This window comes from Marinobacter sp. tcs-11 (assembly GCF_002049515.1).
Classification (GTDB): Bacteria; Pseudomonadota; Gammaproteobacteria; order Pseudomonadales; family Oleiphilaceae; genus Marinobacter; species Marinobacter nauticus.
Genome location: NZ_LLYU01000027.1, coordinates 1 through 49082, shown reverse-complemented (window position 1 = coordinate 49082; position 49082 = coordinate 1). Strand labels below are relative to the sequence as shown.

At 58.2% G+C, this 49082-nt stretch carries 42 protein-coding genes and 1 pseudogene; 33 read left to right on the top strand and 10 right to left on the bottom strand.

The annotated features are described in order from the left end of the window. The first annotated feature begins 155 nt into the window (after positions 1 to 155). From ARC85_RS18280 to ARC85_RS19685, 8 genes and pseudogenes are all read left to right on the top strand, one after another. Positions 156 to 1937 (top strand): copper resistance system multicopper oxidase, encoded by a 1782-nt coding sequence (locus ARC85_RS18280; RefSeq protein ID WP_199456078.1) that lies wholly within the window; start codon positions 156 to 158, stop codon positions 1935 to 1937. Further along, complete coding sequence (locus tag ARC85_RS18275; RefSeq protein WP_092031102.1) at positions 1934 to 2683, top strand: copper resistance protein B; 750 nt, start codon at positions 1934 to 1936, stop codon at positions 2681 to 2683. Before ARC85_RS18280 ends, ARC85_RS18275 begins: the two co-directional genes overlap by 4 nt. A 146-nt stretch (positions 2684 to 2829) precedes the next feature. Continuing rightward, entirely contained in the window at positions 2830 to 3186 is a 357-nt protein-coding gene (locus tag ARC85_RS18270) for a hypothetical protein (RefSeq protein ID WP_199456073.1), read from the top strand. A gap of 11 nt (positions 3187 to 3197) precedes the next feature. Then, complete coding sequence (locus ARC85_RS18265) at positions 3198 to 4553, top strand: APC family permease (protein WP_199456072.1); 1356 nt, start codon at positions 3198 to 3200, stop codon at positions 4551 to 4553. Between the two features lie 12 nt (positions 4554 to 4565). Further along, the gene (locus ARC85_RS18260) at positions 4566 to 4799 is read left to right on the top strand and encodes a hypothetical protein (protein WP_008169431.1); all 234 of its coding nucleotides are present in this window, start codon (positions 4566 to 4568) and stop codon (positions 4797 to 4799) included. A gap of 113 nt (positions 4800 to 4912) precedes the next feature. After that, complete coding sequence (locus ARC85_RS18255) at positions 4913 to 5329, top strand: hypothetical protein (protein WP_153741171.1); 417 nt, start codon at positions 4913 to 4915, stop codon at positions 5327 to 5329. A 151-nt stretch (positions 5330 to 5480) separates the two neighbouring features. Then, entirely contained in the window at positions 5481 to 5843 is a 363-nt protein-coding gene (locus ARC85_RS18250; protein ID WP_008169436.1) for an NADH-quinone oxidoreductase subunit A, read from the top strand. Next, a pseudogene (locus ARC85_RS19685) lies at positions 5840 to 6343 on the top strand (hypothetical protein); the annotation flags it as partial. The gene ARC85_RS18250 and the pseudogene ARC85_RS19685, both read left to right, overlap by 4 nt. Here the strand turns inward: ARC85_RS19685 and ARC85_RS18245 are convergent. After that, positions 6251 to 6793 carry a hypothetical protein gene (locus tag ARC85_RS18245; RefSeq protein WP_053113955.1) on the bottom strand — a complete coding sequence of 181 codons (543 nt, stop codon included), beginning with the start codon at positions 6791 to 6793 and terminating at the stop codon, positions 6251 to 6253. The pseudogene ARC85_RS19685 and the gene ARC85_RS18245 overlap by 93 nt on opposite strands. A gap of 27 nt (positions 6794 to 6820) precedes the next feature. On the opposite strand from ARC85_RS18245, the gene ARC85_RS18240 reads away from it, so the two are divergent. From ARC85_RS18240 to ARC85_RS18135, 22 genes are all read left to right on the top strand, one after another. Beyond that, positions 6821 to 7765 (top strand): Ni Fe-hydrogenase III large subunit, encoded by a 945-nt coding sequence (locus tag ARC85_RS18240; RefSeq protein ID WP_053115522.1) that lies wholly within the window; start codon positions 6821 to 6823, stop codon positions 7763 to 7765. Beyond that, complete coding sequence (locus tag ARC85_RS18235) at positions 7762 to 8658, top strand: complex I subunit 1/NuoH family protein (RefSeq protein ID WP_008169443.1); 897 nt, start codon at positions 7762 to 7764, stop codon at positions 8656 to 8658. The genes ARC85_RS18240 and ARC85_RS18235 overlap by 4 nt, the downstream gene beginning before the upstream one ends. After that, positions 8658 to 9194 carry an NADH-quinone oxidoreductase subunit J family protein gene (locus ARC85_RS18230; RefSeq protein WP_199452670.1) on the top strand — a complete coding sequence of 179 codons (537 nt, stop codon included), beginning with the start codon at positions 8658 to 8660 and terminating at the stop codon, positions 9192 to 9194. Before ARC85_RS18235 ends, ARC85_RS18230 begins: the two co-directional genes overlap by 1 nt. Continuing rightward, positions 9191 to 9502, top strand: a complete 312-nt coding sequence (gene nuoK, locus ARC85_RS18225) for an NADH-quinone oxidoreductase subunit NuoK (protein WP_053113951.1) — start codon at positions 9191 to 9193, stop codon at positions 9500 to 9502. The genes ARC85_RS18230 and nuoK (ARC85_RS18225) overlap by 4 nt, the downstream gene beginning before the upstream one ends. Continuing rightward, positions 9499 to 11397: an NADH-quinone oxidoreductase subunit 5 family protein gene (locus tag ARC85_RS18220; protein ID WP_199456071.1), complete on the top strand. Its 1899-nt coding sequence runs from the start codon at positions 9499 to 9501 to the stop codon at positions 11395 to 11397. The genes nuoK (ARC85_RS18225) and ARC85_RS18220 overlap by 4 nt, the downstream gene beginning before the upstream one ends. 15 nt (positions 11398 to 11412) lie before the next feature. Beyond that, positions 11413 to 12882, top strand: a complete 1470-nt coding sequence (locus ARC85_RS18215) for a complex I subunit 4 family protein (protein ID WP_248185538.1) — start codon at positions 11413 to 11415, stop codon at positions 12880 to 12882. Next, positions 12882 to 14258 (top strand): NADH-quinone oxidoreductase subunit N, encoded by a 1377-nt coding sequence (locus tag ARC85_RS18210; protein WP_153741177.1) that lies wholly within the window; start codon positions 12882 to 12884, stop codon positions 14256 to 14258. Before ARC85_RS18215 ends, ARC85_RS18210 begins: the two co-directional genes overlap by 1 nt. A 350-nt stretch (positions 14259 to 14608) precedes the next feature. Then, positions 14609 to 15016, top strand: a complete 408-nt coding sequence (gene ndhC / locus ARC85_RS18205) for an NADH-quinone oxidoreductase subunit A (protein ID WP_153741178.1) — start codon at positions 14609 to 14611, stop codon at positions 15014 to 15016. A gap of 71 nt (positions 15017 to 15087) precedes the next feature. Next, positions 15088 to 15765: a NuoB/complex I 20 kDa subunit family protein gene (locus ARC85_RS18200; protein ID WP_153741179.1), complete on the top strand. Its 678-nt coding sequence runs from the start codon at positions 15088 to 15090 to the stop codon at positions 15763 to 15765. Between the two features lie 48 nt (positions 15766 to 15813). Further along, the gene (nuoC, locus tag ARC85_RS18195; RefSeq protein WP_008169457.1) at positions 15814 to 17592 is read left to right on the top strand and encodes an NADH-quinone oxidoreductase subunit C/D; all 1779 of its coding nucleotides are present in this window, start codon (positions 15814 to 15816) and stop codon (positions 17590 to 17592) included. Beyond that, positions 17592 to 18107 carry an NADH-quinone oxidoreductase subunit NuoE gene (nuoE, locus tag ARC85_RS18190; protein WP_286715730.1) on the top strand — a complete coding sequence of 172 codons (516 nt, stop codon included), beginning with the start codon at positions 17592 to 17594 and terminating at the stop codon, positions 18105 to 18107. The genes nuoC and nuoE overlap by 1 nt, the downstream gene beginning before the upstream one ends. Next, complete coding sequence (gene nuoF, locus ARC85_RS18185; RefSeq protein ID WP_008169462.1) at positions 18104 to 19504, top strand: NADH-quinone oxidoreductase subunit NuoF; 1401 nt, start codon at positions 18104 to 18106, stop codon at positions 19502 to 19504. Before nuoE ends, nuoF begins: the two co-directional genes overlap by 4 nt. Positions 19505 to 19564: 60 nt before the next feature. Next, complete coding sequence (nuoG, locus tag ARC85_RS18180; RefSeq protein WP_286715728.1) at positions 19565 to 22321, top strand: NADH-quinone oxidoreductase subunit NuoG; 2757 nt, start codon at positions 19565 to 19567, stop codon at positions 22319 to 22321. Beyond that, a complete protein-coding gene (gene nuoH / locus ARC85_RS18175) occupies positions 22318 to 23295 on the top strand; it encodes an NADH-quinone oxidoreductase subunit NuoH (RefSeq protein ID WP_008169464.1) in 978 nt (325 codons plus the stop codon). The genes nuoG and nuoH overlap by 4 nt, the downstream gene beginning before the upstream one ends. A 9-nt stretch (positions 23296 to 23304) precedes the next feature. Beyond that, a complete protein-coding gene (gene nuoI / locus ARC85_RS18170; RefSeq protein ID WP_039881756.1) occupies positions 23305 to 23865 on the top strand; it encodes an NADH-quinone oxidoreductase subunit NuoI in 561 nt (186 codons plus the stop codon). 18 nt (positions 23866 to 23883) lie between these two features. Then, on the top strand, positions 23884 to 24408 hold the full coding sequence (gene nuoJ / locus ARC85_RS18165; protein WP_008169466.1) for an NADH-quinone oxidoreductase subunit J: 525 nt from the start codon (positions 23884 to 23886) through the stop codon (positions 24406 to 24408). Continuing rightward, positions 24405 to 24713 carry an NADH-quinone oxidoreductase subunit NuoK gene (gene nuoK, locus ARC85_RS18160; protein ID WP_008169467.1) on the top strand — a complete coding sequence of 103 codons (309 nt, stop codon included), beginning with the start codon at positions 24405 to 24407 and terminating at the stop codon, positions 24711 to 24713. The genes nuoJ and nuoK (ARC85_RS18160) overlap by 4 nt, the downstream gene beginning before the upstream one ends. Further along, positions 24710 to 26578, top strand: a complete 1869-nt coding sequence (nuoL, locus tag ARC85_RS18155; protein ID WP_008169468.1) for an NADH-quinone oxidoreductase subunit L — start codon at positions 24710 to 24712, stop codon at positions 26576 to 26578. Before nuoK (ARC85_RS18160) ends, nuoL begins: the two co-directional genes overlap by 4 nt. After that, positions 26575 to 28098, top strand: a complete 1524-nt coding sequence (nuoM, locus tag ARC85_RS18150) for an NADH-quinone oxidoreductase subunit M (protein ID WP_092031080.1) — start codon at positions 26575 to 26577, stop codon at positions 28096 to 28098. Before nuoL ends, nuoM begins: the two co-directional genes overlap by 4 nt. Then, complete coding sequence (gene nuoN / locus ARC85_RS18145) at positions 28095 to 29531, top strand: NADH-quinone oxidoreductase subunit NuoN (RefSeq protein WP_456490162.1); 1437 nt, start codon at positions 28095 to 28097, stop codon at positions 29529 to 29531. The genes nuoM and nuoN overlap by 4 nt, the downstream gene beginning before the upstream one ends. 210 nt (positions 29532 to 29741) lie before the next feature. Next, entirely contained in the window at positions 29742 to 30062 is a 321-nt protein-coding gene (locus ARC85_RS18140; protein WP_092031077.1) for a P-II family nitrogen regulator, read from the top strand. 58 nt (positions 30063 to 30120) lie between these two features. Continuing rightward, a complete protein-coding gene (locus tag ARC85_RS18135) occupies positions 30121 to 31299 on the top strand; it encodes an NAD(P)/FAD-dependent oxidoreductase (RefSeq protein ID WP_286715725.1) in 1179 nt (392 codons plus the stop codon). 208 nt (positions 31300 to 31507) lie between these two features. Here ARC85_RS18135 and ARC85_RS18130 read toward each other — a convergent pair whose 3' ends face one another. Then, a complete protein-coding gene (locus tag ARC85_RS18130) occupies positions 31508 to 32011 on the bottom strand; it encodes a hypothetical protein (RefSeq protein WP_286715723.1) in 504 nt (167 codons plus the stop codon). 481 nt (positions 32012 to 32492) lie between these two features. Here ARC85_RS18130 and ARC85_RS18125 point away from each other — a divergent pair, with 481 nt between their 5' ends. Beyond that, positions 32493 to 33902 carry a hypothetical protein gene (locus ARC85_RS18125; RefSeq protein ID WP_286715721.1) on the top strand — a complete coding sequence of 470 codons (1410 nt, stop codon included), beginning with the start codon at positions 32493 to 32495 and terminating at the stop codon, positions 33900 to 33902. Positions 33903 to 34069: 167 nt separating this feature from the next. On the opposite strand, the gene ARC85_RS18120 is transcribed toward ARC85_RS18125, so the two are convergent. Further along, the gene (locus tag ARC85_RS18120; protein ID WP_199451743.1) at positions 34070 to 34834 is read right to left on the bottom strand and encodes a copper resistance protein B; all 765 of its coding nucleotides are present in this window, start codon (positions 34832 to 34834) and stop codon (positions 34070 to 34072) included. Positions 34835 to 34854: 20 nt separating this feature from the next. Continuing rightward, complete coding sequence (locus ARC85_RS18115) at positions 34855 to 36693, bottom strand: copper resistance system multicopper oxidase (protein WP_227548939.1); 1839 nt, start codon at positions 36691 to 36693, stop codon at positions 34855 to 34857. A gap of 234 nt (positions 36694 to 36927) precedes the next feature. Between ARC85_RS18115 and ARC85_RS18110 the strand changes: the two genes are divergently transcribed. Then, positions 36928 to 37599, top strand: a complete 672-nt coding sequence (locus ARC85_RS18110; RefSeq protein WP_008174546.1) for a response regulator transcription factor — start codon at positions 36928 to 36930, stop codon at positions 37597 to 37599. 25 nt (positions 37600 to 37624) lie between these two features. Beyond that, positions 37625 to 38947, top strand: coding sequence for an ATP-binding protein (locus ARC85_RS18105; protein WP_008174544.1), 1323 nt, complete (start codon positions 37625 to 37627; stop codon positions 38945 to 38947). 52 nt (positions 38948 to 38999) lie between these two features. Here ARC85_RS18105 and ARC85_RS18100 read toward each other — a convergent pair whose 3' ends face one another. The 6 genes from ARC85_RS18100 to ARC85_RS18075 all read right to left on the bottom strand — a co-directional run bounded on the left by ARC85_RS18100 (position 39000) and on the right by ARC85_RS18075 (position 48932). Beyond that, positions 39000 to 42197, bottom strand: coding sequence for an efflux RND transporter permease subunit (locus ARC85_RS18100; protein WP_286715719.1), 3198 nt, complete (start codon positions 42195 to 42197; stop codon positions 39000 to 39002). 14 nt (positions 42198 to 42211) lie between these two features. Then, complete coding sequence (locus tag ARC85_RS18095; RefSeq protein ID WP_104270573.1) at positions 42212 to 43495, bottom strand: efflux RND transporter periplasmic adaptor subunit; 1284 nt, start codon at positions 43493 to 43495, stop codon at positions 42212 to 42214. A gap of 21 nt (positions 43496 to 43516) precedes the next feature. After that, complete coding sequence (locus ARC85_RS18090) at positions 43517 to 44656, bottom strand: TolC family protein (protein ID WP_286715717.1); 1140 nt, start codon at positions 44654 to 44656, stop codon at positions 43517 to 43519. Between the two features lie 279 nt (positions 44657 to 44935). Then, positions 44936 to 45292, bottom strand: coding sequence for a P-II family nitrogen regulator (locus ARC85_RS18085; protein WP_035561679.1), 357 nt, complete (start codon positions 45290 to 45292; stop codon positions 44936 to 44938). A 17-nt stretch (positions 45293 to 45309) separates the two neighbouring features. Further along, positions 45310 to 48417, bottom strand: coding sequence for an efflux RND transporter permease subunit (locus ARC85_RS18080; RefSeq protein WP_153741189.1), 3108 nt, complete (start codon positions 48415 to 48417; stop codon positions 45310 to 45312). A 14-nt stretch (positions 48418 to 48431) separates the two neighbouring features. After that, the gene (locus tag ARC85_RS18075) at positions 48432 to 48932 is read right to left on the bottom strand and encodes an efflux RND transporter periplasmic adaptor subunit (RefSeq protein WP_502688021.1); all 501 of its coding nucleotides are present in this window, start codon (positions 48930 to 48932) and stop codon (positions 48432 to 48434) included. Positions 48933 to 49082: the final 150 nt, after the last annotated feature.

Sequence of the window (49082 nt, the reverse complement as noted above, 5' to 3'; positions counted from 1 at the left end):
CTGACTGAATAGAGAGAATCGAGACTCTATTCGGCTGGATATTGTGGATACGTTCTCGGGCCGAACTGTGATTCGACGCGGCGGGGTCACTTGCTCAAAATACTTCTGCCGCGCAGACTCCTAGCTCCAATGAAGTGCAGTTGGGAATAAAACAGATGAAGATACGCCTTTTGACAGGGCTTTTGACCCTGCTGATGCCGGCCATGGTCATGGCCGGTGAATACGGCCTGACGGTTGACCGGGTTAAAATTGATACCGGCGATTTCGTGAAAGAAGGTATCGGCTACAATGGTGCATCTCCGGGACCGGTGATGCGCTTCAAGGAAGGTGAAAACGTCAAAATCAACGTGACCAACAACCTGGACGAGATGACCTCGATCCACTGGCACGGACTGATCCTTCCCTTCGACCAGGATGGTGTGCCAGGTATCAGTTTTCCAGGTATCAAGCCGGGTGAAACATTCACCTATGAATTTCCTATCCAGCAAGCAGGCACCTATTGGTTCCACAGCCACTCTGGTTTTCAGGAGCCAGACGGAGCCTATGGCGCCATTGTCATTGAGCCCGAGGGCCGTGAACCGTTCCGCTACGATCGTGAATACGTGGTGCAGCTGACCGATAAACACCCCCATTCCGGTGACCGCATCATGCGCAACCTGAAAATGATGCCGGATTATTACAACCGTGAGCAGCAAACTGTTGGCGAGTTTTTCTCGGACGTGTCAAAAAATGGCCTGATGAACACCGTCAGTGACCGTATGGCCTGGGGTGGCATGCGGATGATGAAAGCGGACGTTGAGGATATCCATGGCTTTACGGGCTTGATCAACGGCAAAGGACCAAGCCAAAACTGGACAGGGATCTTCGAGCCGGGCGAACGCATTCGGCTGCGTTTTATCAACTCTTCGGCGATGACTTACTTTGATATCCGGATCCCCGGTCTGGACATGACGGTTGTGCAGGCAGATGGCAACAACGTTCAGCCGGTTAGTGTGGACGAGTTCCGGATCGGTGTGGCGGAAACCTACGATGTGATCGTCCGTCCGAAAGATGAGCAGGCCTACACCATTTTTGCTGAATCCATGGGGCGTTCGGGCTATGCCAGGGCAACATTGGCCCCTGAAGAGGGTATGGAAGCGGCCGTGCCGCAACTGCGTGAAGCTGCCCGACTGACCATGGCGGATATGGGCGGTATGCCCGGTATGGACCATGGCAGCATGGCAGGCATGGATCATGGAAACATGGATATGGGCAGCTCAGAAGGTGTGTCCGGAATGGACCACTCAAACATGGGCAGCATGGACCATTCGAATATGAAAGGAATGGATCACTCCAACATGAAAGGAATGGATCACTCTGACATGTCCGGCATGGACCATGGTTCCATGGCGATGGGAAAAGGCGGTCCCAGCGATCCCTTCTATGCCAAGGGCAGTGGCCTTGTGCCGACGGCGGCCAATGGTGGCAAGTTCCTGTCCTATGCTGATCTGAAGGCTCAGGACCCGTTGTACGAAGACCGCGAACCGACTCGGGAGATCGAGCTTCGTTTGACCGGCAATATGGAACGCTACACGTGGAGTATCAACGGTGTTAAATACGAAGACGCGGATCCCATTCGTCTCAAATATGGTGAACGGGTCCGTTTCAAGTTTGTGAACGAAACCATGATGACTCATCCCATGCACCTGCACGGTATGTGGTCCATCCTTGATGTTGGCGCAGGTCAGTGGAACCCGATCAAACACACCGTTAGCGTGAACCCGGGCACTACGGTGTACATGGAAACCGAGGTTGACGAGCCAGGCCAATGGGCGTTCCATTGCCATCTTTCTTACCATGCGGCTGCCGGGATGTTCCGCAAGGTGATTGTTGAGGGTGGCCCTGAGTCCACGCAGGCCAAGACAGGCGTTGTTGCTGAAGATGGAGGTGAGGCATGAGCTGTATTCGATCACTTGCCGCAGTCAGTTTCCTTGCCTCTATTGGTTTCTCAACGACGGTGATAGCTCAGGAAATGATTTCCGATACCACCGCTCGTAAACAACCGCTCACAGCCTGGGGTGTTCAATTTGAGGAGTTTGAGTACCGATACAGCGATGATGATGAGGAACTGGGCGTCTGGAATGCGGATGCCTTCTATGGCACCGACGAGTTCAAAGTCCGGCTGCTCACAACCGGGGAATACGAGATAGAGGAACAGGCCTACGAAACACTGGAAAACCAGTTGGTCGGCCAGATCCCCATCTCCAAGTTCTTCGACGCCAAAGCGGGTGTTCGCTTCGACACCCCTGAAGGGCCGGATCGCACTTATGCCGTGCTGGGTGTCGCTGGGCTTGCCCCACAATGGTTTGAAGTCGATGCCAACCTGTATGCCAGCAAGGATGGTGATACGTCTGCCGAAATCGACGCGGAATACGAGCTGCTTTTCACCAATTACTGGATCCTGTCTGCAACCCTGGATGCGACGGTAGCATTCAGCGAGGATGAGGAAATTGGCGTGGGCAAAGGCTTGGTTTCCACCGAAACTGGGCTCCGGTTACGCTATGACCTGATCGATCGCGCATTCTCGCCTTACGTGGGCGTGGTGCATGAGCGCAAGTACGGTGATACCGCAGATCTCGCTAAAGCCGAAGGCGGTGGCACAGAAGACTGGTTCGCAGTCGTCGGTGCCCGCATCTCGTTCTGATCGGAATGAATAAGGAGCCAGGGGTTGCCCTGGCTCTATTTTATGATGTACGTCAATTTCATCGAAAACCTTCACTGATTTTCAGTCGCAGTTCAGGTCCGCATGTTGTCATTGAGGGGAAATGATAAGGCGAAGAGGGGCCCGCCATGACTAAAGCACATAAAGCATCGAACCAGGAACAGTTCCTGCTGCGACGGAAACTTGTCGTGGAAGGTTTTGAAGAGAGTGAATGGTCTGACTTTATTCACGAACTCAATCATCACCCCTGTGTTGATTTTGCCGAACGCAAGCCAAATAATCTGTTAGACGTTACCTTCGATGGGACTCATTGGTCTACCGACGAGTTATTGGAGGTGATTGGAGCACATGGTGGCCGGTTGAAGGCGGGGTGGTGGGCTCAAAGGAAGCTGGCGTGGTATCGATTTACAGATGACAACGTTCGTGCCAATGCCAAGCATGATCCGTTTTGCTGTTCAAAGATCCCGCCCATGAAACGAAAATAACCGGAGGTTAAATGAGCAGGGAACAAGATAGAACTACTCGCTACAAGGAAGGCAGTCTCACCCTCACGGGAACCGTTATGCTGGGTACCGGCGTCATGATCGGCGCCGGTATCTTTGCCCTTACCGGGCAAATGGCGCAGATGACGGGGGTTCTTTTCCCGTTGGCGTTTCTGGCGGCCGCGGTGATCGTCAGCTTCAGTTCTTATTCCTACGTCAAGATTTCCAATGCCTGGCCGTCAGCCGGGGGCATTGGCATGTACCTTTACAAAGCCTATGGCAATCGGCTGCCGACCGCGTTCAACGCCTTGCTGATGTATTTCTCGATGGTGATCGCCCAGAGCTTCCTCGCGCGTACTTTCGGTTCCTACACCATGCAACTGTTCGGTGGTGATGAAAGTGGTCGCATGGTGTCCATTCTGGGTGTGTCGCTGATCCTGGCGGCGTTTCTGACCAATCTGCTCGGTAACCGGATGATTCAGGGCGTGGCTTCCTTTATCGGGTTTCTGAAAATCGGCGGTATACTGGTTTTCGGGCTGGTGGGCGTCTGGATTGCCGACAGCCTGGCGGTGGATTTCTCAAGCCCGGGCGAGGCCGGAACCGCAGGCAATTTCCTGGGTGCGACGGCACTTGGAATACTTGCCTTCAAAGGCTTCACCACTATCACTAACAGTGGTTCCGAAGTCATAGATCCTAAGCGGAATGTGGGGCGAGCAATCATTATTTCCATCGCGGCCTGCGTGGTGATCTACACCCTGGTCGGTTTTGCCGTGGCCAGCAACCTGTCCCTGGCGGAAATCATCAAGACCCAGGATTACTCCCTTGCGGCTGCCGCGCGTCCGGCGCTGGGGGATTATGGCCTCTGGTTCACGGTCGCCATTGCCATGACGGCCACCGCGGGTGGCATTCTGGCCAGCATTTTTGCTGTCTCGCGCATGCTTGCCATGCTGACTGAAATGAAACTGGTCCCTCACCGTCATTTTGGTATGCCGGGCAGCATCCAGAAGCACACGCTGGTCTACACTGTGGTCCTGGGGCTGGCTCTGACAGCCTTCTTTGACCTCTCCCGGATTGCCGCCCTGGGTATCGTGTTCTACCTGGTTATGGACATTGCCATCCATTGGGGCGTGCTTCGCTACCTGCGCGACGATGTGAAGGCCAGGGCGTGGGTGCCGGCAACGGCCATCGGTCTGGATTTGCTCGTGCTTGGCGGCTTTGTCTGGGTCAAACTGAATACCGACCCGTTTGTCATTGGCGTGGCGGTTGTCACGATGATCGTGATCGCGGTATCCGGGCAGCTTTTCCTGAAAAGGGCTGCAGCAGCCGAAAAAAACGGCCACGAGGAATCCCATGCTCACGGTCACCAGTAATCGGAATTCAACATGGAGGGCAGTATCACGATGGGGGAAAACATGTTTGGCAACACCATGTGGGCCGGGCACTGGCTGTGGATGCTGGTGATTGCCATCGTAGTCGTCATCCCGGCCTGGCGTATTTGCCAGCGCACGGGCTATCCGGGTTGGATGGGGGTCTTGATACTTATCCCCATCGTCAATCTGGTTTTGCTCTACTTCATCGCTTTTAGTGACTGGCCAGTTGAGCGGAGTGGAAAATAAGTGGACTGTTGTAATGCAATTGATACATTGAGCTTTCTTCACAATCCTACGATACGACTTAAGGCTGTTGTTCGTGTGATCACAATAATTGAAAGAAACTGGGAGATAACCAGATGAAAGCAATAAATTTTAAACTGTTCGTATTTTTGACTTTTTTGCAAGCGCCATTTTTGCACGCTGAAGAAGTTCTTTCTGGCGAAGGTGTCGCAGATGTTGTCGTCGGAAACACGGTGCAAATGGAATTCCGAGATGCTCAGGACAATTTTCGCACTCGAACTTTTCATGAGTACTATGATCCTGATGGTTCGATCTATGGAATGACCAAATATCGCGAACAGCAGGGAAACCTTACCCACTATATCGGAAGATGGGAGGTCAAAGACGGTAAATTTTGCACATCTGTCTATGGTCGCGACTATTCCTGTAACAAGATAAAGCCTTTGTCTGGAAATGATTTCGAATTGCTCAATGAGGGAGGCAAGATAAGGAACGTCAAGGTATATGAAGGGAAGCATCATGGACTGGAGTAAGGATATCTGCGGGTGAGTTTTTAGCCTCTGTTTGCTCGGGAAGTACGGTTCGCCCATGCGGAACCAAGAAGCGAGTTAAGGGCATATTGATCTTGTCTCTGGAGAACGCTATCGGAGTGCAGACTCCGTTGCGCGACTTGAGGATTGGATGATGAGTATTTTGGAGCAGTACGGTCTGCTGCTTGCCTTGGTGCTTGGCATCGCAGCTACGGTTTTGGCCCTGTTTGGGATTGCCCGTGCCATGGGCCCGACGCGTCGGGAGCCGGGCAAGGACGTGCCAGCGAGTTCCGGAGTGTTGTCACGGGACCCGGTCTGGGGCCGCTATCACGCACGGTACTACGGCTACGCGCTGCTCTTTCTGGCCTTCGACATGGAAATGGCATTTATGTACCCCTGGGCAGTTGTATACAGGGAAGTAGGGCTGGTTGCTTTGTATGACATGGGGGTGTTCCTTGCCATTCTCTTTCTTGGTTTGCTCTACGGCTGGAGTCAGGGGGCATTGAGGCGGCAATGACTTCTGACCCGACAATGAGCATTACGGGCGCGCGCCAGCGGCAGGAGCGGTTCACGGTACTTCAGAAGTGGGTTTCCCGGGCCCTCGCGGGCAACCTGAGCTGCCTGATCGTCCCGGGGCCTGAAGTGGCACTGTCCCATGGCCTGGATGTGACAGCGGCAGGTATGCGCATCACCGCGACACCTCGCGATGCGAGCGTGCTCCTGATTATCGGCGAGCTTTCAGAGAAAATGAACGAGGCCGTGGCGGTGCTCTATGCGCAGATGCCGAGGCCGCGAGCCATTGTCAATTTGGGCGGACAGACGCCGTCAACGCTACCGGACGCTGATTTTTCCGCGGGTGTTTCGCAAGCCGGCCTGATCGACGCGGTTGACTGGTTGAAGCGCGCGCTGGCCAAGGGCGCATTCTCAGACTCCCCCGAGGATTTCGACGCCCCTGTTCTGCACGCCAGAATCGAGTATGTCTGCCCCATGCACCCGGAAGTTGTCCAGAACGAGCCGGGTAGTTGCCCCAAGTGTGGCATGGACCTGGTCGCCCGGGAGGCAGGGGAGCCGGCCCCCGAGCATGACCATGGGCACGATCATCGCGAGCACCGGCACCATGAGCACGAACACCAGCATCATGAGCACGAACACCAGCATCATGAGCACGAACACCAGCATCATGATCATGCGCAGCAGCACGAACACCATGAACACGAACACGATCATGGTCACTGCCATGACCATCATGATTCGCATGAGCACGATCATGAGCAGCACGAGGGTCATCAGCACTCGCACGAAAACCATCATGATCACGGACACAAGCACCAGCACGATGAGTCCGACGGCGACGCGGAGGAGAAAAATTCGGGGCATGATCACAGTGAGCACGGTCATGATAGCCACGAACATGGTGGCCATGATCATGTAGGTCACGGTCATAGTGGTCATGATCATGGTGGGCATGACCACGGCGCCTCGGGATTCATGTCCATGATTGAAGTGACCAAGGACCTGCCTCGTAGCGCCGACGGGTTGGCGATGGACTGGATGGAGGTGCCGTTCGGTCCGGTTTTCCCCGGTCTGCCTGGTGGGCTCAAGTTGACGCTGACTCTTGACGGTGACGGCGTAACAGAAGGACAGGCCACATCCTTGGTGGGCATGATCAATGAGAGTGAAGAAGGCAAGGAGATCGACGCCGAGACCTTTATCGAGCGCCTGGCGTCGGCCATGCCACTGGCCAGCGTGAGCTACCGACTGCTGGCCTGCCTGGCAATCGAGCGGGCGGCTGGTCTGGAGAACGATTCGGCAACCGATCAGGCCCGGGCTGTGGCGCTTGAATGTGAGCGCATCGCCAGTCACCTGGGTTGGCTGGCGCAAACGGGGCGCCAGCTCGGCTTCGCCTGGTTGACGGATCGTGCCGCAACCCTGCAACTGGAGATCCGCCGCGCCAGTGGAAAACGGCTTGTGGAACTGACGCCCGCTCTGCAGGCATTGGCGGCTCGTCTTGGGCGAACGCCTTTGCTCAAATCGCGATTGAAGGGGATCGGCGTACTGCCATCGGGCACTGCGGGCCTGAGTGGCCCCGTGGCGCGCGCTGCTGACGACGCCGGAGATGCCTGGGCGCGCCTGTGGCAGCGCCTGGACGAAATCATCACGAGCCTCGACTACATCAAGGCAACCGGGGAGCCGGGGCTACCTGTTTTGCGAAACATCGGGCGTGGATCAGGCACCGGTGAGGCCACCGTGGAAACCCCGCGCGGCGAGGCTCAACTGAGCCTGATTCTGGAACACGGCCAGGTGAAATCCTACAGGTTGGACACCGCCTGCAGTCACCATATCGGCCTGGTCGCAAAGCTTGTCGAGGGCCGGGAACTGGGCGACGCACTGGTGGCGGTCGGATCACTTGACCTTTCGCCCTGGGAGGTGATCTCGTGAACTTCGTCATCGTGTTGCTTGCGTTGCTTGGTAGCGTCTGGCTGCTCGCCGTGGTCGAGGGCTGGACGACAACGGGCCGCCTGCGTCCGGCCGCGCCCCTACTCAGCGGCCTGGCGCACCTCGGTCGTGAATCCATTGTACCGCGCACGCCGGACCGGGTCTTTTTCGAGACGGCGCCGGTGCTACTGCTGATCGTCGCGGTGCTTGGCGCGGCGGTTCTGCCTCTGGCGCCGACCCTGGTGATCGCGGATCTGGCTACCGGTGCGCTGTTCATCAACGCGGCGCTTGCCTATGTGCTGGTGGCGCTGATCATGGCCGGCTGGGGCCCGAATGGCGCCTACGCCATGATCGGCGGCTGGCGATTCCTTGGCCAGCTCATCGCCTACGCCATGCTTATTGTCATGCCCATCACTGCGGTGGCGATGCGCGCCGAATCCCTGGTGACCACGGTGATCGTTGGCTCCCAAGACGGCTTGTGGAACATTGTCTATCAGCCGCTTGGTTTCGTGCTGTTTTTCATTGCCGCCATGGCGCTGGCGTTTCGTGCGCCTTTTGATCTGCCAACCGCACCCGGGGAACTGGGCGGGGGTGTGGACGCGGAATACACCGGCGTGCGCCTGGGGGTGTTGCGCCTGGCCAGGCTGACGCTGGTGATCACGCTGGCTTCCGCGACCACGGTGTTCTACCTCGGCGGCTGGCATGGGCCGCTGCTGCCTCCCTGGGCCTGGAGCCTGATCAAGACCCTGGCCGTGGCCGTGTCGATGCTCCTGGCCGGTCGCTATCTGCCGCGCATTCGCGAGGCGGATCTGATGCGGTGGTGCTGGACCTTGGGGATTCCCCTGGCACTGCTCAATATCATTGTTGTCGGTTTACTGGTTCTGGTGGTTCCATAATGTACGCTCAGGCTTTTTTTGTTGCCGTTTTCGGGCTGGCCGCCATCGGCTTCGGCGTGGTGGTGTTTCGCACATCGTCCATGGTGCGTTCCGCGCTGGCGCTGTTGTTTTCTCAGACTGCCGTCGGCTGCATGTTCCTGGCGATGCAGACCGAATTCCTGGGCGTGCTGCAGATCATGATGATGGCGACGGAGATGAGCATCATGGCCATTTTCATGGTGATGTTCATGATGGACCCGGGCGGGATGGGGGGCATGGATATGACCCACCAGAAGCGCTTTTCAATTGGCGCTGGCGTGGTCGCTGCCGGTGTTGCGATAGTGGTCGCGTTTTGGGCCGATTGGGGACCTGTAACGGCCGAGGCGCCGGATGCGGCGATGCAGACACGGGCGCTGGGCATGGAATTGCTGGGTCGTTCCATGCTGATCTTCGAAACCGCCGGTATCACTATCCTGACCGCGATGATTGCGGCCACGGCGGTGGCGATACCGGTGCAAACGACGGCCAATATTGCTGACAAGGAGGATACGGAATGACTCTCGTCCTGATCGTGGCGCTTGTAACCGGTGCAATCCTGTTCGGTATTGGTGTTTATGGCGCGTTGTCCCAGACCAATCTGGTTATGATCATGATGGGGGTGGAGCTGATTCTTGCGGGCGCGTTGGTGAACCTGGTCGCCTTCTGGCGTTTTCTGCACCCCGAAAGCTACTCCGGCCAGATGTTCGTGCTGGTGGTGATGACCGTCATGGCGGTCGAAATGGCGGTTGGCTTCGGTGTCGCGATTGCGCGTTTCCGGGCCAAGGGCTCGGTTGAAATGGAAGAAGCCGGGGACCTGAAAGGATGAGTGCAGTGCTTCTACCGATAATGCCACCGCTGATCGCGGCCATGGCGTTGCTGGTCCTGCGCCGGGGCTCCACGGCGCTGGTTCTCGGCGGGGCGACGTTGAGTCTGGGCGGCAGTCTATGGTTACTGACCCGGGTCGCCGGCGGGCAGGCCGAAACCCTGCTTCTGCCGGGGCTGCCAGACATGCCGCTTCGAATGGTTGCCGGACCTCTGGAAGCGCTGTTGACGGTGGCGGTGGCCACCGTAGGCACGTTCGTGCTGATTTATGCAGTTGGTTATATGAAGCGGGAGTCCGGCCTGTGCCGCTTCTACGCCGTAATGTCCCTGTTCCTGGCTGCCATGCAGGCGCTGGTGCTGTCCGGCGACTGGGTTCTGTTGCTGGCGGCCTGGGAATTGATCGGTTTGTGCAGTTACCTGCTGATTGGCTTCTGGTTCCAGCGACCCGAGGCCGCGGATGCCGCCGGTCGCGCTTTCCTCTACACTCGTAGCGCCGATCTGGGTTTGTACGTGGCGGTATTTATGCTGATTGGGTCGGCCGGTACCGGCGAGATTGCCGCCTCCCTGGAGGCCGGCGGCAGTGCCTCGACCGCCGCGGGGCTTTTGTTGCTACTGGCCGCCATGGGTAAGTCGGCCCAGGTCCCCTTGCAGGACTGGCTTATGCGTGCCATGGCGGGGCCGACACCGGTCTCGGCGCTGCTGCACTCGGCCACGCTGGTGGCGGCGGGTGCCATCCTGCTGATCCGTTCGGCCCCGCTGCTGACACCCGAGGTGTTGCTCGTCGTCGGACTTGTCGGCGGCGTTACCACGGTGGCAGCCGGGGTTATTGCACTTGCCGAGCGTGATCTCAAACGCCTGCTCGCGGCTTCCACTGCCAGTCAATATGGCTTGATGCTGGTTGCGGTTGGAGCCGGCGTTCCGCTGGCGGCTCTCATGCATTTGCTCGCCCATGCAGCCATCAAGAGCACCCTGTTTCTTGCCGCCGGCGACTTCCAGCATGCTCGCGGGGGTACCGGGTTCGATCAGTTGGAGGGGGTTGGTCGTGACAGACCCTGGACTTTTGCCGGCTTTGCGCTGGCAGCGCTGGCACTGGCCGGTATCCCGCCACTGAGTGGGTTCTTCTCCAAGGATGCGGTAATCGCCGCCGCCCTGTCTGCGCAGGGTGCCGCCTGGCTCGGCCCCCTGGCGCTGGCCGGTACCCTGCTGACCGGCGGCTATATGGCCCGGGCCTTGTGCCTGCTGTGGCGAGGCTCCGGCGAAACCCGACCGGTTGCCGGTAGTGCCTGGATGCGCGTGGGCATTTGGGGGTTGGCGGTCCCTGCCACGATTCTCGGCCTGGCCTTCGGCCCCATCGAGGCCGTTCTTGATCTGCCCGCCGTCACCGCAGGCACATTGGCCGTGCTCCTCGGGCTTCTTGCTGCCGCGTGTGGCCTCGGCCTGGGCTGGCTCGTGCCGGCTCCCCGCCTGCTAGGTCCGGTCTATCCGTGGGCGCGACGCGGACTTTCCGTTGGCGGTGGGCTTACGGTCTGGGTCGGTAGGCCAGCAATGGCTGTAGCCCGAGGATGTGAGCGTTTGGAAGGGCGTCTGTATGAAGCTGTGCTTTCTCTTGGGCGCGCCGGTCTCTTCCTTGCCTCTGCGGGCGAGCGAGCGGAGCGGGGCTTGTTCAAGATTGTGCTTTGCGTGGGCAGAGTGAGCCTGAGGGTCGCGACCTACGTGCGGTTTGGAGATGAACGCCGTATCGACGGCCTGATTTTCGCCCTGGTGGCGGCTGTGCGTGCACTGGGTGCACGAGCCCGAAACCTCCAAAGCGGCCTCATCCACCACAGCCTGGCGATCAGTGCGGTCGCAATCGCCGTCACATTGGCTGTTCTGCTTTTTGCTTCATCGACGAGCTTTTAGAGGAAACCCATATTCATGTTACCACTTGTCTCGCTCACCCTGTTTTTGCCACTGGTCGGCGCGGTGCTGATTCTGTGTCTTCCGAAGCCCGCAACGCGTACGGTACACGTCATAGCGATTATTACCGCCGCCCTTACACTGATCGGTGCTCTGTCCATGTGGTTTCAGGGTGCGAGCGGTGCAGGCTTTTCCCAGGTCGAAGAGCTGCAATGGATACCAGCCATCGGTGCCGCCTACCGGGTTGGAGTTGATGGGATCAGTCTGCCTTTGGTGCTGTTGAGCGCTGTTCTTTTCCTGGTTGCTGTGATCTATACGTCGTCGCTTCGTGAACGTCCGCGCGCCTATATTGCTCTGGTACTTCTTCTGGAAACTGCGTCTATCGGTACCTTTACAGCCCTCGACGGTATCCTGTTCTACGTCTTCTTCGAGGTTTCCCTTGTCTCCATGTATTTCATGATCGCCGGGTGGGGCCACGAAGACAGGCAACGGGCAGCGTTGATGTTTTTTATATACACCTTGCTGGGAAGTCTGCCGCTTCTGCTTGCTATCCTCGGGCTTTATCTGGGCAGCCCCGAACCGACCTTCGACATGCGAGCCTGGATTGAGAATCCCCCCCTGGAGGGCGCGGCGGCCATGTGGGCATTGATCGCTATGCTGATCACCTTTGCGGTAAAGATCCCCGCGGTGCCCCTGCATACCTGGTTGCCCGCCGCACACGTGCAGGCGCCGACCGTCGGCAGCGTCATCCTCGCCGGCGTCATGCTGAAATTCGGCACTTACGGGCTGGTTCGATTTGCTCTGCAAATGACCCCCGATGCGTTCCGTGAAGCGGGCGTTGTTGTTCTTGTTCTCGGTGTTGTCAGCGCGCTCTACGGGGCTTTTGCCGCTCTGGCCCAGAGTGATCTGAAACGCTTGGTCGCCTATACGTCGGTTAACCACATGGGGTATGTCATTGTCGGTGTGGCCGTGGCGGCAATAACTCTGGATCCCTCGGTGCGAACTGTTGCTTTGGATGGTGCGGTATTGCAGATGTTCAGCCATGGACTGGTTACCGGTGCCTTGTTCTTGCTGGTGGGCATGATCCAGGACCGTGCCCACACCCGTGAAATGGGCGAATTGGGTGGGTTGCTCAAGACGGTCCCAATGCTCGGCTGGACCTTTGTGTTGGCGGCCTTTGCATCGCTGGGCTTGCCCGGGCTGGCGCACTTTCCGGCCGAGTTTCAGATATTTCTTGCCACTTTAAGCGCTTCGCCAGCCGCGGTGGTTGTGATTTTGGGTATTGCCATTATTGCCGGTACGTTTCTCAAAGCACTGCGGGAAACCTTTCTGGGCGAGCCCCGGCAGCGCTGGCAGTCCATGCCTGATTTGAGCGCTCGTGAGTGGCTTGCTGTGGGGCCATTGCTGGTGCTCACTGTCGGCACTGGCGTGGCACCCTCCTGGGTGCTGGGTATCATCCACCGCACTACATCGGCGCTGGCACTGTGATGGCTCGTGATCTTGCACTGTTGATTCCTGAAATTGCCGTACTGTTGACGGCTGTCGGTGCGCTGATTGCGGAAATGCTGCGTAGGCCGCAAATTGCGCTGCTGGTCGCAGTTAGCGGTCTGATCGTTGCCACGGGTCTGACCGTCAGTCTGATTGGTGAGGACACAACGGTGTTTGGTGGCAGTTTCCGGGTTGACGACCTCAGTGTGTGGGCCAAACTCATTCTGCTGCCGGCCACCATCCTCGCCATATTTTTGGCGAGAGTGGATGTGAGAGGCACCGTGCGAGAGGGCACGGTTTACAGCCTGCTTTGCTTTGCCACCATCGGCGCGCTCGTTCTGGCAGGCGCGGGTGATACGATGTTCCTTGTATTGGGTACATTATTAACTGGCCTGGCCACCTTTGCCTTGGTTGCCTACCCGGATACCGACCCTGCCACAGAGGCCGCCATGAAGTTTTTCGTGTTCGCCTCGGTCACAGGTGCGATCATGATTTTCGGCCTGAGTTACTGGTTCGGCGCTGCGGGATCCACGTTACTCGCGGATCTTCCTGGTATGGATACCATGCCAATGGCGGTTCTTCTTGGGTTCGTGGCGGTGGTTGTCGGTCTGGGTTACAAAGCCTCGCTGGTTCCATTCCATTTCTGGGCGCCAGATGCCTATGAGGGTGGGCCACTGTCAATAGCGGCCTACCTGTCAGTGGTGCCCAAGATCGGTGCTCTGTTCGCACTCGCTCAGGTGGTTCGCGATCTACCCCCGGAAAGTGGTTGGACCGCCATCATCGCCGGTCTGGCTGTTCTGACCATGACCTATGGTTATCTGGCCGCGCTGGTGCAGGATAACGTCGTTCGGCTGCTGGCCTATTCGTCGATTGCCCAATCCGGCTATTTCCTTCTGGGTATCCTGGCAGTCGGCGCCAGTGAACTTGCTCTGCCATCCATTATACTGTTTGCTGCCGCCTATGCGGCCATGAATCTGGGCGCTTTCGCCGTTGCCGCCAATATCGGACGGACTCTGAACGATTTTGACGGATTGGGGCGCGCCCAACCGCTTATTGGCATCGCAATGGTGGTCTTTCTGCTATCGCTGGTCGGGATTCCGCCACTTGCCGGCTTCGTTGGGAAGTTCCTGCTGTTCGCCGCCGCCATTGATGTCCAATTCACCTGGCTGGCGGTGGTTGCAATTGCCAACAGTGTACTTTCACTGGCGGTATATCTGCGCATTGTCGTGCCCATGTACCAGCAGGCGGCGACGGAATTCGCGCCGGTGGGCAAAGCTCTTGGCACGGTGGTAGTGACAACCTTTGCTGCCACGCTGATCCTCGGCCTGGCGGCCCAGTTCTTTCTCTTGGGACTGGTAGCGTGGTCGTCGTCCTAATTCCTCCCCTGGCGATGTTGGCAATCGTGCTGGCAATGGTTACTGCACGAAGGCCTCAATCGGTGCGATGAAGCCATATTAGTAGACAACACAGTCTGTACGGTACCTGCTTTCAAAGCAGCGCTAGTATGAAGCCTTCAGATACCTTGCTCTACTCGATTATGCCCGCGGAGTTGCTGTTTCCTGCAGGTCTTGATTTATGGCAGTGAGTAGTGCGCTCTGCTGACTGAGGCCGGCTGGAAACAGTCTTGTGAATTTGATCGGGATCAAAAATTGAGAACGATTGCTCTGCTGATTCAGTTCCGTTTCAGGCTGGGCGGATAGGGTGATGATTCAGAACAGGAGGGGGTATGTCGGACACGGTCAATGAGTTGCTGGTCAACTATTGGGCAACCGGTTTTTTTGTGATCGCTGCCCTCGGCTTATGTGCCTTCATGGCAGGCGTTTCCAGCCTGCTTGGCGGGCGCAGCCATGGCGTCAGCAAAACCATCCCGTTTGAGTCCGGTATTGTCGGTGTCGGTGACGCCCGCCAGCGGTTTTCCGTCAAGTTTTATCTGGTCGCGATGCTCTTTGTGATCTTCGATATTGAGGCGGTGTTTCTGTTTGCCTGGGCGGTTGTGATTCCGGAAACGGGCTGGAGCGGGTTCTGGGGCGCGGCGGTTTTTATACTGATATTGCTTGCCGGCCTGCTCTACGACAGTCGCTCAGGGGCTTTGGAGTGGGCTCCCGAGGGCTCTCAGGGATACAGGGAGAGCTGAGCCACTGAGTCCCCGGGGGACGTTGCCCGGACCTTGATCACTGTCAGCAAACCTTTATATGGAGACCAGCCATGCCTTACAGACTGATACGGGCCGAGGAAGAGCAGGAATCCAGTGACCGTTACCCGATGGGGCGCCGGCAGTCATCGGAGGAATACGTCAAAAGCCAGCTTGAACGCAACGTATTCACCGGCAAGCTGAGTGACGTCCTCAACTCGGCGGTGAACTGGGGGCGCAAGAACTCCTTGTGGCCCTATAACTTCGGTCTGTCCTGCTGCTACGTGGAAATGACTACCGCATTTACCTCGCCCCATGACATTGCGCGCTTCGGGTCGGAGGTGATCCGCGCCTCGCCGAGGCAGGCCGACTTTATGGTGATAGCGGGTACCTGTTTCATCAAAATGGCTCCGGTTATTCAGCAGCTCTACGATCAAATGCTGGAACCCAAGTGGGTCATTTCCATGGGCTCCTGCGCCAACTCTGGCGGTATGTACGACATCTATTCGGTGGTTCAGGGGGTTGACAAGTTCTTGCCCGTGGATGTCTATGTAGCGGGCTGTCCGCCGCGGCCCGAGGCCTTCCTGCAGGCACTTCAGTTGTTGCAGGACTCGATTCAGGAGGAGCGCCGGCCGCTGTCCTGGGTCGTGGGGGATCAAGGGGTTTACAAGGCCGAGATGGGGTCCCAGCGGGAGCAGAAACGGAGCCAGCGAATCGAGGCCACCGAACTGAGGACTCCGGACAAACTCTGAGCGCCGCCTCCCGATTTGCCCAACCTTGACAGGAGATGAGTCAGCATCATGAGCACAGACGCTCTCGATAGGCATGCACCGGCCCAGTCCGGCATTGACCGGGCCCTCGGGCTTCTGGACGGATTCCGGGAACACATCGAGCACGTTCAGCCCACCCTGACCGGGCTTCCGGTGCTGTGGGTGCGACGTGAGCGGATAGTGGAGATACTGCGCCACCTGAAGGCGCCGCCGGCGTCTTTTTCCATGCTTTACGATCTCTCTGCCGTGGACGAGCGGCTCCGTGCCCACCGTGACGGGCTACCAGCCGCGGATTTCACGGTCTTCTATCATCTGCTGTCGGTGGATCGTAATGAAGACCTGATCATCAAGGTGGCGCTGACCGGTGGCGACCCGAACCTGCCAAGCGTGACCCGGGTGTTTGCCAATGCCAACTGGTATGAGCGGGAAATCTGGGATCTGTTCGGCATTACCGCAACCGGCCATCCCCATCTGCAACGGCTGCTCATGCCGCCCACCTGGCATGGCCACCCGTTACGCAAGGACTATCCCGCGCGGGCCACGGAATTCGACCCCTACACCCTGACAGTGGAGGGGCAGCAGACGGAGCAGGAGGCGCTGAAATTCGAACCGGAAGCCTGGGGCATGCAGCGTGAGCGGGATGGCAGCGAGTTCATGTTCCTCAATCTGGGCCCCAATCATCCCTCTGCCCACGGTGCCTTCCGGATCGTGCTTCAACTGGACGGCGAGGAGATCATCGACTGCGTGCCGGATATTGGCTATCACCACCGGGGCGCGGAAAAAATGGCCGAGCGCCAGACCTGGCACAGCTTCATTCCCTATACCGACCGCATCGACTACACCGGCGGCGTAATGAACAACCTTCCCTATGTCCTTGCGGTTGAGAAACTGGCGGGTATCGAGGTGCCCGACCGGGTCAAGACGGTCCGGGTGATGATGGCGGAGATGTTCCGTATTAGCAGCCATTTGCTGTTCCTGGGGACCTACCTGCAGGATCTGGGCGCCATGTCGCCGGTGTTCTACAGCTTCACTGACCGCCAGCGGGCCTACAAGGTGATTGAGGGCATCACCGGTTTTCGCATGCATCCGGCCTGGTACCGGATCGGCGGCCTTGCCCAGGACCTGCCCGTGGGCTGGCAGCAACTGGTGCAGGAGTTCCTTGACTGGATGCCGCCGCGGCTGCGGGAATACGAGTTGGCCATGATGAAAAACGCCCTGGTGCGGGAGCGGACCCGGCATGTGGCTGCCTTCACCACCACCGAGGCCCTGGAATGGGGCGTGACCGGTCCCAACCTGCGGGCCACTGGCTGCAACTTCGATCTGCGTAAGCAGCGGCCCTATTCCGGCTATGAGAACTTCGACTTCGAGGTGCCTCTGGGGCAGCACGGAGACGTTTTTGACCGGGGTCAGCTGCGTATTGAGGAAATGCGGCAGAGCCTGCGCATTATCCAGCAATGCGTCGATCACATGCCCGCGGGCGACTACAAGGCGGACCACCCGTTGACCACCCCGCCACCCAGGGAGCGGATGTTGCAGCACATCGAAACGCTGATCACGCACTTTCTGCAGGTGTCCTGGGGTCCGGTTCTGAAACCCGGCGAATCCCTGCAAATGGTGGAGGCCACCAAAGGCATAAACAGTTATTACCTGACCAGCGACGGCAATAACATGAGCTACCGAACCCGCATCCGGACTCCGAGCTTTCCGCACCTGCAGCAGATACCGTCCTTGATGCGCGGAGGCTTCGTGCCGGACATGATCGCCCACCTGGGCAGTATCGATTTCGTAATGGCAGACGTGGATCGCTGATGATGGCAACAACCCCGCACACAACCGAACTGATCGGCAGTGACCGTTTTGAACTGCACCCGGACGACGAAGCCGCGATTCTCCGGGAAAAGGAACACTACGAGCAGCCCCAGGCCGCTTGTATCGAGGCGTTGAAAATCGTCCAGCGCCGCCATGGCTGGGTTCCCGACGGTGCCATCATGGCCGTTGGGCGGTTGCTGGGCCTGGGATTCGCCGCGGTGGACGGCGTGGCTACCTTTTACAGCCTGATTTTCCGTCAGCCGGTAGGGCGCCATGTGATCCTGGTCTGCGACAGCAGCTCCTGCTTCCTGACCGGGTATGAAACGCTAAAACAGGCCCTGGTGGAGAAGCTGGGAGTGGACTACGGCGCCACCACCGCCGATGGCCGCTTCACCCTGTTACCCGCGTGTTGTCTCGGCGCCTGTGACGGTGCCCCGGCGCTGATGATTGACGGCGAAACCTTCGGGCCGGTCACACCGGAGGATCTGTCCGACCTGCTGGAGGGCTACGAATGAGCGGATCCACCTCAGGTCAAGGCAACCCGCTGCGTTATCACAGCCGGATACGGCAATCCGGTACCGAGCGTCAACCCGAAACCCATCCGCTGACCTGGAGGCTGAGGGACGACGGCGAGGTGGTCTGGCTCGGCGAATATCTGGATAAGGATGGTTATCAGTCGGTCCGCCGGGCATTGGCCGAGAGCGACCCCCAGGGCATCATCACCGTGGTGAAAGACGCCAATGTGCGTGGCCGGGGCGGCGCCGGTTTTTCCGCTGGCGTCAAGTGGAGCCTGACGCTGCAGGGGGGTGACATGCCCCGGGGCTACCTGATCTGCAACGCGGATGAAATGGAACCGGGCACCTTCAAGGACCGGTTGCTGATGGAGCAGCAACCCCACCTGCTGATTGAGGGGATGATCCTCGGAGCCCGGGCCAACAACGCCCGGCAAGGCTACATTTTTCTGCGGGGTGAATACGTGGAGGCGGCCCGGGTGCTGAACCGGGCCATTGATGAGGCCCGCGAAGCCGGCTGGCTGGGGCCGGATATTGATGGCAGCGGGTTCGATTTCGACATCGCGGTGCATACCGGGGCGGGGCGCTACATCTGCGGCGAGGAAACGGCTCTGATCAATGCACTGGAGGGGAAGCGCGCCAATCCCCGGGCCAAGCCGCCGTTCCCCGGCCAGTCCGGAGCCTGGGGCAGGCCCACGGTGGTTAACAACGTCGAGACCCTGTGCAACATACCCGCCGTGATTCTCCATGGCGCTGACTGGTATCAGAACCTGTCCGGCAACCGTACCGGTGACGGCGGCACCAAGCTTTATGGCGTGTCGGGGCCGGTTGCGGAGCCGGGCCTCTGGGAGCTGCCCATGGGCGTCACCGGGGCCGAGCTGCTCGACCGGGCCGGGGGGCTGCAGCAAGGCCGTCGGCTCAAGACGTGGTTGCCCGGCGGCACCAGTACCGGCTTCCTGTTGCCGGAGCATCTGGAGCTGCCCCTGGACTTTGACTCTATCGCCAATGTCGGCAGCCGGCTGGGCACCGGCCTGATGATGGCGGTCCCCGAGGACCGGGGCATGGTATCGCTGATGCGCAACCTGGAGGAGTTCTTCGCCCGGGAATCCTGCGGCTGGTGCACTCCGTGCCGTGATGGTCTGCCCTGGGTGGTAAAACTGCTCCGGGACCTGGAAAAGGGACAGGGGCAGGCCGGCGACATCGAATTGCTCGACAAGCTGGCGGCGGACTGTGGCCCGGGGCTGACCTTCTGCGCCCTTGCCCCTGGCGCCGCCATGCCGCTGGAAACAGCGCTGCGGCACTTCCGGCAGGAGTTTGAGCAGGGCATTGGCAAGGTAAGCGGCGACACCCGGGGCGTTCCGGACCGGGTCGCAGCGGACGCGCCGGCAAACAACCGTTAGTTTCAACAGTCACTTTCAACAAACAGTGATCGTACTTTCTAGGTGAAGGCAGAAGCAAGCATGGCGACGATTCACGTGGACGGAAAAACCTACGAGGTCAACGGGGCGCACAACCTGCTCCAGGCCTGTCTGTCACTGGGCCTGGATATTCCCTATTTCTGCTGGCATCCGGCCATGGGAAGTGTCGGCGCCTGTCGCCAGTGCGCGGTGCGCCAGTACAAGGACAAGGACGACAACAAGGGCGTTCTGGTCATGTCCTGTATGACCCCGGCGGCGGACCAGACCCGAATCGATATCGATGACGAGGAAGCCCGGGCTTTCCGGGCCAGTGTGGTGGAGTGGCTGATGATCAATCACCCCCACGACTGCCCGGTGTGCGAGGAGGGCGGCCATTGCCACCTGCAGGACATGACGGTAATGACCGGCCATGACCGCCGCCGCTACCGGTTCAACAAGCGCACTCGCCGCAACCAGTACCTGGGGCCGTTCATCGCCCACGAAATGAACCGCTGCATTACCTGCTACCGGTGCGTGCGCTTTTACAATGACTACGCCGGTGGCACCGATCTGGGCGCCTTTGGTGCCCGGGACAACATCTACTTCGGACGATACGCCGAAGGCACACTGGAAAGCCCGTTCTCCGGCAACCTCACCGAAGTCTGCCCCACTGGGGTGTTCACCGACCAGAGTCATTCCGATCACTACACCCGAAAGTGGGACCTGCAGTATGCCCCCGGCATCTGCCACCAGTGCGCGGTCGGTTGCAACATCAGCCCCGGGGAACGCTACGGCGAGATTCGCCGCATCGAAAACCGCTACCACGGTGAGGTTAACAGCCACTTCCTCTGTGACCGCGGCCGGTTTGGTTACGGATACGTCAACCGCGCCGACCGGCCACGGGTTCCGGAATGGACCGAACGGCCGGGGCAGGAGGCCGTGACGCTGGGGGTAGATCCGGCCCTGGAGCGTATCACCGGCGCCCTGCGTCAGGCCCGGCGCATCATCGGCATCGGATCGCCCCGGGCCAGTCTGGAAAGCAATCACCAGCTATTGGCCATGGTGGGGCCGGAAAACTTTTCCACCGGGATAGAGTCCCGGGAGCAGGCGTGCCTGGCCATGATGAACCGGCTGCAGGAAACGTCGGGACTGCCCACCCCGACACCCCGGGAAATAGAACGCCACGATGCCATTCTGGTGCTGGGCGAGGACCCGGTCCAGAGCGCCGCGCGCCTGGGGCTGAATCTGCGTCAGGCTGTGCTGTCACGGCGGGAAGAACTGGCTGAAAAGATCGGCGTGCCGGCCTGGAATGCCGAGGCCGTCAAGACCCTGGGGCAGGACCGGTACCACCCGCTGCACATTGTCTGGCCAGCGCCCACCGAGCTGGACAGTGTCGCTGTCGCCCGCCATGCCCTGGCGCCGGATGATATCGCCCGGCTCGGTTTCGCGGTGGCTCATGCCATCGACCCGGCGGCGCCCCCGGTGGACGGCCTCGACCCGGCCAGCCAGGAGCGGGCCGGAGAAATCGCCGTCAGCCTGTTAAAAGCGGCGCGGCCGCTGGTTGTCAGCGGCGGCTCCCTCGCCAGCGAGGCCATCCTGGAAGCCGCCGGTGCGGTTGCCCGGGCCCTGTCCAGGCGGGCAGCGCAGGGTGGGCTGGTGTTGATCCGGCGGGAGGCCAACAGCACCGGGCTGTCGCTCATGGGGGGGCAGACACTGGACTGGGCGCTGGATGAGTTGAGTGAGGGCCGGGCCGATGCGGTGGTGGTGCTGGAGAACGACCTGTATCAACGCCTGCCCGCCGACCGGGTGGAGCAGGCCCTGGCCCGTGCCAACACCCGCGTGGTGCTGGACCACCAGCGGACGAGAACCGCCGAGGGGGCGGACTTCATCCTGCCTGCTGCCAGTTTCGCGGAAGGGAGCGGAACCCTGGTAAATCTGGAAGGGCGGGCCCAGCGCTTCTTCCGGGTGTTCGAACCGGCCTACCTGCGCCCCGAGACCCGAATTCACGAGAGCTGGCGCTGGTTACACACCCTGGCCGCCGGGCTGCGGGGCGAAGCCCCCGGGGATATCAGCCTGGATCTGGCCACCCGGGCCTGCGCCGGGGCCCATCCAGGCCTGGCCGGGATTGTGGATGCCGCGCCCGGGCCCGATTATCGCATAGAGGGCCTGCGGCTGGCCCGTGAGCCCCAGCGTTACAGCGGCCGCACCGCCATGCGCGCCAACCTCGATGTAAATGAACCCCGCCCGCCACAGGATACCGATACACCCTTCGCTTACTCCATGGAAGGCTACAGCGGATTTGACCGGCCCCGGCAGCAGATACCTTTCGCCTGGGCGCCGGGCTGGAATTCCCCGCAGGCGTGGAACAAGTTCACCGATGAAGTGGGCGGTCACCTGCGCGGAGGGGACCCGGGCATAAGATTGATTCGGCCTCAGCCCGGCCATCGCGAATACCCCGACCCGGTCTTTGATGACGGCGCCACTGACAGCAGCGGGCTGCGGGCGCTGGTGTTGCCACGGGTGTTCGGGGGCGAGGAAACGTCTGCCCGGGCTGAACCTGTCCGGCAGCGGATGACCGCGCCGGTGGTCATCCTGGCCCGCCCGGATGCCGAGGCGCTGGGCGTGCGCGACGGCGACAGTCTGACGCTGCTTGGTGTGCGTGAGGGCGACAGCCTGATGCTGTTTGGCGGTCCGGACATTACGGTATCGGAGCAGGAAGACTGGCCCCCCGGCTGGGCTGGCCTGCCCGCGGGATTGTTGCCCGGCCTGGGGCAGGGCGCGACACTCACTTTAGGAAAACCCACGGGAGGTGAGTCATGAGCTGGTGGACTCCACAACTGGCAGCCACTCTCTGGGCCATGTTCCAGGCGCTGGTGATCCTGCTTGCCGTGGTCGTGGTGGGAGCGGCACTGACCGTGGTCGAACGTCGGCTGCTGGGCCTCTGGCAGGATCGTTATGGTCCCAACCGGGTAGGGCCATTCGGCACTCTTCAACTGATTGCCGATATGCTGAAGATCTTTTTCAAGGAAGACTGGACTCCGCCCTTTGCCAGCCGCGCCCTGTTTATGCTGGCACCCAACCTTGCCTTCGCTTCCCTGCTGCTGTCTTTCGTTATTATCCCCATAACACCGGGGTGGGGGGTGGCGGACATGCACATCGGGCTGCTGTTCTTCCTCGCGCTGGCCGGCATCAACGTCTACGCGGTGTTAATCGGTGGCTGGGCCAGTGGCAATAAGTATGCCTTGCTCGGCGCGTTGCGAGCCTCGGCCCAGACCCTGTCCTACGAAGTGTTCATGGGGCTGTCGCTCATGGGTGTGGTGGCCATGGCCGGCTCCTTCAACCTGCGCGACATCGTCGCGGCCCAGGAAGGCCTGTGGTTCGTGATTCCCCAGTTCCTGGGTTTCGTCACATTTCTGATCGCCGGCATCGCGGTGACACACCGCCACCCTTTCGACCAGCCGGAGGCGGAACAGGAACTGGCGGATGGTTACCATGTCGAGTACTCCGGTATGAAGTTCGGCATGTTTTTCATTGGCGAATACGTGGGCATGGTGCTGGTTTCCGCGCTGATCGTGACATTGTTTTTCGGCGGCTGGCAGGGCCCCTGGCTGCCACCCATTGTGTGGTTTGCCCTCAAGACCAGCTTCTTCCTGATGCTGTTTATCCTGCTCCGGGCATCGCTGCCACGGCCCAGGTATGACCGGGTGATGAGCTTTGGCTGGCGGGTGTGTCTGCCGCTGACCCTGGTCAATCTGCTGGCTACCGGGGCGGTGCTGCTACTGACCGGTTCATAGGGAGGAAAGATGCGAAAAAACAAGGTGTTGTCGGTGTTATGGCTGATACCGGCCAGTTGGTCGCTGTTGCGTACCATGTGGATGGTATTCATGCACGGCTTCCGCAAGCGGGAAACCGTGAACTATCCGGAAGAGGAGGTTTATCTGCCTCCCCGGTACCGGGGCCGCATCATACTCACCCGGGATCCGGACGGCGAAGAACGATGCGTGGCGTGCAACCTTTGCGCGGTGGCCTGCCCGGTGGATTGTATTTCCCTGCAGAAAGGTGAAAAAGACGACGGCCGCTGGTATCCGGAGTTCTTCCGCATCAACTTTTCTCGTTGCATTTTCTGCGGCATGTGTGAAGAGGCCTGCCCCACCTCCGCCATCCAGTTGACACCGGATTTCGAGATGGGCGAGTACCAGCGTCAGCAGTTGGTGTACGAGAAGGAAGATCTGCTGATCAACGGCCCCGGCAAGGACCACGACTACCACTTTTACAAGGTTGCCGGCATGGCTATCGCCGGCAAGGATAAAGGTGAGGCACAGAACGAGGAGGTCCCGGAGGATGTCCGTACGCTTTTACCCTGACCAAAAAAGGAACTACTGATGGAACTGGGATTCTACCTTAGCGGCCTGGTGGCGGTGCTGGCCACGGTCGGTCTTATCAGCGGCTCCAGTCCGGTGCATGCGGTGGTGTACCTGATTGTTTCGCTGATTGCCGTCGCCCTGGTGTTCTTCGCCCTGGGTGCGCCCTTTGCCGGTGCTCTCGAGATTATCGTCTATGCCGGCGCCATAATGGTGCTGTTCGTGTTCGTGGTGATGATGCTCAACCTGCGTCCGGAGGCCAAGCGGGATCCCCTGTGGCTACGTCCGGGCTACTGGCTCGGGCCGTCGCTGCTGGCTCTGGTGTTGCTGGTGGCGCTGGTGGCGCTGATCAGCGACGGGCAGGCAGGCATGACCATTGACGGTGAGCTGATAACCGCCCGGGACATCGGCCTCACCCTGTTCGGCCCATGGCTGATAGTGGTGGAGCTGGCCGCCATTCTGCTGCTGGCGGCGCTGGTGACGGCGTCCCACGTGGGCCGGCGCAACAAACCCCGGGGCAATCGCAACCGTGGAGGCACCCGATGACTGGTATCCCGATGGAGCATGGCCTGATCCTGGCCGTTATTCTGTTCAGCCTGGGGTTGGCCGGGTTGATGCTGAGGCGCAGTATGCTGTTCGTTCTCATGAGCCTGGAAGTCATGCTCAATGCCGCCGCGCTGGCCTTTGTGGTGGGCAGCACCGCCTGGAACCAGCCGGACGGGCAGGCCATGTTCCTGCTGGTCATCACCCTGGCGGCAGCCGAGGCCAGCGTCGGCCTGGCGCTGATGATACAGCTTTACCAGCGTTTCCGTTCACTTGAGCTGCACGAAGTCAGCAGGATGCGTGGATGATGATGGCTGCGACTTTACTGTCATTTCTGTTACCTCTGGCCGGTGCCATTGTTCTCGGCTTTTCCGGCGGGCGGCTGGGACCGCGGGCCAGCGCGGCCATTGGCGTGGGCAGCGTGGGGCTGGCCGCGCTGGCCACCGCCTGGGCGCTGCTGACCTTCTCCGGCGACAGCCAGGGCTTCACGCTCTGGACCTGGGTTTCCGTGGGCGAGTTCCAGCCGACCATGGGCGTGGTGGTTGATCGTCTCTCGCTGGTCATGATGTCGATCATCACCGGCGTGGGTTTCCTGATTCACCTGTTCGCTGTCTGGTACATGGTGGGCGAGGCCGGTATAACCCGCTTCTATGCCTGGATGAACCTGTTTGTGTTCAGCATGCTGGTGCTGGTGCTGGCCGATAACCTGCTGTTGCTGTTTCTCGGTTGGGAAGGCGTTGGCCTTTGCAGCTACGGCCTTATCGGCTACTACTATCAGAACGAAGCTAATGGGCGGGCGGCGTTCAAGGCGTTTATCGTGACCCGCACAGGTGACGTATTCCTTGCCCTGGGGCTGTTCCTGATCTTCGTGGAACTCGGCACCCTCGATATCGGATTGGTGCTGGAGCAGGCACCACGGGTCTGGGCCGAGGGGAGTGTCACTGCCAATCTTGCGGCATTGCTGGTCCTTGGCGGTGCCCTGGGCAAGTCTGCACAGGTGCCGCTGCACACCTGGCTGCCGGATGCCATGGCAGGCCCCACTCCGGTGTCGGCCCTGATCCACGCGGCCACCATGGTGACCGCCGGCGTTTATCTGATTGCACGCCTGAACGGGCTGTTCCTGCTGGCACCGGATGTGATGTGGCTGGTGGGCATCATCGGAGCCCTGTCGCTGTTGCTGGCGGCCTTCGCGGCCCTGGCCCAGACCGACATCAAGCGGGTGCTGGCCTATTCCACCATGAGCCAGATCGGCTACATGTTCCTGGCGCTGGGGGTCGGGGCGTTTGACGCGGCCATTTTTCACCTGATGACCCACGCCTTCTTCAAGGCATTGCTGTTCCTTTCAGCCGGGGCCGTTATCATCAGTTGCCACCATGAACAGGATCTGAGCCGGCTGGGTGGGCTCTGGCGCAAACTGCCGGTCGCCTATGCCGGTTTCCTGGCGGGGGGCGCGTCGCTGGTGGCATTGCCGCTGGTAACCGCGGGCTTCTTCAGCAAGGACGAGATTCTCTGGCAGGCCATGGCCTCGGGCCACTACGGACTGTTCGCGGCGGGTCTGACCGGAGCCGTGCTAACCGGCCTGTACACGGTGCGGCTGATCCTGGGCATTTTTCATGGCCAGCCCCGCAGTGATCATGCACGCCATCCCCGGCCGGGCACCAGTCCCCTCAGGCATCACCTGCCTTTGGCAATCCTGGCCGTGCTTTCCACTTTCGTTGGTGCCTGGCTGTACCCGGGGCTTGAGGTGGTGTTCCCGCCCCCCCCCGATGATGCCACGAACGCCGGCCACACCCTGTTTCAGTTCCTGGCGACCGGAGCGGTGCTTGCTGGCCTGGCTCTGGCTGGCTGGCTGTTCCTGGCGCGGCGCCGGTGGCTTGACGCAAAGGTCGGTCGGGGTCTGGGGGCGCGGCTCTGGATCCTGTTCAACCGGGCCTGGGGCTTCGATGCCCTGTTCGACCGGACACTGGTCCGGCCCTGGCAGGCCCTGGTACGCGTGCTGCGTTTCGACTTTATTAACCTGGGGATGAACCTGCCGGCCGTGATTGCCCGCCTGTGCAATGCGGGCCTGGTGCGATCCCAGGACGGCCAGCTGCGGACTTATGCCAAAGTGATGGTATTCGGTGCCACGGTGATACTGGTTGGCCTGGTAATGACTCAGGGAGGTGGCGCATGATTCTGTTCTGGCTGATTCTGATTCCCTTCCTCGGTGGCATGCTGTGCTGGCACTCGGAGCGTTGGGGCGAACAGGCGCCGCGCTGGATTGCCCTGGCCACCATGCTGTTCGTGCTGGCGGTCAGCGTCGTGCTTTGGGCAGGCGGTGATTTCAGCGCCTATGGCACCGGCGAGAGACCGTGGCTGCTGGAGTGGCGAGTCCCCTGGATTCCTCGTTTTGGCATCGAGATTCATCTGGCTCTGGACGGCTTGTCGCTGATCCTGATTGCGCTGACCGGCTTTCTGGGTGCCTTGGCGGTACTTTGCTCATGGAAAGAGATTGTCGAGCGGGTGGGCTTTTTTCATCTGAATCTGCTGTTTGTTCTGGGTGGCGTCGTGGGTGTGTTTCTGGCGCTGGACCTGCTCCTGTTCTTCCTGTTCTGGGAAGTGATGCTGGTACCCATGTATTTTCTGATTGCCCTCTGGGGGCACAGCGGCTCCCCGGGGCAAACCCGGATTCGTGCCGCCACCCGCTTCTTCATCTACACCCAGGCCAGCGGCCTGCTGATGCTGGTGGCGATCCTTGCGCTGGTGTTCGTGCATTACACCAGCTCCGGCGAGATAACCTTCAGCTATGACGCACTGTTGAACGCCGACGTGCCCGACAATCTGTCCTTCTGGATTATGCTCGGGTTTTTTATTGCCTTTGCGGTGAAGCTGCCTGTCGTGCCTTTTCATGGCTGGCTGCCGGATGCGCACGCCCAGGCGCCCACTGCCGGCAGCGTGGACCTTGCGGGCATTCTGCTGAAAACCGCCGCCTACGGCATGCTGCGCTTTGCGATTCCGTTGTTTCCGGAACAGTCCCAGGCCTTTGCGCCGGTGGCCATGGCGCTGGGGGTCGTGGGTATTATTTACGGCGCGGTCCTGGCCTGCGGCCAGCAGGATATCAAGCGGCTGATTGCCTATGCCAGCATATCCCATATGGGGTTCGTGCTGATTGCCGTTTATTCGGGGTCCGAACTGGCGATCCAGGGCGCAATCGTACTCATGGTGGCCCATGCGTTCTCCAGTGCCGCTCTGTTCATTCTCAGTGGCCAGCTCTTTGAACGCATTCATACCCGGGATATGCGTCGCATGGGCGGGCTCTGGGGCCGCATACCGGTGTTGCCCGGCGTGACCTTGTTTTTTCTGGCGGCCTCTCTGGGGATGCCCGCCACGGCCAATTTCCTTGGCGAGTTCATGGTACTGTTCGGTACCTTCCGCAGCGCTCCGGTGGTGGTGGTCATCGCCAGCGCCGGGCTGGTGCTTGGCGCGATCTATTCACTGCTGATGATGCAGCGGGTGCATTTCGGTCGCGAACAACAACCGGGCCTGCTCGCGGGTCCGGATGTGCGGGAGTACGGCATGATGTTGGCCTTGATCGGACTCACCCTGGCAGTGGGCCTGAATCCGCAACCCCTGCTTGATACCACGGCGTCAATGGTCCGGCCGGTGGCGGACCTGTTCATGGCGGGCCCGGTCCGGGCAGGAGGGATGAACTGATGCTGACCCTGATCGATCTTGTGGGGCTGCTGCCCCTGCTTATTGTCGCCTCGACAGCCGTACTGGTAATGCTGGGCGTCGCCTGGCGACGCCACCACGGTGGTACCGCGGCGGTCACTGTCAGCGGTCTGGCCCTGGCCCTGGCGAGCCTGCCGCTGGCCTCGGCCGCGCCCTCTTCGCCGCCGCTGATGATCTTTGACGGCCTTGCCCTCATGGGCAGCGCGCTGGTGTTGGTGAGCGGCCTGTTTATCGCCGCCATGAGCCATGGTTACCTGGCCGGCTACAGGGGGCCGCGGGAAGAGTTTTACCTGCTGTTGCTTTGCGCGGTAACGGGTGCCCTGGGCCTTGTGGCCAGCAACCACCTGGCCACCCTGTTCATCAGCCTTGAATTGCTGTCGATGCCTTTGTACGGCATGGTGGCGTACAGTTTCCGGACAGAACGGTCCCTGGAGGCGGGGATCAAATACCTCATATTGTCCGCCGCCGCCACCGCCTTTCTGCTGTTTGGCATGGCGTTGATCTATGCCCGCACCGGCCACCTTGAGCTGACGGCACTCGCCGCGGGGGTTGCTGGCAGTCCGGACCCCTGGATTCTGGGCGGCGCCGCACTGTTACTGGTGGGGCTGGGGTTCAAGTTGTCCATCATACCGTTTCACCAGTGGACACCGGACGTATACCAGGGAGGTCTGGCGCCGGCGACCACTGTGCTGGCCACGGTGAGCAAACTGGCGGTGTTTCTGGTATTGCTGCGGCTGGTACTGGTGGCCCCGGTCTTCGGCAGTGGATGGCTCCTTGGCCTGATCAGCCTGCTGGCTCTTCTCAGCATGTTCGGTGGCAACCTGCTGGCCCTGTTCCAGCCTGACCTGAAGCGCCTGCTGGGCTACTCTTCCATCGCCCATATGGGCTACCTGCTGGTGGCCGTTATAGTAGGTGGCCCCCTGGCGTTGGAAACCACCGGGGTTTACCTGTTCACCTATATTGTGGCCACCATGGGGGCGTTTGGCGTGATTATGCATGTCTCCGGCACCGGCAGTGGCGAGGATGCCTCCGGGTTGCACCATTACAGGGGACTGTTCTGGCACAGCCCCTGGCTGGCAGCATTATTGACTCTGAGCATGTTGTCCCTGGCCGGCATTCCGCTGACCGCCGGATTCTTCGGTAAATTCTATATCATCGCCCTGGGTGTGGAAGGCAGCCGGTGGTGGCTTGTTGGAGGGATCGTTATCGGCAGCGTTATCGGGCTGTTCTACTACCTGAGGGTGATCATCACCCTGTATCTGCGCGAACCGGGTATGCAGCAGGCGGTGGCGGATGCCGGCCGGGGTCGGGTAGAGAAGCTCGCCCTTCTGATTGTTGCCGTCTCAATACTGCTGCTGGGTATTTACCCGGTGCCGTTTATTGACTGGGTGGCGGGTCTCGCCTGGGCGGCCTGACAGCCGTAAGCAGAGGGTCAGAGGGGCCTGGGGAATGTGCCATCATTTTTTCACCGGCGGCCAAGCTTCTTTGACTTAAATCAATATAGCCCCGGCTTTTTTCAGATTGTTCCCTATTTTCAGTGTCAGTTCAGTTGTGGGTGATTAACTGTCACTTTCAAGCCGAAGAACCGGAGCGATCCTTCTTCAGCTCACTGACGAGGAGGCGAAATGAATACGAAGTTTTGCAAAGTGACTGCGATCTTCTCCAGTCTGGACTTGAAGAAAGTAGAGGATGCGCTGATCGCGGCTGGTTTTTCCGGTATGACTGTGTCTAAAACCCATGGCCGTGGCAGATATAAAAACTACTATGCCAAGGACACCATGGCCGATTCCGTTCGCGTGGAGATATTCACGGAAGCCGAGCAGGCAGACGAGATCGTTGACCTCATTGCCCGGACGGTGCACAAGGGGCTTGCCAGCGACGGAATCATAGCCGTGCTGCCGGTGGAAGACCTGCTGCACATCCGTGACTTCAAGGAGGCCCAGTGATCGGGTATCGCTGTGTTTTATGTCTTTGTGACAAGGTGAGGGGAAGGCGAGTGCGGACATGATGGGCGTCAACGAGGCTGGGACTGGTATCGGAGCCATGATGTCAGACAACAGAAATGGCGCGGTCGAGATTGCCGGCGCCGGGCCGGCCGGGCTGGCAGCCGCCATCACACTGGCGCGCGCGGGGCGGTCAGTCATCGTGCATGAGGCCCGGGCCGAGGTGGGGCACCGCTTCAAACGGGACCTTCAGGGGTTGGAGAACTGGAGCACGCAGCAGGATGCCCTGGCGGTGTTGCAGGAACTCGGAATCACCACCGACTTCAAGCGAGTTCCCTGCCGCCGGGGTACCGCCTTTGATGCCTGGGATTCCCCGTACGCCATTGAGAGCATTGAGCCGCTGTTCTACCTGGTGGAGCGTGGCTCCGGGCCAGACACATTGGACACGGCGTTGCTGAGACAGGCCAGGGAACTGGGCGTGCAGGTGCATTTCAAAAGCCGGCTGCGGCATGCCCGGGGCCCGGCCATCCTGGCGACTGGCCCAAAGGCCGCCGATGCCATTGCGGTCGGCTATCATTTCGATACCTCCATGCCGGACGGTTTCTGGGCAATTTGTGATAACAACCTTGCCCCTAAAGGGTATGCCTACCTTTTGGTAATGGGAGGCAAGGGAACGGTAAAGAGTTGCATGTTTACTGGTTTCAGGGATGAAGCAAAGTATGTGGAGCGAACTGTCAGTGCGTTTCAGAGGCTGGCCGGCATGGAGATGATGAATCCTCAGCCGCACGGCGGTGTTGGAAACTTCCGGATCCCTGTAACCGCATTGTCCGGGGTGCACCCGGTAGCGGGTGAGCAGGCCGGTTTCCAGGATACGCTGTGGGGCTTCGGGATGCGCGCGGCCATCACCTCCGGCGTGCTGGCCGCACGCAGCCTGCTGCATGGTGACGACTACAACCGGCTTTGGCGAGAATCCCTGGAGCGTCCGATGGCGGCGGCGTTGGTGAACCGCGCGTTTTATGGGCTGCTGGGTAACCGCGGTTATCGCTGGTGCATGCGCCGCCAGGAAAACCATCTGGATGCGCGCGAGTTTTTGCGCCGTCTCTACCGGCCCACACTTGCCAGGCATCTGCTGGCGCCGTTGGCGGGTTTGCATTTGCGGAGCCAGCGACGGGATATAAGCTGCAATCATGTCGATTGCAGCTGTGTCTGGTGCCGGCATGGCCGGGAGCTGCATACGTGATGTCAACCGTCCGCAAGGATTTCGGAGTTGAGTGATGGATGAGTCGATCAGTCACAGTGGAACATCGTATTATTGTGATCGTACTTGTCTACGTCTGGCAATGGTGGCAATCATCAATAGTGTAGTGTCGCTGACCGCCACACTCGTGATTGGTGTGGATGTGCAGTTGTCTGTAGGGCGGTTTATATGATGCCCGGGGCTCCGGCATTCATTGCTGGGGGTGATCGCGGCCCTGATGTCTGAGATCAAGCCAGCCTCTATAGAGCCAACGCAGACCAAAGAGCGAGACTGTTGGAACGATAATCCACTGCGCTAGAGGGGCGATACCTGTGCCAAGGAAGGGAAACAGGGGCATAGAATCATTGTAGCTCCAGCGCTGGCCTGCGCCTGTGGCCCAGGCTTCAAAGACTATGGTTATAAGCAGACCGGTAGCAAAATACGCTCCTAAAGCATGGCGGCGCCACCGCCCCTGTATCCAAAAGCCATCTTTAGTTGCCGCTGCGGCGACGCCATAGGCAAATAGTGCAATATTGGCATCGCCGATTGCCGCCCTCGTGCACAGCCAGACGACCGCACCATGGGACGCCTCCATCATCCCTGTAAAGAAAGGCACCTGGATCATTTCCCAAAAAAAATGCAGCAAAAAGCTGACAGACCAGATTAAAAAAAACAGGAACCAGCCTCTACGTGATGGTCGACGTGAACAATGCATAATCTATCCAGCCAATCTAATAACTTCAGGCAGCCGAAGTTGAAATCGCAACCCTTCATCGCAGCGCCCTCCTGACCACCCGATATTTCGGAAGTGGCCAGAACCGGTCCACCCAAAAACAACGGCAGCAGCAAGGAGATAACTCGTCGGTTCATTGCGGCCATCTCGATTTCATGCGCCAAATGGTCGGATTGCATGCTTGGCGCCCAGTATGCCTTTCAATAGTGAGCAATCATAGCACCTCTCCAAGAATGGGCGCTGGGGGCGAAATAGCCTCTTTGATGCGTCGTCAGGTCTGACAGTCTGACGGGTGGGGATGTCAGTACGAAAATCGGGAAAATGAAATTTAGCTGAAAATTCAGGTTCGTTTCAGTTGACCACTACAAACTTTGTGCGTCAAGATTAAGTGCCGTTTAACTGGCACATCCATATTGAGGCAATAAATCGTTGTCGATATGAAAATTAAAATAAGGAGTTTCAGGTGAGCAAAATCTTCAAATCAATAAGCGCTCCGCTGGCGATAGCTTTAGTAGCAACACCGGCGTTGGCCGCGGAGCCGGTCGGGCGTGCGTCACCGACCGTAGAAGACCTGAAGGTTGAAATAAATCAACTGACGGCTGAAGTGGAAGAGCTCAAGAAAGGCGATTCCCCCTTCACGGTGAACGGTTATTACCGCCTTCAGGCTACCTCAGAAACACAAAATCTGGCCGCGCGTGGAGAAGAGTTTGGCGCGCCCAGTGATAGCAGCAATGCCTTTGTTGATCAGCGCCTGCGTGCAAAGATCACCGGCGACCTCAATGATAATGTGAGCCTGGTTTGGTACGGTGAGTTCGACTCTCCGTGGGGTGAGCGGGGAAGCTGCTACGGTGACGACGTCGACGATGACACCCCCGCTGACAATTGCGGCAAACTCAGCGCCGATGGCGTTGGCGTTGAAACAAAAAATGCCTACGCTGAACTGAAGGTGCCAAACAGCGACTGGAAGGTGCGAGCCGGTATCCAGGGATATGGTTTCGGCAAGTACGAGAGCTTCGTCACCAATGACGATATGAACGGCATCTCCTTTGCGGGCAATGTTGGTATGGCCACGCTGACAGGTGGCTGGTTCAAGTGGGAAGAAAACGATAGAGATTCTGCGGACGACGTGGACTTCTACATGTTGAGTGCCGAACTTCATCCCAGCGAGGTTTTCCACTACGGCCTTACCGGAGCTCAGATCAGCAACAGCAGTCCGGATGCTCTGAATGGTACGGCGGCTCGAACGGATGACAACTATTTCGGTGCCTACGCCGATTTTACCTATAACAAAATGGCCTATAGCGGCTCGGTACTTTACAAAAAGTCGTCCGGGCGTGACTCTGACGCAACAGATGGCGACACGTACATGTTGAATCTGTATGCCCAGAGGCATTGGGGCAACGCAAGCCTCAAGATTCACGGCATCTACATTCCGGCTGATGACAGCAGCAATGGCGCAGATCGCTTCGCGGCAAACCAGTCAGGCTGGGAGCTGAATAGCAGCAATCTGCAAATCTTCGGAACAGACTACTACTACAACAATGGTGCCCAGGGTGCTAGGTCAGTTAAGGATGCGGCTTACCAAGGGTATGGTCTGATGGGGCTGATGGTCTCGGGTGATCAGGAGCTTTCCAACGACTACTACCTGAAGTATGGCACCGGTTACTTCCGCGTTGCCGACGACGCGCCCGACAGCGCTGCTCAGGCCAACGGCTCAACCCTTGGCACTGAAGTCGCTGCCCAGGTTGGTAAAAAGTTTGCCGGCTTGTATGACATCAGCCTCCGCGGCTCTTACGGTTTCATGGGAGACTTCTACGGAGATGACCCGGAGGATACCTATAAGGTCGTAGCTATGGTCAATATCAGTTACTGATCAACGTGTAATTTCATGATCTGATACAACGGCCGGGCCTTAGTCCGGCCGTTTGTCATTGAGCCGAACATGCGGAAGGTCGGCAATGATTTTGACGAAATCCTCCAAATGAGGACACTAGCTGACCCACGCAAAGGGGCCAGCCTTTTCTACTGGGCATTATCGTACTAAAACCACCACCGGACGCCCGCCACGAAGCTGGAGGACTCGACGTCTTCCCCCTCGCGCTCACGAAGGTCCTCTGTGTTGCCCAGAAAGCGGGTGTAAGAAACACCCACGTAGGGCGCAAACTCCCTCGAAAAGTGGTATCTCAGACGGAGCCCCAGGCCCACATTATTGATGCCACTACCGACGCCCCACTCCTCAACATCGCTGAAGGCAACGAGCGTTTCGCCGCGGCCCTGCAAAATGAGCCTTTGGGTCAGCAGCCAGTCGTACTCGGCTTCAAGATCGTATGACACGTCACCGTCGTCGGTGACTCGGAGATTTGTGTCTACCTCAAACCAGTAGGGGGCAAGTCCCTGCAATCCAACAATGGCCGAATAGCGCTCCTTATTAGGGCTGGGGCCAAACGTTGTCTGGGCACCCAATCCTGTCTGTATATCCCAGAAGCGATCGAAGCGATAGCTGTACTGCACATCAAAATTTTCGATGTCGCCGCTGTCGCTGGATAGATCAGTCTCACCTTCCGTTTCGACCCAGAGCCGATTGCGATCTTTACCAATCCAGGCCTGGGCGTCCCACAGGGCCAATTCGTTGTCGCCGTCACGCTGGTATTCCATCCGGTCAAACAGAACCTGGCCAAACACCTGGTTGTCGTGTATCGGCAGCGTCCAGTCCGGTTCGGCCTGAACGCCAGTACCGGCGGCGCCGGCTCCCGAGGCAAGCGTTAAGGCTGAGGCACCCACAACCCACTTGATGCGATTCATCATAATGTTCATCCCCTATCCCGTTAAACGACCGACACGACACGAAACATGCCTGCGTCCATGTGGTACAGAAGGTGGCAATGGAAAGCCCAGTCACCCGGTGCATCCGCTGTGATCAGCGCGGATACACGCTCGCCGGGTTTGACGGAAATCGTGTGTTTGCGTGGACGATATTCACCTGCACCGGTTTCCAGTTCCATCCACATGCCATGCAGGTGAATGGGGTGATCCATCATCGAGTCGTTGACGAGGATCAATCGCAGGCGCTCGCCATGGTAGAACTTGACCGGGCCATCGACTTCAGAGAACTTTTTGCCGTCGAACGACCACATGTAACGTTCCATATTGCCGGTAAGGTGCAGTTCCACCTCGCGTTCGGCCGGGCGCTTGTCGGGCCAGCCCTCAATGCTCTGCAACTGGGAATAAGTCAGCACCCGATGGTTGGCTGTTTCAAAGCCTACACCAGGGTCATCCAGACGCGATTGCGGGCTGGAAGCCACCATGGCCGCCCCGGGACCGTGATTATCAGGGCCATGGGATATCGGCCGACCCGCCGTCGGGACCTCATTCATCGTTGCTTTGTCCGAGCTCATCTTGTTCATTCCCGAGTCGGCGCCATTCATCATCATTTGGCCATGGGCTTTGTCGTTGCTGCCTGACATCATTTCCATCTTGCCACCCATGTCCATGCCGCTGTCCATGTTCATATCGCCGTCCTTGCCCATGGCGCCCATGCTCATCGCGCCCATGCCCATGGCGGCCATACCGCGCTCGGTTCGCGGATACATGGGCGGTACTGGCGCCTCCATTCCCTTGCGGGTGGCTAACGTTCCGCGCACATACCCCGACCGATCCTGTGACTGGGCAAACACGGTGTGAGCCGTGTCGGTTGGCTGTACAATCACGTCGTAGGTTTCCGCCACGCCAATGCGGAATTCATCCGTTTCAACGGGTTGCACTGGTTGGCCGTCAGCGGAAATAACCGTCATCGGGAGGCCCGGGACACGGACATCAAAGTAGGTCATCGCCGAGGCATTGATGAATCTCAGGCGAATTTTCTCGCCGGGACGGAACAGCCCGGTCCAGTTACTGGCAGAAGGCGATCCGTTCATCAGGTAGGTATATTCAGAAGCGGTTACATCCAGAATATCCCGGGGGCTCATTCGCATTCTGCCCCACATGCCGGCTTTGCTCCACGCAGCATCCCAGCCCATGGTTTCAACATCCTTGAAGAAGTCGCTAACGGTGCGCTGGTTGTAGTTATAGTAGCCCTCTGCCACTTTCAGGTTGCGGAATACGTCCTCGGGAGAGTCAAAGGTCCAGTCAGATAGAACCACAACGTATTCGCGATCATAGGCCACCGATTCGGGCTCGGCAGGATCAATGATAATCGGCCCATAGTGGCCTAGCTGTTCCTGAAGGCCAGAGTGGCTGTGGTACCAGTAGGTGCCATGCTGTTCGACCGGGAAACGGTACTCAAACGTTTCGCCGGGCATGATGCCGGGAAAGCTGACGCCAGGAACGCCATCCATCTGGTACGGCAGAATCAGACCGTGCCAGTGAATGGATGTTGCCTCCGGTAGCGTATTGGTGACACGCAAGATTGCCTCGCGCCCCTGTTTGAGGCGCACCAGAGGCGCTGGCAGAGTGCCGTTGATGGTGATGGGCTGTTCCGAGACTGTGCCCCCTATCTTGAGAGGTGTTCTCGCGACGGTCAGGTCGTAGATGTCAGCGCCATTACGCACGGTGTGAAATGCGTTCGTGTTGTCCAGTTGTCCTCTAGCATAGGCCGGCAACAAGCTGTCGAAACCGGCAAGAAGTCCCATCGTGGCAGCTCCTTGGATAAGGCGCCGCCTGGACATACCTGCATAGAAATGTCTATCGCTCATAGGTTGCTCCTAAAACCATGTATATACAGCTTCTTGCGTTCGTGACTCGATTATTGATGCTACCCGGTGCAACTGAAATCAAACTGAAAAGTCGACCGGTAACCCCCCATTTTTAACGGGTTGCTGTTTTTCTGGGGAGTTGCCGTTACTGGTACAATCCATGGCAGACTGGCGAAACTTTCCCACCACGAAAAACGGCGCTTACAAATGAAAATTCTGATTGTTGAGGACAATGCGGTACTTGCCAAAAAAATATCGGACTGGCTTGCGCAGGCGCACTACACAGTCGATGTCGCCAAAACCGGCAAAGAAGCAGACTCGTTGATTGAAACAAGCTCCTACCAGGCCGTTATTCTCGATATCGGACTGCCCGATGAAAATGGACTGTCTTTAATGCAAAGATGGAGAAAAAACGGGAAAAAAGAGGCCATCCTTATTCTGACCGCACGCTCCAACTGGACTGAGAGAGTAGAAGGGTTGAACGCGGGTGCCGACGATTACCTTCCCAAACCGTTTGAGTTTGATGAACTGAAAGCCCGGCTCAATGCAATTATCCGAAGGAAGGATGGCAGAACAACAGATCAAATCAGTGTCGACGGATTTCGTCTCAACGCCAGCTACCGAACGCTGACCACGCCCGACCAGAAAGAGTTCAGACTGACAGCCACTGAATTCCGCCTTTTGCAGTGTTTCCTGCGTTCACCAGACAGGGTATTTTCACAGGATGAACTGGTTGAAACCCTCTACAACATTGAAAGATGTCCCACCAGGAATGTTGTTCAGGTCTATATAGCCAGGCTCAGAAAAATAATAGGGGGCAATAAAATCAAGACTTTGCGTGGCCAGGGCTACCTCTTCGAAAAAGATCCTACTGGCTGAACGCCCGAACGAACCAGGTCAACATATGCCAGCTCCAAAGAGTATCCGAAGAACAGCCATTCAGTATGGGGCTGTTTTCAGCCTCGTCTATTTCACCCTGATATTCTTTTCACATGCCTACGTGATAAAACAACTATCGGACGAGTCCAGGAAACAACACCTGAGTAAAGAGCTGGAAAACTTTCAGGCAATCATTGAAGCCGAGTCCCCGACAACTGACGACCTCAGGAACATGATCCATCAGTTTGAAATGCTTCTGGGGCATGCCATCATCATCGAAACGGCAGGCGGGAGCGTCCTGACGAGCAACAACTTTGACCTGAGCCAAATGCAGGGCGTTGTGGATAAGCCCGAGGGTTTTATTCACATAGCGCAGGGCGCGAACACGCTTTTTGGGCTTAGACGTACGTTCACTGCTACTGGAAAGCTGGCCTCAATCACCGTTCTTGAAACCGAGGGGGCGCTCTCTGAACGACCGCTGAAGGCCCACCTGACATTGCTCGGTGCCTCGGCCGTTCTTCTGGCGATACTGCTGGCACTGATTGGAACCACCACACATCTGACGTTAAAGCCCATCAGTAGGATAAAAGAGGACCTGAGACGGCTCCAATCCGGGAAACAAAGTCGTCTGAACCCTCACGTGCCGGAAGAGTTTCGTCCGCTGATCCGGCAGCTCAATGATTTGCTCGAGCTGTCAAACCGGCGGCTGGACCGCCACCGCCGCCTGAATTCCGATCTCTCTCACCTGGTCAAAACCTCTATTTCTGCCAATCTTGCCATTTTGTCGGATATCGATACCTTGCCTCCGTCCCGGGAGGATGTTGTGTTTATGGCCTCTAACTTGCGGGAGCTTGACAAATCCCTGAAATACCGGATGAGCAAAGCAGACATATCAGGCAGACAGATGGGACGGACGTGCATGCCGGTTGAAATCACGGCAAGTGTCATCACCGTTATGGAAAAAATCTTCCCTGACACGGTTTTTCGCCTCCACACCAACTTACCTGAAAACTTCAGCTGGCCAATGGAGCGACAGGATCTTTCAGAGCTACTTGGCAATTTACTCGAAAATGGCGGGAAGTGGTGCCAGACAACCGTCGACGTTACAATCGCCCGCACGTCATCAGGACTCTCCATAGAAGTAGCGGACGATGGCCCCGGAATTTCTCCCGAGGCGGCAGCCACTGTCATGAACAGGGGTACCAGGCTGGATGAAACGGTCGCCGGTTTTGGGCTCGGATTGTCCATCGTGTCCGAGATTGTCGAAGACAACCTCGGACAGATGAACATGGGTACCTCAAAAAACGGAGGAGCCAGCATTGTCATTCTACTGCCACTTCCGGATTAGAAAACCTCCAGAAAGGCAACCGTCGATGACGCAGCGCGGCTTCTCCCATTTTTTACCGTTGGATATCACTCACCTTGGCTCTTGAAAAGCGACCGAACAGAACCGGCAAAACAAAGAGTGTCAGGAAAGTTGCAGTCACGAGACCACCAACAATCACGCTGGCCAGTGGCTTCTGGATTTCCGCTCCCACGCCCGTCGACAACAGCATCGGTATCAAGCCGAGCGCCGAGGTTATTGCTGTCATCAAGACAGGACGTAAACGGGAGACGGCACCTTCAAACACCGCGGTATCCACGTTCAACCCATCCTGTATTCGCTGATTGATGCTTTCGACCATAACGACCCCGTTAAGCACCGCCACACCAAACAGTGTGATAAATCCAACGGAACTGGGCACTGAAAGATACTGGCCGGAGACCCAGAGCGAAAAGACACCACCAATTACGGCAAGCGGCACGTTGACCAGAATCAACAGCGCTTGACCAACCGAACTGAAAGCGAAGTAGAGCAACAGCGCAATCAGCCCCAGAGATACAGGTACCACAATGGTCAATCGTTTCTGAGCTCGCTGCTGGTTTTCGAACTGACCACCAATATCCACCGAATAGCCGGGGGGAAGGTTCACTTCTGACGCGATGGTATCCTGAATATCGGCAACCACACTGCCCATGTCACGACCCTGCACATTGGACTGAATGACCACACGGCGCTGAACGTCGTCGCGGCGCACCTGGGGCGGGCCGGACTCAATAGACACATCGGCCACATCACCGAGTCTCACCCAGGCTCCGGAAGGCGCCTGCAACCTGAGATCAGCAATGGCATCCCGGTCTTCCCGGAAACGTTTGGCCAGGCGCACATAGATATCGTACCGCTCATTTCCGTTGATGATCTGGCCCGCGGCGGCACCACCCAGTCCGTCCCGGACGACACTCATCACATCAGACACGGCGAGTCCGTACCGGGAAAGTGCCTGACGGTCTGGCTGAACCACCAACTGCGCTTCACCGGCAATCTGCTCCATGGCCACGTCCCGGGTCCCCTGAACAGTTCGGACCGCCGCTTCAATCTGCTGGCCTTTCTCCGCCAGTACGTCGAGATCCGGGCCAAAGAGTTTGATGGCCAGTTGCGCGCGGACACCTGACAGCAATTCATCAACCCGAGTTGCAATAGGCTGAGAAAAGTTAAACAGTAGCCCCGGGTGCTGTTCGAGCTTCGCCTCAAACAGGGCCTGCAATTCATAGCGATTACTGGCGCTGGTCCACTCGGCTGTTGGCTTGAGGCCAATGTAGATTTCGATGTTGTTGACGGGCTCCGGATCGCCGCCTATTTCCGGTCGGCCCGCCCGGGACAGCGCGTAGGTCACCTCTGGAAACTCCATCAGCATGGCCTCCAGTTTCGGCGCCACTTCAAGCGCCGTATCGAGGCTTGATGAAGGGGCCAGGGTCACCCGGAGGTTAATCGTGCCCTCTTCCAGTTCAGGCACGAACTCCGTGCCCAGTCGTGGAACAATCAGCGCCGCCAGTACAACAAGAACCGCCGCCGCGCCAACAACCACGCGGCTATGCTTCAGTGACCAGGCAAGCCCCATGCGATAGAGCTTTTCCAGGGGTTTTAGAATGAAGCTTTCCCGCTCCCGGATACCCTTACGGAACATGTATGACGCCAGCGCGGGTACAACCACCAGAGCGACGATCACCGCCGACACGATAGCCAGCATGATGCTGATTGCCATTGGCTGGAACAGCTTGGCTTCCACACCTTCGAAGCTGAACAGAGGCATGAAAACGACCAGGATAATCGCCGTCGCGAAAAAAATCGGCCGCGCCACTTCCCGGCCGGCTTCCTGGAGACGAAGGGCAATGCCATGATCATCGTGTGACGCGTCCAATGGATCGGGGTCATCTCCAGCCAACTCATCCCGATGGGCGTCATGCTCGCCATCAGGATGGGTCAGATGCTTGAACATGTTCTCAACCATAACAACAGAGCCATCCACCAGCATGCCGATTGCCACAGCAATACCGCCCAGAGACATCAGGTTGGCCGAGAGACCGAACCAGGCCATGATCATCAGGGCAATCCCGATGGAAATCGGTATTGAAAGCAGCACCAGCGTTGTTGCCCGCAGATTCATCAGGAACAGGGCAAGCACGATCGCAATAAACACAAAAGCCAACAGAAGCGCATTGGTCACCGTCTCTACGGCCTTGGTCACCAGATCCGCCTGGTTGTAATAGGGCTCGAAACGAACCCCACTCGGAAGCGCCTGGTTTATGCGATCAACGCGGGCCTCGATGCCGTCGATGGTGGCTTTTGTGTTGGCTCCCATTCGTTTGAGTACAATGCCGGAAACCACTTCACCCAGTTGTTCAACCTGACCGTCTTCACCCTTCCGGGTCATGGTCACCGCACCCTGACGAATCTCAGTGCCCAGCGTCACCTGAGCGACGTCGCTCACGGTCACCGTAATGCCATCACTGGTTTTCACGGGTACTTGTCGGATCTGCTCCAGGCCCTCCTCGCCACTGCCCAACCAGCCCATACCACGGATAACCAGTTGCTCCTGCCCGCGGCCCATGTACCAACCACCGACATTGGAGTTGTTGTTCTCCAGGGCTTCCATGACGTCGTTCTGTGATAGGTCATAGGACAGCATTCGAGCCGGATTCAGGTTCACCTGGTATTGGCGGACCTCTCCGCCAAACGACAGGATCTCCGTAACCCCTTCAGCCGGTATCAGCAACAGCTTGACCAGCCAGTCGTGCAGGCTGCGTAGTTCCATTGCGTCGTACCCCGAATCCGGGTCCGCTATCAGCAGGTACTGGTAGACCTGGCCGAGACCGGACGTATTCGGGCCCATTTCAGGCACACCGACACCATCCGGAATCAGCTCCCGCGCGGCCTGTAACCGTTCGAACACCAACTGGCGCGCGAAATAGATATCCGTGCCCTCTTTAAAGACCACGGTGACACCGGACAACCCGGTTTTGGAGATGGACCGAACCTCCTCGACATCGGGCAAGGCATACATCACCGCTTCGATTGGATAGGTGATCAGTTGTTCGACTTCCTCAGCCGCAAGTCCGGGCGCCTCAGTATTAACAGCGACCTGGACGTTTGTAACGTCAGGGAAAGCATCAAGATTCAATTTTGGGATCTGAAATGCGGCCGTGGAGATAAGCACAGCGAGTGCAATAAGAACCAACAGGCGGTTCTGAACCGCCCAGTCGACTACTCGGTTGAACATAATGGCTCCCGGAATCAGTGGTTGTGCGGATCAAAGCCGCCTTTGGCAATCTCAGAGGCCACAAAAAATGCGCCCCGCAAAACGACTCGTTGGCCCGCAGCCAGGCCGGAAACCTCACGGAGCCCGCCTATTGAGCGGCCCAGTTCCACTTCCACGGGTTCATACTCGCCTTCGGCCTCTTCCACATAGACCGTCCAGTCGCCGTCCGCGCCACGCATCAATGCAGTCTCCGGCACGGCAAGCACCGGCTCGCTGGTCTTAAAACGAAAATACACATCTGCGAACATTCCTGGATGAAAACGATCTTCAGGATTGTCCAGCTCAAGCCTGACAATCCGCGTGCGGGTCACAGGATCAATGGTGTGGGCTTCCTGGGACACCGTTGCCACGCCCACACGACCCGCTGCCCTGACTTCGGCTTCCGCGCCCTTCTCTAGAACAATGTCGGAGCTTGCTGGCAGATGGGCTTCTACCCAAAGCTCGCTCTCATCAGCAAGAGTCACCAGCGGCTGGCCAGCCTCAACTCTTTGTCCTTGCTCAAACTCATCGGTCAGTACTGCACCATCCACGCGAGCCCTGAGCATGTATTCACCGAGACTATCCACCCCGCTGGCCTTCAACGCACCAATGTCATCATCGTTCAGCCCGTAAGCAAGCAGAGTCGCCCTTGCTGCTTCAATGTTGGCTTTCGCTGTATTGAACCGCTGATCGCCAACCACGGAACGACCCAGCCCGCTGATTCGCTTCCATTCAGGAAAAGCTTTCCTGTAATCCGCCTGCGCCTGTGCCACCGTCTCACTGAACAGGGTTACCAGCGGCTGGCCCTTGGTTACGTGCTCACCCAGTTCCACGTGACGCCGCAGCACCACTGAGGCAACCCGGGGGGACACGTGATAGCTGGTATAGCCGTTGGTCAGCAGCTCACCGGGAGCGTAGATTTCATAGTCAACGTGCTTGCTTTCGAGGGTTGCTACTTCAATGCCGGCGAGCTCTTTCTGTTTGGCATTGATGCTTGCGGTGGCCGCTTCTTCATGGCCACCGTTCTCGTCTTCGTGGCCGTGCCCCCCTTCCTCTTCATGATCACCTTCCTCCTCATGCTCACCTTCCTCCTCATGCTCACCTTCTTCACCATGATCTTCCTTATACTCGCCCTCCTCACCGGTGACTTCCTGATGATCGTCGCCACTGGCAGCATGATCATGACCGGCTTCCTGATGAGCATCTTCCTCTGCCTGTACAAAAGAAAGTGGGGCTGTAAGCAACGTCAATGCGAATACAGAAATCAGAGTTTTTTTCATAATGAATATCCAGTTTCCAGACTAGTATTGGAAGAGGGTGATCAGTTCGCCAGACTGGCTCAAGAGCTCAATCAGACCCAACTGCGCCAGCTTTTCCAGTTCAATACCGGTTTTCAGGCTCTCCGCGCGCTGGCCCAGCGCCTGGAGATACTCGGAGGTGGAGAGGTCGCCGACCTGCCACTGCTTCTCAAGCAAATCAGCACTTCGCTGTACACGCCCCTGGGAGAGTTCTGTCCATCGACGAAGTTGGGTGTCGTATCGCTTCCAGGCAGCTCGGGCGCCCGCCAGATCATACTGCTGCTTCCGATAAAGTGCCTGAAACCGAGCTTCGGCCTCTAATGATCGTCGGTTGGCAGCCTGGATTTCGGCACGGTAGTTATTACGGACATTCAGAGGGATCGAGAACGTCAGGCCAACCAGGTTCTCACCGCCATCACGCCCTCCGCTCAGCCCGACCGTGGGAGATGCCGTCGCTCTGCGACTGACCACCTCGGCTTCGCTCCGCAGCACCTGCCACCTCGCGCGGGCGGCAACAATTGACGGATGAGCCAGCAAATTGTCGTTATCGACCCTGGAAGCAAGAGCCGGCCAAATGTGCCCGGGGATCCCCCCATCCTGAGGCCGCCAATCCGGCAGAAGCTCTCTGACCCGGGCTTGCGCCTGATCAACCGCAGCCTTTGCCTGGGCGAGTTCACTGAGCTGCTGAGAAAGGCTTAAAAAAAGCAGCTCTGCATCGGTACGACCCAGGTCGCCCGCCTGCTGGCGTTGCTCAACCTGCTCCAGCAAGGCATCCAGACGGTGTTGCTGGGATTCCGCAATTTCTTCGGCACGCGTCGCCGCGCGCCACTCGACAAGCGCAAACAGCGACTCGGACGTTTGTGCCAAAACCGCCTCGTTCAAATCAGCTTCAGCGGAAAGCCTGATCAGCTTTGCCTTGTGCTTTAGCGCACCCTGTTGATCAGACCAATCGATCGTTTGTGATAGCCCTGCCTCAAAGTTGTTTTCACTGCCCGTTCTGTCTGCTCCAACAGACAGCTCCGGGTTATACAGCGGTTGTTCGCTTGCCTCAGCATCCTGATTCCGGGCTGCCGCCTGCTCTGTCGCCGCCATGACATCCGGATGCTTGCTTATCTGGCCAGTGAGCCAATTTGTCCAATTCACAGTCTCCGCTTGACCGAACAGAGGAATAGACAATAGTACTGAACACAGCAACGCCCTGGGCGAGTGCTTGCTTGCCTTCATCGACTTTCTCCCGAAGGGGTTGTTAGCCACAATTCATGGGGGCGAGACGCCCATGACAAGGTAGGTGGAGATAGTAAGTGAAAAGGTTGAAATGAACTTGAATTTGGAAGGCATTAGCTCAGGGAACTTGAAAGTGCTCCTCAATAAGGGCGGGGAGAAGCGGCATCGCGACTCATGGCCACGATGCCGCCATCCAATCTAGGAAAAGCGCTGGTTTGATGCCGGTTGAAGTGCGCTCTCGTCGGTCGCACCATCGTCGATACGAACAGCCCGAACCAGGCGGGATACAAGCACCTTGCCGTCACCCGGGTGCCCTTCCTGGGTTCTGCCCGTTCTGACAATGAGTTCCACAACTTCACCAGCGACATCATCGGTCGCTACGTCTATTTCCAGCTTGACCATCTTCACTTTCTCCAGAGGCGACTCATCGCCGACCAGATGACCAAATTCGCCGAGAGACACGACAGCAATACTTGCCACCCCCTTAACTTTGGCCAGAGCATCAACCACATGCTCTGCCATCACTTCTCTGACATACGCTTTTATTTCATACATAAACCGTCTCCTGACTATCAGACTGAAATGTCACGACGTTCAGATGCAAACCACTGGTACACACTGGGCAACACCACCAGCGTCAGCAGCGTTGAAGTGATCAGACCGCCAACCACAACCGTTGCCAGTGGCCGTTGGACATTAGAGCCAATGCCATCGGCCAGCAGCAGGGGAATCAGCCCCAGAATAGCCACAGAGGCGGTCATCAGAACCGGCCGCAAACGGCGTTGAGCACCCAGCTTGACTGCTTCAATGACTTCGTAGCCTTCGTCCCGCAACTGGTTGATGTAACTCACCATCACCACGCCGTTAAGTACGGCCACACCAAACACCGCGATGAATCCCACGGCAGCGGGCACAGAGAGGTAAAGCCCCGTCACAAACAGCGCGACAATGCCACCGGTAATCGCAAAGGGCACATTCATGAAGATCAGCACCGCATAGCGCAGACTACTGAATGCCGAGAAAAGAAGCAGGAAAATAAGCGCCAGGGTAATGGGCACAACGATCGCAAGCCGAGCCATGGCCCTTTCCTGGTTCTCAAACTGACCGCCGAACTCCACGAAATACCCCGGCGGCATGTCCACTTGCTCCTCGATCCGCTTGCGCAAATCCTGAACAACACCGCCCATATCGCGACCACGTACGTTCATCTGCACGTACTGTCGCCGACTGGCATTGGAGCGCGAAATTTTCTTGGGGCCAGCGTACATTTCAACATCGGCCACCCGTGAAAGCGGGATGAGCTCGCCACTATTACCCCGGAGGGGAAGCTTTCTGATTTCATCGATGGACCCGCGATAGGACTCTTGCAGCCGGGCGAAGATCTCAAATCGCCGGACACCGTCGAAGACCAGCCCCGCGCCTTTACCGCCAATCCCGGTTTCGACCGTACTCATCAGGTTATCAATGCTGATGCCAAACTGCGCCAGCACTTCACGGTCGGGGCGAATAACGATCTGTTTTTTACCTGCGCTCTGCTGAGCGCGCACATCCGTTGCCCCCGGCACATCATTCGCCAGGGCCGCCACTTCCTTGCCGATCCGGCCCAACTCGTCGAGGTCGTCGCCGAAAATGCTGGCAACCAGTTGCGCCTGAACGCCTGAGAGGAGTTCGTCGGTTCTGAGCTGAATCGGTTGTGACAGATTGTTGGCAAGCCCGGGAACCCGCTCATCCAAAGACTCCGCAATCCGGCTCTGAAGGTCCTCATAGCTCACATCTTCTCGCCACTGATCCAGAGGCTTCAGATTGACGAGCGTCGCGACAACGTTCACGGGTTCAGGATCACCGCCCACCTCGGCACGACCGATCCTGGCATAGGTGCCGGTGACCTCTGGAAATTCATCGACAACGGACTGAATCCGTTTGCCATACTTGATGGCGGATTCAAGACTGGCTCCAGGAGGCAGTGTCGAGCGAATCTGGAACGTGCCTTCCCTGAGCGTGGGCACGAACTCGCTCCCGAGATAGGGAAACAGCAGGAGACTGCCGGCAAAGGCAATGACGGCCACGCCCATTACAATTTTAGGGGCTTTGACGACAGTATTCACCACCGGCTTGTATAGCCGGTTCAGGAACAGAACCAGCTTCGGCTCTTTGTGTTGTCCACCCATCTTGAATGACAGCGAGGCCAGAACCGGCACCAACGTCAACGCGAGTAACAGCGCACCGATCAACGCAAAACTGATGGTGTAGGCCATGGGCGAAAACAGCTTGCCCTCAACGCCCTGCAGCGTAAACAGCGGCAGAAAAACGATAATAATGATGCCAATGGCAAACACAATCGGACGAGCCACTTCCCGGGCAGATTCACCTACAAGCCTCAGAACACTGACCTTTTCCTCTGATCGTTCTTCCAGATGTCGGAAGATGTTCTCTATCATCACAACGGCGCCGTCCACCATCATACCGATGCCGATAGCCAGCCCCCCCAGACTCATCAGATTGGCGGACAGGCCCGAAATCCGCATCGCAATGAATGCGAAAAGCACAGACAACGGCAAGGTCGCCACCACGATCAGTGTGGAACGTATATTTCCGAGGAACAGATAGAGGAACACCAGCACCAGAACCGAGCCCTCAAGTAATGCTTTCTCGACAGTGCCTATGGCCTTGCCCACCAACTCCGCCTGGGAGTAATAAGCCTCTATTTTCAGCCCTTCGGGAAGTGACTTGTTCAGATCATCGATTTTTGCGTTGACGTCCTCGAGTACCTGACTGGTGTTGGTTCCGATCAGCTTCATCACGTAGCCGCCCACGGACTCCTCGCCCGAGGACACCTCCGCGCCGCGGCGAATTGCCGGTCCAAGGCTAACCTCTGCCACATCCCTGACATAAATAGGAGACTCTCCCTCACTCTTGGACACAATGATGTTCTGGATGTCCTCGATGCCCTCGGTACCTGAATTAACCCAACCGTAGCCGCGAACTATATACTCTTCACCTCCTCGCGTAATGAAAGAGGCGCCGACGTTCCGATTATTCTGGGTGAGGGCGCCGCGAACGTCAGACACTGTCAGGTTCCTTGCCTGAAGCTTCTGCGCATCGATATTGACCTGATACTGTTTTACCTCGCCGCCGATGGACAGCACACCGGTTACACCCGGAACGGTTCTGAGCTGGGGCTTGACAATCCAGTCCTGGATCGTGCGGATTTCCTGCAGGCTGTATTGATCCTTATCCTCAGCTTCCAGGGAATACATCAGGATGCGCCCAAGACCGCTCGCTATGGGCCCGAGTTCCGGCTGCCCCATCCCTTCGGGAATCTGGCGCTTGGCCTCGGAAAGCCGTTCGTTTACCAGCCGCCTGGCGAAGTAGATATCGGTGCCATCTTCGAAATAGATGGTCACCCGCGACAACCCGAAAATCGACGTGCTCTGCACTTTTTCCAGCTTGGGAATTCCATACATGCTGATCTCAACGGGATAGGAAATCAGCGTTTCGATATCAACCGGCGACAGACCAGGACTGGTGGTAAACACCTGAACCATGGTCGGCGTCGCGTCCGGAAACGCATCCACCGGCAGTTTTTGAAATGAAAATACGCCGGCAACGATCACGGCGATAGCAAAAACAAGCGTCATCAGACGATTGTTCAGCGCATAATTCACAATTGCGTTGATCATGCTCCCCCCGGGGTTTAGTGTCCGTGAGCGGCGCTGCGGCCACTGGCGGTAATGGCCGACATCAGATCAAAAGCGCCTACTGAAACCACTTCCGTGTTTGCGCTAATGCCGGACTTGATCTCGATCCAGTCGTTTGCCTCCTTGCCAAGCGTGACGGGAACCGCCTTGTAAGCCCCTTTCTCATCGCCCGGAACAAACACAACGGAGTCATCGCCAATGGTTTGAACCGCATCATCCGGAACCAGCGGCAGTGAGGCCTCCGATTCCGTCATGATTCTGGCCGTGGCATAGGTATTCGGGCGAAGGTCGCCTCTGGGAGACTCCAGCACAACGCGAACCGGGATGGTGCGGGTCTTTTCATCGAGCATGCTCGACACCCAGGATACCTGCCCACTGTGAAACCGGTCAGAACTTGAATCCCTGGAGGAAATCTGAACCTCGTCTCCCGTTGAAATCTGGTCAATATCGGATTCGGACACCTGAAGAATGGCCCACAACACCGAGGCATCCGCCACGATGAAAGGCGTATCCGATGGACTTACTAATCAGAAACAAAGTAAGCGAACATCACCCGGCGATATACGCCAGGTCCGGATGACCGAAAAAAGACTTCAATAACCGGGGTAGTTTCTGTAACCGCCGAAGTTGTCGATAAACGATATTCC

Excerpts from the sequence above, each read along its gene's own strand:
- nuoK (WP_053113951.1), top strand. The coding sequence starts at position 9,191 with ATGACTCTCGTCCTGATCGTGGCGCTTGTAACCGGTGCAATCCTGTTC.
- ARC85_RS18255 (WP_153741171.1), top strand. The coding sequence starts at position 4,913 with ATGAAAGCAATAAATTTTAAACTGTTCGTATTTTTGACTTTTTTGCAA.
- nuoH (WP_008169464.1), top strand. The coding sequence starts at position 22,318 with ATGAGCTGGTGGACTCCACAACTGGCAGCCACTCTCTGGGCCATGTTC.
- ARC85_RS18240 (WP_053115522.1), top strand. The coding sequence starts at position 6,821 with ATGATTGAAGTGACCAAGGACCTGCCTCGTAGCGCCGACGGGTTGGCG.
- nuoJ (WP_008169466.1), top strand. The coding sequence starts at position 23,884 with ATGGAACTGGGATTCTACCTTAGCGGCCTGGTGGCGGTGCTGGCCACG.
- ARC85_RS18270 (WP_199456073.1), top strand. The coding sequence starts at position 2,830 with ATGACTAAAGCACATAAAGCATCGAACCAGGAACAGTTCCTGCTGCGA.
- nuoK (WP_008169467.1), top strand. The coding sequence starts at position 24,405 with ATGACTGGTATCCCGATGGAGCATGGCCTGATCCTGGCCGTTATTCTG.
- ARC85_RS18105 (WP_008174544.1), top strand. The coding sequence starts at position 37,625 with ATGCCAGCTCCAAAGAGTATCCGAAGAACAGCCATTCAGTATGGGGCT.
- ARC85_RS18100 (WP_286715719.1), bottom strand. The coding sequence starts at position 42,197 with ATGTTCAACCGAGTAGTCGACTGGGCGGTTCAGAACCGCCTGTTGGTT.
- ARC85_RS18280 (WP_199456078.1), top strand. The coding sequence starts at position 156 with ATGAAGATACGCCTTTTGACAGGGCTTTTGACCCTGCTGATGCCGGCC.
- nuoL (WP_008169468.1), top strand. The coding sequence starts at position 24,710 with ATGATGATGGCTGCGACTTTACTGTCATTTCTGTTACCTCTGGCCGGT.
- ARC85_RS18115 (WP_227548939.1), bottom strand. The coding sequence starts at position 36,693 with ATGTCCAGGCGGCGCCTTATCCAAGGAGCTGCCACGATGGGACTTCTT.
- ARC85_RS18210 (WP_153741177.1), top strand. The coding sequence starts at position 12,882 with ATGGCTCGTGATCTTGCACTGTTGATTCCTGAAATTGCCGTACTGTTG.
- ARC85_RS18085 (WP_035561679.1), bottom strand. The coding sequence starts at position 45,292 with ATGTATGAAATAAAAGCGTATGTCAGAGAAGTGATGGCAGAGCATGTG.
- nuoM (WP_092031080.1), top strand. The coding sequence starts at position 26,575 with ATGATTCTGTTCTGGCTGATTCTGATTCCCTTCCTCGGTGGCATGCTG.
- ARC85_RS18245 (WP_053113955.1), bottom strand. The coding sequence starts at position 6,793 with ATGCCCACCATGATCATGACCACTATGACCGTGACCTACATGATCATG.
- nuoC (WP_008169457.1), top strand. The coding sequence starts at position 15,814 with ATGAGCACAGACGCTCTCGATAGGCATGCACCGGCCCAGTCCGGCATT.
- ARC85_RS18120 (WP_199451743.1), bottom strand. The coding sequence starts at position 34,834 with ATGATGAATCGCATCAAGTGGGTTGTGGGTGCCTCAGCCTTAACGCTT.
- ARC85_RS18260 (WP_008169431.1), top strand. The coding sequence starts at position 4,566 with ATGGAGGGCAGTATCACGATGGGGGAAAACATGTTTGGCAACACCATG.
- ARC85_RS18275 (WP_092031102.1), top strand. The coding sequence starts at position 1,934 with ATGAGCTGTATTCGATCACTTGCCGCAGTCAGTTTCCTTGCCTCTATT.
- ARC85_RS18220 (WP_199456071.1), top strand. The coding sequence starts at position 9,499 with ATGAGTGCAGTGCTTCTACCGATAATGCCACCGCTGATCGCGGCCATG.
- ARC85_RS18250 (WP_008169436.1), top strand. The coding sequence starts at position 5,481 with ATGAGTATTTTGGAGCAGTACGGTCTGCTGCTTGCCTTGGTGCTTGGC.
- nuoG (WP_286715728.1), top strand. The coding sequence starts at position 19,565 with ATGGCGACGATTCACGTGGACGGAAAAACCTACGAGGTCAACGGGGCG.
- ARC85_RS18095 (WP_104270573.1), bottom strand. The coding sequence starts at position 43,495 with ATGAAAAAAACTCTGATTTCTGTATTCGCATTGACGTTGCTTACAGCC.
- ARC85_RS18110 (WP_008174546.1), top strand. The coding sequence starts at position 36,928 with ATGAAAATTCTGATTGTTGAGGACAATGCGGTACTTGCCAAAAAAATA.
- ARC85_RS18265 (WP_199456072.1), top strand. The coding sequence starts at position 3,198 with ATGAGCAGGGAACAAGATAGAACTACTCGCTACAAGGAAGGCAGTCTC.
- ARC85_RS18140 (WP_092031077.1), top strand. The coding sequence starts at position 29,742 with ATGAATACGAAGTTTTGCAAAGTGACTGCGATCTTCTCCAGTCTGGAC.
- ARC85_RS18230 (WP_199452670.1), top strand. The coding sequence starts at position 8,658 with ATGTACGCTCAGGCTTTTTTTGTTGCCGTTTTCGGGCTGGCCGCCATC.
- ARC85_RS18135 (WP_286715725.1), top strand. The coding sequence starts at position 30,121 with ATGATGGGCGTCAACGAGGCTGGGACTGGTATCGGAGCCATGATGTCA.
- nuoF (WP_008169462.1), top strand. The coding sequence starts at position 18,104 with ATGAGCGGATCCACCTCAGGTCAAGGCAACCCGCTGCGTTATCACAGC.
- ndhC (WP_153741178.1), top strand. The coding sequence starts at position 14,609 with ATGTCGGACACGGTCAATGAGTTGCTGGTCAACTATTGGGCAACCGGT.
- nuoE (WP_286715730.1), top strand. The coding sequence starts at position 17,592 with ATGATGGCAACAACCCCGCACACAACCGAACTGATCGGCAGTGACCGT.
- ARC85_RS18080 (WP_153741189.1), bottom strand. The coding sequence starts at position 48,417 with ATGATCAACGCAATTGTGAATTATGCGCTGAACAATCGTCTGATGACG.
- nuoI (WP_039881756.1), top strand. The coding sequence starts at position 23,305 with ATGCGAAAAAACAAGGTGTTGTCGGTGTTATGGCTGATACCGGCCAGT.
- ARC85_RS18215 (WP_248185538.1), top strand. The coding sequence starts at position 11,413 with ATGTTACCACTTGTCTCGCTCACCCTGTTTTTGCCACTGGTCGGCGCG.
- ARC85_RS18130 (WP_286715723.1), bottom strand. The coding sequence starts at position 32,011 with ATGCATTGTTCACGTCGACCATCACGTAGAGGCTGGTTCCTGTTTTTT.
- ARC85_RS18200 (WP_153741179.1), top strand. The coding sequence starts at position 15,088 with ATGCCTTACAGACTGATACGGGCCGAGGAAGAGCAGGAATCCAGTGAC.